Consider the following 56,884-nt stretch of genomic DNA (forward strand, 5'->3'; position numbering starts at 1 on the left):
GGCCAGTTGCAAGAGCAAATAGAACGCCTGAAAGCCAAAGTGCGCGCCAAAGTCGAGCATCCCTTTCACGTGGTTAAAAATCTGTTTCATTACCGCAAAACGCGCTATCGCGGTCTGACGAAAAACACGGCGCAGCTGTTCAGCCTGTTTGGCTTCGCGAATTTGCTGCTATCCAAGCGACATTTGATGCGTGCTCACGGGATAAATCCGTCTTGCTGACGGGAAATGGCCTCTACGGAGGCTGCGCTAACGCCAAAAGGCGCTAGTCATGCGGGGAATCGAGCTGGTTTTCTGATTTTGCGCTGCGAATCGGCACTGGTGCTGGTGTGAGGCTTAATAAATCAGCGTTTCCCTAACTGTCAGCGTGTATTTGAGAACACTGATTTCGCCTCCCGGCGACTTACTATTCTTTGCGAAAGAATAGTAAGCACAAGAAACAGTCCCCCCAACATTGGCTCGGCTACGCCGAGTTCCCTCGCTCCAGACTGCTTACAGAGGCCCAGCCCGAAGGGCCATCCATGGCCCATCGGGCTTTGCGCGGCATCCCTGCCGCTTAACCTCTTCCAGCAGCCTTCCACTCGGCCTGCTGGAGGGGGGGCATTGGTGCAGGTCGATGGTTTGGCGGCTTACAAACAAGGCACATGAATTACAAAAGTTTATTTAGCGAAGCCATCACTCAGCGTGCGACTTGCACCAATCGCCCCTTTTATCCGGCTGAGTGCAGGCTGGCTGTAGTGGGGTAAGCCGCAGGGATGCGGCGCAAACGGCGATGGGCTAGGGATAGCCCTTCGCCGTGGCCCCATGAAAGCCTGCCGGAGCGAAGGCATCCAGCGCAGCTGGACCGGATAGCAGGGGCAAGCGCTTTTGGTTACTTTTGGGGCGACTGCCAAAAGTGACTCGCCCGGGAAGGGCGAAACAAAATGCCTCGCCAAACTCAGCAATCAGCTTAACGAAAAAGCTGCGTTTACTTTTTTACGCACTTATACCGAAGCTAAAGCGCGACACCACAATGACTCAGCACGCCAAGCATTCAGCTCGGCGCGCCAGAACAACTAACCTCGCTTACCCACGACGCCCCAGCAAAAACACCGCCAACACCAAGCTCACTCCTTCTAGACCCAGCGCAATGTAATTGAACTGCTGCTCGCCACCGTCGATAAAAATCCCCGCCAAACGCGCGCCAAACATCGCAAAGTAAGCAATACCCAACAGACGCAAAGCGTTAAAACGATCCGCCTCGGTTTTCAGGCTCAGCAGCAAGTACAGCGCCAAACCAATCTCCAGACCGCCGTAGTAAGCGCGCACATCAGTCAGCGCCGCGGTAGTCAGCAAGCCCATACCCGAGAGCTTGGCCATCTCCAGCGGCATAATCAGGTAGGCCAAACCAAAACCCAGCAACGCCAGAGCTTGCAGCAGCAAAAAGGCTTGTTTCAATCGCATCATTTACTCCTTGGTCAGCCCACGCCGCGCGCGAGCAAAAAAATCAGGCCGCCAGCATACCCATGCGCTGATAAAGGTCAAAGCCAACGGACGACTTGCCTGCGTATACTGGCCGCAATGCACACCTTTGGAGACAAGCACATGGCATGGCGTCAACTGGGCATTGCCCTAGGCCTTACCTTAAGTTCACTGGCGGTGAGCGCCAGCGAAGTGATCGACGTGTACCGCAGCGAAAGCTGTGGCTGCTGCAAAGCGTGGATCGAGCACTTAGAAGAGTCTGGCTTTAGCGTGAATGATCACGTCGAAAATGACATGAGCGTGGTCAAACAGCGTCTGGGCGTGCCCTATGCGTTAGGCTCGTGTCACACCGGCGTGTATCAAGGCAAGTTTGTGGAAGGCCACGTGCCAGCCAGCGACATTCTTGCGCTGAAACAACGCAACGACCTGCTCGGCCTCGCCGTACCCGGCATGCCCATGGGCTCGCCCGGCATGGAGATGGGCTCGCGCAAAGATGCCTACGACGTGGTTGGTCTTCGCAAAGACGGCAAAACCGAAGTTATCCAACAGTATTCCGCCGAATAACGCCGCGCAGGCGCTGACTCGCTCAGCGCCTTAGCGTTTTTTCGCCCGCAACGAAAAAAGCCTGAGTCTTGCGACTCAGGCCTTTTGAATTAGTGGCGCAGCGGACGGGACTCGAACCCGCGACCCCCGGCGTGACAGGCCGGTATTCTAACCGACTGAACTACCGCTGCGCATTACCTCGAGTGGTGGGTGGTGACGGGATCGAACCGCCGACCCGCTGCTTGTAAGGCAGCTGCTCTCCCAGCTGAGCTAACCACCCGTTTGCTCTCGAAGTGGGGCGCATTCTAGGGATGCGAATGCCGCTTGGCAACCCCCAAATTTAATTTTTTTTCGTTAAAGCAATAAGTTACGAATCGGCCTTGGCCTCGGGCGGCTAGCTTGGGAATAATGCCTTTTTGTTTTGTGAGTACTGTTATGTGGTTTCGTAACCTGCTGGTGTATCGCCTAACCCAAGACCTGCCGCTGACTGAAGACGGCTTAAACGAAGCGCTGGCGCAAAAGCCGGCCCGCGCGCCCGGCTCGCAGGAGCTTTCCACCTACGGTTTTATTCCGGCGCTGGGCAAGCACAGCGACGCCCTCGCCCATGCCAGCGGTGATTTCTTTTTAGTCGCCGCGCGTAAAGAAGAACGCATGCTGCCCACCAGCGTGGTACGCGATGCGGTGAAAGAGAAAGTCGACGAGATCGAAGCCCGCGACCATCGCAAGGTGTACAAAAAAGAGCGAGATCAGCTTAAAGACGAGATCACCCAAACCCTGCTGCCGCGCGCGTTTATTCGCCGCAGCAGCACCTTTGCCGCGATTGCGCCGAAACAAGGCTGGGTATTAGTCGATGCCTCGAGCGCTAAGCGCGCCGAAGACCTGCTCAGCGCCCTGCGCGATGCCATCGGCAGTCTGCCAGTGCGGCCGCTGTCAGTGAAGATTGCCCCAGCGGCCACCTTTACCCAGTGGGTGAGCGAGCAAGCCGCCAGCCACGATTTTTATATTCGTGATGAGTGCGAACTGCGCGACAGCCACGAAGACGGCGGCATTATTCGCGCTAAGCGCCAAGACCTCGCCGCCGAAGAAATCCAGCAGCACTTGGCCGCCGGCAAGCAAGTCACCCAGCTGAGCCTGGCGTGGCAGGACAAACTGAGTTTTGTGCTCGACGACAAACTCACCATCAAGCGCCTGCGCTTTGAAGACCTGCTGCAAGACCAAGCCGCCGAAGACGGTGGCGACGACGCCGCCGCGCAGATGGACGCCAGCTTCACCCTGATGATGCTGACCTTCAAAGACTGCCTCCCGCAGCTGTTTGAAGCCCTAGGCGGCGAAGAGATCCCCAGCGGCATCTAACCTCGCGGACTAGCTCTGACAAACCTGACAGCCCCTAGCTCGTTCACGCAACGGCTAGGGGTTTGTTTTATGTGCTGGGCGCGCTGTTTTTCCCCGCCCGCGGGCGTCTGCCGGCCAGTTTTAAGATGCGCAAAAAATTTGGGCATTCAAAATGGCTAGGCGCTTGGCACTCTGCCGCGTGGAGCAGGCCATCACGCATACGGGTTAAGCGGCGGATTTGTCCGTTTAGCTCCGCCGCCTTATCGCGCAGCAACTGACGGTCGATTTCGCCGTCGGCACGCTGAAACATCTGCCCAACGTCATCCAGCGAAAAGCCCACTTGGCAGGCCAGTGAAATCAGCGCCAGCTGCTGCAGCACTTGCTCATTAAATTGCCGCCGCAAACCATGCCGCCCGCTCGAGCGAATCAGCCCTTTTTGCTCATAAAAGCGCAGTGTTGATGCTGGTAACCCGGAAAGCTTTGCTACTTCACCTATGTCCATCGCCGCCTCATAAATTCAACTCTTGACCTAAAGTCGACTTGAAGTTGCAGGATAGCCCAACAGCCGCCAAACAGCCTGTTTAGCGGCGCCATTCAACAGAGGTAACTATGCACCTAGACTTTTGGCACGAGCGTTGGGCACGCAACGAAATTGGCTTTCACGAAGGCACACCCAACGAACAACTGCAGCGCCACTTTCACAAACTACAGCTAGCGGCCAACAGCTGGGTGTTTGTGCCCATGTGTGGCAAAACCAACGACATTGGCTGGCTGCTTGAGCAAGGCTATCGGGTAAAAGGTGCCGAGCTTAACGAGGGCGCCGTGCTTGAGCTGTTTGCCCATCTAGGCCTAACCCCCACCCTCACCGAGCACGGCAGCCTCAAGCGCTACAGTGCCGCGGCTGTGGAGATTTATTGCGGGGATATTTTCGCCCTCGACCAAGCCCTGCTGGGCCATATTGACGCCGTGTATGATCGCGCCGCCATCATTGCCCTGCCGGATGCCATGCGCCAGCGTTACAGCCAGCTGCTTATCGACATCACCGAGCAAGCACCACAGCTATTGATTTGTTATGAGTTCGACAAACAAAAGCGCCAAGGTCCGCCCTTCTCGGTAGAGCACGACGAGCTGCAAAGCCTGTACGGCGGCGCGTATCAGTTCCAGCGTTTAGAGCGGCAAATTCTGCCCAGCTATTTACCCGACGATGTCGACGCCACGGCGGTGGCTTGGCTGCTGACTGCCAGCCACTAAACAACCAACGCCCGCTCTGCCTTGCGCAGAGCGGGCGCTATCGCCTAGCTAGCGCAGCTCCCCACGCAACTGACTAACACGCGCTTGCAACGCGGTTCGATCCGCTTCAGTGGCCGGTATCAGCTCACCGGCCACCAAGTTCACCTTCGACCAGAAGCGTTTAAAAAAGCCTTTCTGCGGCGAGTAACTAAAGAAGCTGCCCCACAAGCCCTGCAAAGCCAGCGGAATCACTGGCACGGGGTTGCTGTCCAGAATGCGTTCGATGCCGGCTTTAAACTCGTCAACCTCGCCATCGCGGGTCAACTTACCTTCCGGGAAGATGCACACCAGTTCGCCAGCGGCTAAGTATTCGGCAATTTTTTTGAAGGCCGCATCGTACGTCAGCAGATCTTCACTGCGCCCGGCAATCGGGATTGCCCCGGCGGTACGGAAAATAAAGTTCAGCACCGGCAGGTTGTAGATTTTGTAATACATGACAAAGCGCACCGGCCGACGTACCGCACCGCCGATCAGCAGAGCATCGACGAATGACACATGGTTGCACACCAACACTGCCGCGCCTTCTTCTGGAATGCGCTCAAGGCCCTGATGCTGCACGCGATACAGGGAATGCCCCAGCAGCCAGACCAAAAAGCGCATGCTGAACTCCGGCACCAGCTTGAAGATGTAGCTGTTCACCGCGACATTCATCAGCGACACCACCAAAAACAGCTCGGGGATGCTGATTTCCACCACGCTCAAGAACACAATCGACACCAGCGCCGACAGCACCATAAACAGGGCGTTAAGAATATTGTTGGCGGCGATGACACGGGCACGCTGATCTTCCGCCGTGCGCGCTTGAATCAGCGCGTACAGCGGCACGATATAGAAGCCGCCGAACAAGCCAATGCCCGCGATGCATAACAGCACCGGCCAAGCGCCCGGCTGCGCCAACAGTGCCAGCCAGTCATAGGCGGCCTCTGGCGCAACCACTTGCCCAGACCACCACCACAACAGCAGGCCAAAGACGGTCAAACCGATCGAGCCAAACGGCACCAAACCGATCTCGACCTTGCCGTCACTCATGCGCTCGCAGAGCATCGAACCTAGACCAATGCCCAGCGAGAACACGGTCAGTATCAAGGTCACCACGCTTTCATCGCCGTGCAGCCACACCTTGGCATAGGCCGGAATTTGCGTGAGGTACACCGCACCCAAAAACCAAAACCACGAGTTACCAATCAACGAACGAGATACCGACGGACGCTGGCCTAAACCCATACGCAGAATGCGCCACGATTGGCGGGCGATGTTCCAGTCCAGTGGCAAACTTGGCAGCGCCGCATGGGCAAAGGGAATTGCCCGGCTGCTCAGATAGCCCAACACAGCCACCAACACCACCACACTGGCGATCAGCGCCGCGTACTGCTCGTGCGCCATCAGCACGCCTGCGGTGATGGTGCCGGCGAGAATGGCTAAGAAGGTGCCCATTTCCACCAAGGCATTACCGCCGATTAACTCTCGCTCTTTGAGCATCTGCGGCAGAATCGAATACTTCACCGGGCCAAACAGCGCCGACTGGGTGCCCATCACAAACAGCACACCGAGCATCAGCGGCAAATTGCCCAGCAACAGACCGAGCGCACCGACCGCCATAATCACCACTTCAGCCAGCTTGATCATGCGGATCAAAGCATCTTTGGCGTACTTCTCCCCCAACTGCCCACCGAGGGCTGAGAACAGGAAGAAGGGCAAGATAAACAGCAGCGCACAGAGGTTTACCAACAAGTCCTTGTCGGCATCACTGGCAATGCGGAAGAGAATCACGAGGATCAATGCCTGCTTAAAGGCATTGTCGTTAAAGGCACCCAGCAGCTGGGTTACGAAGAAGGGAAGAAAACGTTTTTTGCCCAACAAGGCGAGTTGCGAGTGTTCGGTCATAGTCCTTTTACCTGTGTGATGGCTTTCCGGCCGTTACCCATTAGATCGCAGCAACAAACCGGCAAGCCACACACAGGGGCAAAATTGTCTATCAGCCCGCAAATCAAGCCGCTAAACGCCCAACCACCACTTAAGCCCACCAAACACCGCGAAGCCGGCTATTAAGGTCAGCAGCAAGTTGCCGGTGCGCGCGGCCAGCAGGCCGGCGGCTAAGGCGCCCATCAGGTGCGCGTTAGTCACACTGAGCTGCACCTCGTCACTTGGTGCGACGGCCATGGGCACGATAATGGCGGCGAACACGCTCACCGGCACATAGGCCAAGCCGCGCTGCAAGCGTGGCGAGAATTGCACGCCGGGCATGGCGAATAAGCTAAAGCGGGTGGCGAAGGTCACCAGCGCCATGCCGAGAATCATCAGCCAGAGTGCGTCGTTCATGCTGCAGCCTCCTCGGCAGGCTTATCTAATAGCAGACCCACGGTGATGCCCACGGCCGTCGCCAACAAGAGGCCCAAGTTATACGGCAAAGTCCGCGCCCATACGGCCACCACACCGGCTGCCGCAGCAGCGGCCCATTGCGGGTAGCGCTTGAGCATAGGCACGACAATGCCGATAAAGCTGGCCACCAAGGCGAACTCTAAGCCCCAGCGGTTTAAGTCCGGCATGGCCTGGCCAAACAGCGCGCCGATTAAGGTGCACAGCTGCCAGCTGCTGAACATGGTCACCACAGTGCCAGCGAAGAACCAGCGACCGTTGTCGCACAACGGGCCGCGATCTAAGCGGCGCAGCATCACCGCATAACATTCATCGGTTAAGCCAAAGGCCAAAAACACCCGCCAACGCAGCGGCAAGTGCTTCACCACCGGCTGCAAACTGGCGCTGTACAGTGCATGGCGCAGGTTAACGATCAGGGTGGTGAAAATAATCACGCCAATACCGGCGCCCGCGCCAATCAGGCCCACGGCAATAAACTGCGCGGCGCCAGCAAACACCAGCAGCGACATGCCTAAGGTTTGCCACAAGGATAAGCCCGCCGCCACGCCCAAGGCGCCGAACAGCAAGCCAAAAGGAATCGCGCCAATAATCAGCGGCAAGGTATCGCGGCTACCCAGCAAAAATTGGCCAAGGCGCGAAGAGGTAGAGGTTACTAAGGCAGAGGAAGAAGGTTCAAAACGCGTGTCGGTATCCATGGTCGGTCACTCATAAACCCCGCAACACCATGTCAACGGCAGCTAACAGTAACAAGCCCACCTCACTGTTAACCGGCACAGTTGCGGTTTAACCGCGCTGTACAGTTGTTAACGATCAGCTACCAGCGGCTATCTGCCTCGTTATACTGAGGCAAAACAACAAGAGGGAAGCCCAATGTCTGGACTCGTTGCTGTCGCAGACGGCCTGTGGATTGCCGCCGCGCCGACGCGCTTTTTATGTTTTGAAGTCGGCACCCGTATGACCTTAGTGCGCCTTGCCGATGGCCGCCTGTGGCTGCATTCGCCGATCCCCATGGATGCCGCACTACTGGCCGAGATCCGCGCCTTGGGCGACGTCGCCTTTATTGTCTGCCCCAATGACTTTCACCATCTGTATGCGCAAGCGGCGGTTGAGGCCTTCCCCAATGCGCAGCTGTTTGGCCCTAAAAGCTTGGCGAAAAAACGTAAAGACCTACGCTTTAGCGCGCACTTCGACGGCCATACGCCGGAGGCCTGGCAAGCCGACTTAACCGCTATTGCGATTAACGGCAGCCTGCTGAATGAAACGGTGTTTTATCACTCGGTCAGCCAAACCCTGATCAGCAGCGACCTGCTGGAAAACTTCCACCACTGCGATCACGCGCCGACCCGCTGGTGGTTAAAGATTGGCGACTGCTATGGCAAAGCCAACTGGCACCGCCTGCTGCGCATCACCTACACCCAACGCAAAGCCGCGCGGCAGAGTATCGACCGCCTGCTGGCCTTGCCGCTTAAGCGCATCATCATCGCCCACGGCGAGCTCATCGAAGACAACGCTAACGAGGTACTGCGCCAAGGCATGGCGTGGTTGAAGTAACACGGTGCCTAAGACCATGGTCGAAGGCCGCAGCCCCGCCCAACCTGCAACACTCTAAGCAACGCTTCGCCCGTTCCCGCAAGGATTCTGCATGACCATCTCCAGCGGCCTGATTGCTCTGGTTGCCCTCACCTACATGGCGGTGCTGTTTGCCATCGCCTTCTGGGGTGACCGTGGCAAACCGTGGTCGCCGCGTTTACGCGCTTGGGTGTACAGCCTGTCGCTGGCGGTGTACTGCACCAGCTGGACGTTTTTCGGTGCTGTGGGCCAAGCCGCCGATCAGCTCTGGTCGTTTATTCCCATCTATTTAGGCCCGGTGCTGCTTCTGCTGTTTGCGCCCAAGCTGCTGACCAAGATGCTGTTGATCAGCAAGCAAGAGAACATCACCTCGATTGCCGATTTTATTGCCGCGCGCTACGGCAAGTCGCAGCTGCTGGCAGTGGTGGTGACGCTGATTTGCTTGGTCAGCATCCTGCCGTACATCGCTCTGCAGCTGAAGGCGATTGTCATGGGCGTAAGCCTGCTGCAAGGCAGCAATCCCGATGCGATCAGCACCTTTGGCCAAGACACGGCCTTGGTGATCAGCCTGATTCTGGCCCTGTTTGCCATCCTCTTCGGCACGCGCAGTTTGGATGTCACCGAGCACCATCGCGGCCTCGTACTGGCGATTGCCTTCGAGTCGCTGGTCAAGCTGCTGGCCTTTATCGTCATCGGCATTTTTGTCACCTACGGGCTTTACGACGGCTTTCAGCATTTAACCAGCGAGGCACAAGCGCAGCCGGCGCTGCGTTATTACTGGATGGAAACCGTCAGCTGGCCGGCGTTAATGGTGCAAACCTGCGTGGCGATGATGGCGATTGTCTGCCTGCCCCGGCAGTTTCAAGTCACTGTGGTGGAAAACACCGAAGTGCGCGATTTGCGTCTGGCGCGCTGGGTGTTCCCCGCTTACCTGATTTTGGCCGCCCTGTTTGTGGTGCCGCTGGCCTTAGCCGGGGCGCTGCGCTTGCCGCTGTCAGTGCTGCCAGACTCGTACGTGATCAGCCTGCCACTGGCAGAAAACCAGCCTTGGCTGGCGCTGCTGGCCTTTATCGGCGGCGCCTCGGCGGCCACCAGCATGGTGATTGTTTCCACCGTGGCGCTGTCGACTATGGTCAGCAACGACATGCTGCTGCCGGCACTATTAAGTCGACAGCGCACCGAGCGGCCTTTCGAGGCCTTCCGCCATTGGCTGCAAACCGTGCGCCGCCTAAGCATCGTGGCGATCATTCTGCTCGGCTACCTGTGCTATCGACTGCTCGACAGTGCCGCCTCGCTAGCCACCATTGGCCAAGTAGCCTTTGCCGCCATCACCCAGCTAGCCCCGGCCATGCTCGGCGCGCTGTACTGGAAAACCGCCAACCGCCGTGGCGTGTTTGCCGGCCTCGCCACTGGCGCGGCGCTGTGGTTTTACAGCTTGGTGATGCCGCTAATTGCACGCGGGTTTGGCTGGCCGCTGCACAGCCTGCCGCTGCTTAATTTGGGCGACAGCCAATGGCTGGGCATCACCCTCGACCCGCTGACGCGCGGCACCTTGATCTCGCTGGCGGGTAACTTTTTGGTGTTTGTCGGCGTGTCGCTCCTGACCCGCACCCGAGTGACCGAACACTGGCAAGCCAGCCGCTTTATCGGCCAAGAACTCAGCCAACGCAGCAGCGAGCCGCGTCCCTTGTTGGCCGTGCAAGTGGCCGATTTGCTGGAGCTGGCCGAGCGCTTTGTCGGCGGCGAACGTGCGCGCGACAGCTTCCGCCGTTTTGCCGCGCGGCAAAATCAGCGCCTCGACGTCCATCAAGCCGCCAATAATGCGTGGATTGCCCACAGCGAACGCCTGCTCGCCGGTGTGCTGGGGGCTTCGTCGGCGCGCGTGGTGCTCAAAGCCGCCATTGAAGGCCGCGAGATGCGCGTGGAAGACGTGGTCGCCATCGCTGGCGAAGCCTCGCAAGTGCTGGCGTTTAACCGTGCCCTGCTGCAAGGGGCGATCGAGAACATCAGCCAAGGCCTCTCGGTGGTGGATAAAGAGCTGCGTTTAGTGGCGTGGAACCGCCGCTACCTCGAGCTGTTCGGCTACCCCGAAGGCCTAGTGCAAGTGGGCCGCCCAGTGGCCGACATCATTCGCCACAACGCCGAGCAAGGCCTGTGCGGCCCCGGCGATATCGACGAACATGTGCGCAAGCGCTTGGCGTGGATGCGCCAAGGCACGCCGCACACCTCCGAACGCCAGCTACCCAACGGCCAAGTGATCGAGCTGATCGGCAACCCCATGCCCGGTGGTGGTTTTGTTATGAGTTTTACCGACATCACCGCCTACCGCGCCGCCGCCCAAGCGCTTAAAGACGCCAACGAAAGCCTTGAGCAGCGCGTTTTAGAACGCACCGAAGCGCTCTCGCAACTAAACCGCGAACTGCGCGACGCCAAAGCCCGCGCCGACTTGGCCAACAGCTCGAAAACGCGCTTCTTAGCCACCGTCAGCCACGACCTCATGCAGCCGTTAAACGCCGCACGCCTGTTCGCCGCCGCGCTGAACCAAAGCGAACTGCCGCGCGAAGCGGCAGACCTCGCGCGCAATCTCGACTCATCGCTACGCTCGGCTGAAGACCTGATCGCCGACCTGCTGGATATCTCACGTCTGGAAAGCGGCCGCATCACCCCCGATAAACACGCGGTCAGCGTGGCCAGCTTGTTCGAGCCCTTGGCGGTAGAGTTCCGCGCCTTGGCACAAGAACAAGGCATCGATCTGCGGATTCAAACCACGCAACTGCGCATCAATACCGACCCCAAACTGCTGCGCCGCGTGCTGCAGAACTTTCTCACCAACGCCTTCCGCTATGCCCGTGGCCGCGTGCTGCTGGGCGTGCGCCGCGAAGGCGACGGCCTGCGCTTAGAGGTGTGGGACAAAGGCCCGGGCATTCCCGAAGACAAGCGCAAGGTGATTTTTGAGGAATTCAAACGCCTCGACAGTCACCAAACCCGCGCCGAAAAAGGTTTAGGGCTGGGGCTGGCGATTGCCGACGGCCTGTGCCGCGTGCTGGAGCATCGCCTCGATGTGCGCTCATGGCCGGGCAAAGGCAGCGTGTTCTGCGTACACGTGCCGCTGGCCTGCCAACAAACCGTGCAACCGCTGCCTACCGTGCGCGACACCAGCCAATCACTCGGCGGCCTGCAAGTGCTGTGTGTGGATAACGAAGACAGCATTCTCGCCGGCATGCACAGCTTGCTATCCCGCTGGGGCTGTCAGGTATGGACGGCGCGCAATCAACTGGAGTGCGAGCACTTGCTGGATGAAGGCGTGCGCCCGGACATCGCCCTCGTCGATTTCCACCTCGATGAAGGGGAAACCGGTACCGCGCTAATGAGCTGGCTACGCACTCGCCTGCAAACCCCGTTGCCGGGCATTGTGATCAGCGCCGATGGGCGTGCCGAGCTGACCGCGGAAATCCACGCGCAAGGTTTGGGCTTCTTACCCAAGCCGGTCAAGCCGGCGGCCTTACGCGCGTTACTCAACCGGCAAAAAGCCGCAGGTTGAGGCCTGCACGCGGGGCTGCTGTAATAAACAAAAGCCCCACGACGGAATAGCCGCATGCCCAACTTGCTCGACATGCTGATCAACTTAGCCCTAGCGCTGGGCATTGGTCTGTTGATTGGCACCGAGCGCGGCTGGCAAGCGCGCAATGAAGACGACATCCGCGTCAGCGCCGGTATTCGCACCTTTGGTTTGGCTGGTTTACTCGGCGGCCTTGCCGCGCTGCTCAGCCACACGCCACTGGGCATCGTCGGTTGGCTGAGTTTGTTTTTCGCTTTTGCCGTGCTGGTGGCGCTGGCTTATTACGGCGACTTACAGCGCAACGGCCAGCAAGGGCTGACCAGCGAGGTCGCCCTGCTGCTGACCTTTCTGCTCGGCAGCCTCGCGGTGTTTGAACACGCCATGCTGGCTGCTGCGGGCGCGGTCGTCACCGCCCTACTCCTCAGCCTTAAGCCGCTGCTGCACAACGCGCTAAAACGTCTTGATGAAGCCGAACTGACCGGCGCGCTTAAATTACTGTTTATCTCCGTGGTGTTGCTACCGGCGCTGCCCAACCAAGGCTACGGCCCGTGGGAAGTTTTTAACCCTTACACCACCTGGTGGATGGTGGTGCTGATCGCCGCACTGGGTTTTGCCGCTTACGTGGCGGTGCGCTGGGTGGGCGAGCAACGCGGCTTATTACTCACCGCCGCGCTGGGCGGGATTGTTTCGTCCACCGCGATGACGCTGACCTTGGCGCGCCTCGGTAAAAGCCCGCGCTTAACGCAAACCTTAGCCTGCGGTTTATTGATTACCTCGTGCCTGATGTTCCCGCGCGTGCTACTGGAAGTGGCGTTGGTCAACCCAAGCTTGTTGGCCGGGTTAACCGTGCCGCTGCTGATCGCCGCCGCCTGTTATTTGGCCGGCGCCTTGTACTGTTTTTGGCACCGCCATGAGGGCAACCACGAACCAGATTCCGATAGCAGCCTGCGCAACCCCTTTGAGCTTGGCCCAGCACTACGCTTTGCCGCGCTGCTGGTGGCGATTTTATTTGCCGTGGAAATCGGTCGACGCTACTTAGGCGATGCGGGGGTGTATTTGGTGGCGGCGCTGTCGGGCAGCACCGATGTGGACGCCATCACCCTGTCGCTGGCCGCCAGCGCCAAAGCAGGCTTGTCGGCCAGTGTCGCCGAACGGGCGATCTTGCTCGCGGTGGTGGTTAATTCGTTGGTTAAGGGCGCGTTGATTGTTGCCATCGCGCCCCGTGCGCTAAGCCGCAAGGTGCTGCCGGCCATGCTGGTCGGCTTGAGCCTAGCGCTGCTCTGGGCGTTTAGCGGCTGGTAACGCGCTGCGCTTGCAGGCTTAGCAACAGGCTCTGCGCCTGTTCGTGGCCTTGTTGGCTGGCCGCTTCCAGCCAGTGACGCGCTTGCAGCACATCCACCGCCTGCTCGGCATTGCCGTTAAGCAGCAACACGCCTAAACGAAACTGCGCGTCGGTATCACCGTGCTGCGCCGCATCGCGCAGCATGGCAATGCCGGCCAAGCGGTCGCGGCCCGAACAGCCGGCAGTGGAGAGCAAATCACCCAAGCGGCTTTGCGCCTCGGTCATACCCAAGCGCGCCGGGCGCTTGAGTAATTGGCTGGCCAAGCGCTGCGCTGGCAGCCCTTGACCTAAACGGGGGTGATCAAGCAACCAGCGCGCGCAGGTCATGGAGACTTGAAAGCGCAGCGGCGCCTTTGAAGCTTTAGCAATAACGTCAGTGCTTTTCATGCAGTTCGGCAATTCATGCAATGTGACTGGCCGCGCACTTTACGCCTTTTTTCGCCAAGGTAAACCCCCCAATTAGGCGAAGACCCCCACGCCAGAGCGCCTGCTCGGGACAATCCACAGAACCTGTGGATAACTCGGTGGAAAAGATGACCATAACCCGAGCCACGCCCCGATTTTTCGGGCTTTAGAACAAATTGCCTAATTTTTAACCAATCTTTTAAGCCTTTTAAAATCAACAACTTACAAAGCATTCCAAGCAAAACAAGGACTTATGCAAAAGATTGACAGCCTTGTGACAGGCATGCTTGCCAATGTGCACAACTGCACAGTCACAAAGCACGCAGGCGCACCATTTTGGCCCTAACGCCTCACTCTGCAGCACTGGTCGGCAAGCCCTGCCCTTGTGGCTTGTCTGGCTGCGCTTGGCTGTATTCCCGGGTACCCATCAACCAATCGAACCACGGTTTAGTCACGCACCAATTGGCATTCGGGTTAGGGCCCATGTGGTGATCCCAGTGCCAACGCAGTTTGCGTTTAGCCCACGCAGGCTGTTCGTGCGAACGGCGGTGGCAGTAGTAATAATTCGCCGCGCAGTACCACAAGGTAATCACCAGATACGGTGCAACCCAGAGCAAGGGGATTAACGCTAGGCTGGCAGCAATCAGCGCCCAGGCTTCTTTACCTTGCGCATGCCAGCCCAAGGCAAAGCGTTGGTAGCAAGGGTCGTGAAAATCATGCCGGCGCGCATTGCGATGGTGCTCATGCCAATGAAAACTCCAGAAGGTGCCACGCCGCTTGCCCAAGCCGTGCAGCACATATTTGTGCATCGTCCACTCCACACCATTGGCCAGTAGCAGGCCGCCAACCACGCTTGCGAGGATTTCCAGCCACATAAGCCTGTCTCCTGTTGGGTTAAATGAGCCCACAGGCTAAAACAGCGACGTGATCGGCACTTGTCAGGGAGGTTTGTAACGCATGTCAGTTTGGCCAAGCGCCCACTTGCAACAGCTAGCCAGCGCCACGCTGGATGGCCGCTACTTGCACACCCTCGTGGCACCAGCACACGCACTCGGCCTACCTGTGACGGCAGCGCTGCAACACACTGGGCTCAGCGAGCAGGCCTTACAGAGTCCGGTGAGTTTGCTGCGCGCGTGGCAACTGGTGGATTACTTTGACCGCCACGCCGAGCCCGGCTGGGCCTTTCGTTTAGGCCTGAGCATGCGCCCGGCCAGCGCTGGCGTGCTCGGTTATGTCTTGCTGGGTGCCGCCACGCTAGAGCAAGCGATTAACCGCTTGGTGCGTTACGAGCGCTGCGTGTGGGATATCGGCTTAAGTCAGTGGCAGGCCGCCAAGCAACGCTTAGTGTTTATGCCCACCCTTAGCCCACTACCACCGAGCCTGGCCGAGCTATGCCTCACCAGCTGGCTGGCCGTGGGCCGACTGTTAGCACCGCAAGCGCAGGCCAGAGCACTGTGCCTACGCCACACCCCAGCCATGCCCAGCAACGCGATAGAAAACCTGCTCGGCGTAACGCTTCGCACTGAGCAAGCCGATTACGCGCTAGAGCTGGCCGACGGGCATAGTCAGCTACCCCTACCGCTGGCCGATGATTTGCTCGAACAAAGTTTGCTACCGCAAGTGATCAACAAAGCGGCGCAGCAGCCGCATCTGCAAGCGATTCGCCAACGCATGGTGGCGGCCCTGCCCGAAGGCGCCGCGTTAGAGCAGGTGGCCGCGAGCTTAGAGCAAAGCCCACGGCAACTACGCCACATCTTGCATTTACATGGCCTGAGCTATCAGCACCTGCTGCAAGACTTACGACAAGCCTTGGCCGAGCACTACCTGCGGCAAACCGAGCTCAGCCTGACCGATATCAGCTTCTTATTAGGCTTTGCCGAGCAGAGCAGCTTTAGTCGCGCCTTTCGTCAATGGCACGGCTGCACTGCGCAGCACTATCGCGAGGCTTATTCAGCCTCGGCAGCCGTTTGCTGATCGAGCTGGCGCGGCCAGGCATACAGCACGGCTTTAAACAGCGTGGCCAATGGAATGGCGAAGAACACCCCCCAGAAGCCCCACAGGCCGCCAAATAACAGCACCGCGCAGATGATCGCCACCGGGTGCAAGTTCACCGCTTCCGAGAACAACAACGGCACCAATACGTTGCCATCCAGCGCTTGGATGATGCCGTAGACCACGATCATCCAAATAAACTGATCGCCCCAGCCCCACTGGAACAGGCCAATCAGCGCCACCGGCACCGTCACCACCACCGCACCGATATACGGCACCACCACCGACAAGCCCACCAACAGCGCCAGCAGCGCGGCGTAGTTAAGGCCAAAGGCGACGAAGCCCACGTAGGTCACACCGCCGACAATCACGATCTCGATGAATTTGCCGCGAATGTAGTTGGCGATTTGTTGGTTCATCTCCACCCACACGCGCTTCATCAAACCGCGCTGACGTGGCAGATAACCGGCAAACCAACGGCCCAGCGACTGGCGATCTTTCAGGAAGAAGAACACCAGAATCGGCACCAAGACCAGATAGATCATAGCGTTGACCAACATCGGCAAACTCGACAGCGAGAAGGTCAGTGCCAGCTGACCAAGCTGGCCGATTTCACCGCGCGCCGCCTCAAGGGCGCCGAGCACTTGGTCTTCAGTGAGCAAGGTTGGGTAACGCTCGGGCAATAGCAGCAACTGGGCTTGCAGCTCGGCAGTCATGCGTGGCAGTTCGTTAAACAAGGTGGTCAGCTGCCGCCCGGTGAGCGGTAACACCACCAGCAAGAACACCGTCAGCAAGGTCATAAACACCGCAAACACCGACCACACGGCAATCACATGCGGCACTTTGCGGCGCTCTAAAAAGCCCACCACGCCTTGCAGCAAAAAGGCCAGCACTAAGGCAATCAACACCGGCGCCAGCATGCCGCCCAAGGTGAGGATCACGGTAAAGCCCAGCGCCAGCATCACCGCCAGCACCACGGCCTCTTCGTCGGAGAAGTAGCGCTGCATCCAGTCGTTAATAATTTTCAGCATCGTGCTTAGGCCTTTTGTAGCCAGTAACAGAACAAGGTTTCATCGCGCTCGGCGCGGCGCAGAGTGTGTCCGGCGCGTTCGGCAAAGGCCTGAATATCGCGCCACGAGCCGGCATCGGTGGCCACTACCCTAAGCACCTGCCCGCTGAGCATCTGGCTTAACGCCAGCTTGGTTTTCAGTAGCGGCAAGGGGCAGGCCAAGCCGGCAGTATTGAGCGCCTGATCAAAGGCCTCGTTTTGCCACGCCGGCGGTAATTGCGGGGAACTCATGGGCAAAATCCTGGACAAAACAGCGCACAGGATAACCACAGCCACCCCACGCTGCTAGGCAGTAACTGGCCGACACGGCTAAAGTAGACCCGCGAATACATCGGAGGTTGCCCCCAACATGCGTTTTTTGCGTCCCACCCTGCTCGCCCTTGCCATCGCTTGCACGCCGGCCATTGCCTCGAACGATTTGCCGGGGCTGGGCGATGCTAGCTCCGGGCTGATTTCCCCCGAGCAGGAATATCAACTGGGCCGCGCATGGTTGAACATTGTTCGCGGGCAAATCCCTTCGCTGGATGACCCAATTCTTAAAGACTTCGTCGAGCGCAGCGTGTATCGGCTGTCTGAAAGCAGCCAGCTGAGCGATCGGCGCCTGGAGTTTGTGCTGCTCGACAGCAATCAACTGAACGCCTTCGCTGCCCCCGGCGGCATCATCGGCGTTAACGGCGGCTTGTTTTTATACGCCGAAACCGAAGCCGAATATGCCTCGGTGATGGCCCACGAATTGGCCCACTTGTCGCAGCGCCACTTTGCCCGCGGCCTGCAAGCACAGAAAAACATGCAGCTGCCGGTGATGGCCGCGATGCTCGCCGGCGTAGTGGCAGCCGCCGCTGGCGCTGCCGATGCCGGTATTGCCACGATTGCCTCGGCGCAGGCGGCGGCGATTCAAGAAAGTCGGCGCTTCTCGCGGCAGAACGAAGCCGAGGCCGACCGCATCGGCATTATCAACCTAGAGCGCGCAGGCTTCGACCCGCGCGGCATGCCGCAGATGTTCGAGCGTCTGATGCGCCAATACCGCTACAGCCGCGTACCACCGGAATTCTTACTCACTCACCCGGTGTCGGAATCGCGTATCGCCGACACCCGCAACCGCGCCGAGCAGTACCCCACTAAAGGGCGCATGGACTCCGTGACCTATCAGCTGGTGCGCGCCCGCGTACTGCTGCAATACGAAGAAACCCCGGGGCTGGCGCTTAAGCGTTTCCGCCTCATGCTGGAAGAAAATCCCCAGCACACGGCGGCCCGCTACGGCTTAGCCTTGGCGCAAAACAAAGGCGGCCAAGCCAACGAGGCCGAGAAAACCCTCGCCCCGCTGCTGCAAGAAAACCCCAACGATGTGTACTTCAATCTGGCCCAAGTGGACTTCGACCTAGCCCGCAACCGCACCGACGCCGCCGAGCAGCGCATTACCAGTCAGCTTAAGCTCAACCCGAATAACTTCCCGCTGAGCTTGGCCTTGGCCGAGCTACAACTGAAGAAAAACCAACCGGCCAGCGCCGAGCAAATCTTCGACAGCTTGCTCAAGCAACGCCCCAATGACCCGGATATCTGGTATTTACAGGCCGAAACCCGTGGCCTAGCCGGCAACATCATTGGCGTGCACCAAGCCCGTGCCGAGTACTTCACCTTGGTCGGGGACTACGACCAAGCCATCGAACAACTCGACTTCGCCAAGCGCCGCGCGCAAGATAACTTCGCCCTCGCCGCGCGCATCGACAATCGCCAGCAGCAGCTGATTGCCGAGCAACAAGCGATTCGCGAGATGATGCGCTAACCACACGCTAGTCCAACAGCCTCGCCTAACCCGCGAGGCTTTTTATTGCCCATAAAAAAGCCCCGCCAAACGGCGGGGCAACAGGAGCTTGATCGACGTGGAGCGCCGGATCAAAGCAGCACCGGGCATAACCACAATGCTCGGCGCTGTCACGCGGGGTTAGAACACGTATTGCAGACGACCGACGATGGCTTGGCCGTCGTCTTCGACCGAGTTACCGCCCACGGTTGCATTGGTGTTGATGTTACTGACTTCGTAATCGACGTAGTTCAAGCTCATCCGCACGGCTTTGGTGGGGAAGTAGTTAACGCCCAGAACAAACGCGCTGGTGTCGAAGTCATCGCTGGTGGAAGCGGCGGTCACGCCACCGATGATGTTGCTCGATACAGAAGCCACATCGCCATCGATGGTGCTGTCTTCGTAACGGGCGAAGATTTCAATGGCACCGGCTTCGGTCGGCTTATCCCACTTACCCACGCCCGGCTTGTAGCCGCGCACGCCACCAAACATGTAGCCGACTTGCGCGTAGTAGCCATCGACATCCACATCGGCGTCGGCGCCACCGGCGGTTTCGCCGCTGATGCTACGGCTGAAGATTTCCGCTTGCGCACGCAGACCACCGAACTGTGCGCCGGCTTCCAGCACCCACTCGCTGTCTTTGTCGGTCACGCGGGTATCGGTGAAGGTCAGACGATCATCGCCATCGCTACGCAGGCCCAAACGGGTACGCACACGGGCACGGTCATCGTCTGGGTTGTTGATGTGGTAGTTGGCGCCCAAGTGAATCACGTCGGTGCCATTCATATACGGGGCAAAATTGGCACGCATGGTGTAGCCGAACGACTCGTCGTTGCGGTCATCGCCGTCGTTGTATTCGGTTTCGTAGTTGGCAACCATCGCCATCACGCCGTAGTTGTCGCCTTCATGCTTGGCGGCAACACCGAACCTAGTATCTTCGTCACCGTTTAAGTAGTCGTACATAAACGGACGTTCGATGCCGGTAATCCATGACGAGCTGGTGGTGTTTTCCAGGCCATACTCGCCACCGAAGCGGCCGATGGTGAACTCAACCACATCCAGACCAGCGTAGGTCAGGTAAGCGTCGGTGAACTCAGTACCGTCGTCGTCGCTGCCGTCGTGTTGCAGGGTGAAACCGTAGCCCCAGTTCTTGTACGCCACGCCTTCCAAAGACAGCTCAGCACGGCGGATGTACGTGTTGAAGGTGCTGTCAAACGTGTCGTCTTCAGCGGCGGCGCGCAGGCCGTCAAACTGGTTTGCGTCCCACTGCAACTTGCCGCCCAGCTTGAAGCTGAACTGCTTGTCGGTGGTGGCCACTTCCAGGCCGCTCTTGGTGTTGATAACGATGTCAGCGCCATCGGTGGTCACGGTGCCGGCCAGCGCTTGGGCGCTCACGGCAAGCGCCAGAGCGCTAACAGCAAAACCGGTGAAATGCTTGCGCATAGTCATGAAGGGTTCCCCTTTTCACTTTTGTGTGTGCAGAAACAACGCCGGGGCAGTCCGTGCGTGTTGGGGGGAATACTGGCCAGCAGCGATGACGGAAACGCTGCACTTAGAGGAAATTTAAATTTAAGAACAGTGGCTTATTTCTTTCTGGCATTAGCCATTCATCATTTTGCCACCACCCTGCAACAGGCATAAAAAAGCCCCGAACAGGTCGGGGCTTGTAGCGCGCTGCGTTAGCGTTAGGGCTGCTTATGACGCTCGGCCAACTGCTTGGCCAGCTCATCGAGCTGGGTATCCAGTGGCTCGGGGTATTCACGAATCACCGCTTGGCTTAAGCGCAGTTGATGAATAAAGCGCCGGCAATGACGGCACATCAGCAGGTGCACGCGCACCGATAGCTGCTCGCCAAAGCCTAAATCTTTATCCAGATACAGGCTGGCTTGCTCGGCTAATTCTTTACAGGTCAGCATTGGCCAGTCTCCTCAAAATGTTCCAGTGTCGCGAACACCTTTAATCGCGCCCGATGCAGCAAAACGCGCACATTGGATGCGGAGATATCCAGCAAGTTACAGATTTCATCCAGTTCTAGACCTTGCCGCTCGCGTAGCATGAGCACGGATTTCTGCACCTCGTTGAGGCTAGCGAGGGTTTTGTCCAAGCATTCGCGCAGCTCTTGTTGGCTGAGCAAAGCCTCGGGAGTGTCTTGCTCCCAGTTTTGCGGCGGTTTGCTCCAGTGGCCGTCTTCGGCGTAGCGCTGATCGGGGTTGAAGTCATGGCCGCCGGGCAGGCTGTCCAGCGATACCTCACGCTTGATCTGCCTAAGTTTGCTCTTGGCGGTGTTGGCAGTGATGGTTAACAGCCAGGTTTTAAGGCTCGCACGACCTTCAAATTTGGCCAAGTTACGCACCACGGCAAGCCACGCGTCTTGCACGATTTCATCGGCATGACTGGCGCCGACAATGGCATAGGCCACGGCGCGCATGGGGCTTTGATAGGTTTTGACTAACTCGGTAAAGGCACGCTGCTCACCACCGAGCAGGCGCTTGATTAAACGGTCGTCGGCCTCGTAAGGCATATCCGTCTCCTTCTGCTTGCAGCAAGGATGGGCGACGTTAGCAGCAGACTCAAGCAAAAAAGGCGAGCCGCTAATGCGAGTCGCCTTTTTAAAACAGCTAGATCCGCTAACGTAAGCCGTTCGGCCTTAGCGCTTGCGCACAATCACCGAGCCAATCGAGTAACCCGCGCCGAAGGAGCAGATCACCCCGAGGCTACCTGTAGGCAGGTCGTCTTGGTATTTGTGGAAAGCGATGATCGAGCCGGCCGAGCTGGTGTTGGCGTACTCGTCCAAAATCACCGGTGCTTCGTCGCCCTCTGGATCGCGGCCCAGCACTTTGCGCGCGATCAGCTGGTTCATGCTGAGGTTGGCTTGGTGCAGCCAGAAGCGCTTCACGTCACTGGCGGCCAAGTGGTTCTGCGCCAAGTGCCCGCTGATCAGTTCGGCCGCCATCGGGCAAACATCCTTAAACACCTTGCGGCCCTGCTGCACGAACAGCTTGTCGGCGGCCAGCGGATCGCCATCGGCGCAGCGATTCAAGAAACCGAAGTTGTTGCGGATGTTATTGGAGAAATGCGTTTTCAACTTGCTGCCCAGCACATCGAACTGGTGCTTAGAGGTGGCCATATCGGCGCGTTCGACCAGCACGGCGGTGGCCGCATCGCCAAAAATAAAGTGGCTGTCGCGGTCGCAGAAGTTCAGGTGCGCGGTACAGATCTCGGGGCTGACCACCAGCACGCTGCGCGCTTGGCCCAGCTGCACACTGTTGATCGCCGCCTGCAGGCCGAAGGTGGCTGACGAACACGCCACGTTCATGTCGTAGGCAAAGCCTTCGATACCCAGCGCCGCTTGCACTTCAATCGACACCGCCGGATAAGCACGCTGCAGATTCGAGCACGCGACGATCACGCCATCGACATCCGCCACGGTGCGGCCAGCGCGCTCTAGCGCTTGCTTACAGGCCTCGACGCCCATTTCGGCCAAGATGCCGACGTCGTCGTTACTGCGTTCGGCCAAGAAAGGGCGCATGCGTTTGGGGTCGAGAATGCCTTCTTTATTCAGCACATAGCGGGCTTTGATGCCCGAGGCTTTTTCGATGAATTCGGCACTGGAGGGTTGCAGCGCGGCGACTTCGCCGGCTTCGATAGCGGCGGCGTTGTCGGCATTAAACAGCTCAACGTAGGCGTTGAACGCTGTCACCAGTTCTTCATTGGAGATGCTGTACGGTGGGGTAAACAGGCCCGTTCCGCTAATAACGACTTGATGCACAGGCATTCCTCTTAATTCGGTAGGGCCCGATGCGGGCCGCATTATTTATTTGTCGAAACGCTGCGTCATCCAGTCACACAGCATAGGAAAATGATCCACCTGCGCCTGCGGGTGAGTCAGCAAATCATTGTGGCCGTAGTCGCGCGAGCAACCGGCGCTTTTGCCCAGCAGCACAATTTGCGCATCGTGCGGGCCTAGCTCGCGGGCGAAGGCACGCACATCGGCCAAACGGCCTAACAGGCGATCCTTACTGCCGGCAAAATACAGGCTCGGTAACCAAGCTTTACTGCGCGCCGCGTGGGCATAGTCGAAGCCATCGGTTATGTCAGCCCACGGCTCGCCGCGCATCCAGCGCACGTTATCGGCATGCAGACTGGGCGGTTCATCCACCACACCTACACCCATGGCCTTGGCCGGCACGCGCTTAAGCCATTTGGCAGCTAAGCGGCCCATTCTATCCCAGAGCAGATCAATCAACAGCCGCTTGGCCGGACTACCACCGGCTATGACCCGTTTAGCGGCAAAGTGTGCCAAGCCGGTCACGTGCTCGCGCCACTCTGGATACCGCGCCAAACAACTGGCCGCCAGCACCCCACCCCATGAGTGGCTGATGATAAATAGCGGCAAATCCGGGTGTTCGGCGCGCAGCTGGGTAAGCAGCGCGGGGATATCATCCGTCACCGCCTGATGCTGCGAATAATCGAGCCCCGGCGCCAAGGCCGGCTCACTGCGGCCACGCAACCGTAAATCAGGGCTGTGGCAAAGCACGCCGCGTTCAGCCAAAAACGGCGCTAAACCTTTGCCACTTTGGCTGTAGAAAATCCGCCCGTCTTCCACCATGCCATGCAGCAGCAGCGCCAGCGCGCGCGGCTGTTCTGGCACATGCGCCTGCACAAACAAGCGCCCGCCGTCGCCACAGGGCAACCAGCGCTCGGCGCTGTGCCACGGGGCAAGGCTAGGTTCGGCGGTGGAATCCGTAAAAAGCAGCTCGGCGTCGAAGGACATGGATGGCTCAATGCAATTAACCGCCCCGATGGTTAACCCTTGCCCGATACAGGTCAAGCCATACCCTTGATCGGCGCAGCGGCATGCGCTGCGTGTCACAGCGCGCGTCAGGGGCTACAATCGCGCCCTTTTGTCGCTACCACGAAGGGTTTGCCCGTGCTCGCCACCGCCAATATCACCATGCAGTTTGGCCCTAAGCCGCTGTTCGAAAACGTTTCCGTTAAGTTCGGCAACGGCAACCGCTACGGCCTGATCGGCGCCAATGGCTGTGGCAAATCGACCTTTATGAAGATCTTAGGCGGCGAGCTAGAGCCCTCCGGCGGCCAAGTCATGCGCGAAGCCAACAGCCGCCTAGGTAAGCTGCGCCAAGACCAGTTCGCCTATGAAACCTTTAGCGTGATCGACACCGTGATCATGGGCCACACCGAACTGTGGAAGGTTAAAGCCGAACGCGACCGCATCTATTCACTGCCGGAAATGAGCGAAGCCGACGGCATGGCCGTGGCCGAGCTGGAAGTGCTGTTCGCCGAAATGGACGGCTACACCGCCGAATCGCGCGCTGGTGAATTACTGCTCGGCCTCGGCATTCCGCTGGAGCAACACTTCGGCCCGATGAGCGCCGTGGCCCCGGGTTGGAAGCTGCGCGTCTTGCTTGCGCAAGCCCTGTTCTCTGACCCCGATGTACTGCTGCTCGACGAACCTACCAACCACTTGGACATCAACACCATCCGCTGGCTGGAAGGCGTGCTCACCGCGCGTAGCAGCACCATGATCATCATTTCCCACGACCGCCACTTCTTAAACAGCGTGTGCACGCACATGGCGGACTTGGATTACGGTGAGCTGCGCCTGTTCCCCGGCAACTACGACGAATACATGACCGCCGCCACCCAAGTGCGCGAACGTCTGCTGGCCGACAACGCCAAAAAGAAAGCGCAAATTGCCGAGCTGCAACAGTTCGTCAGCCGCTTCTCAGCCAACGCCTCCAAGGCCAAACAGGCCACCAGCCGCGCAAGGCAGATCGACAAGATTCAGCTCGAAGAGGTCAAACCTTCTAGCCGCGTGAGCCCGTTTATTCGCTTTGAGCAGCACAAAAAACTGCACCGCCAAGCGGTGACGCTAGACAAAGTTAGCCAAGGCTACGACGGCACGCCGCTGTTCAAGAATTTCAGCCTGCAAGTAGAAGCCGGCGAACGCATCGCCATCATCGGCCCCAACGGCATCGGCAAAACCACCCTGCTGCGCACCTTGGCCGGTGAAATGCCACCGATGAGCGGCGAAGTGAAATGGACCGACAGCGCCGAGGTCGGCCACTTCGCCCAAGACCACGCCGACGATTTTGCCGACGATGTCACCCTGTTCGACTGGATGGCGCAGTGGACTCAAGGCGGCGAGCAACTGGTGCGCGGCACCCTCGGCCGCATGCTGTTCTCCAACGACGACATTAAAAAGTCGGTGAAGGTGATTTCCGGTGGTGAGCAAGGCCGCATGTTGTTCGGCAAACTCATCCTGCAGCGCCCCAATGTGCTGCTGATGGACGAACCGACCAACCACTTGGACATGGAATCCATCGAGGCGCTGAACTTGGCGCTAGAAAACTACCCCGGCACGCTGATCTTCGTCAGCCACGACCGTGAGTTTGTCTCCTCGCTGGCGACGCGGATTATTGAACTGTCCGACAGCGGCATCACCGACTTCTCGGGTAGTTATGATGATTACCTGCGTAGTCAGGGGGTTGAACTGTAACAGCGGTGCCGCGCGCCGCGCCTACTCAGGCGCGACGCAGCCCAAGGTCAGTTCCAAGGGCGCATTAGGGTAGCTGCCGCTGATAAATGCGGGGCTGCACTGTACCGGCGGCAAGGTGCTGAGGTATTCGGGGGCCGGCTGCGCCTGCAGCAGCCCCTGCGGCAGCAGACCCAGCGCTTGAGTGGCTCCGGGCTCCAAGCGTAACGGATTGCCGTCGATGCTACCGACCACCGTAAAGCGGTTTGGGTTACGCACGCGTAATACCCGTAACCGCGGTGACGCATCCGGGAACATCATTTCCAAGCGACTGCTTGGCCAACTGGCGCTACCGCGGCATTCGTAGGCATTGGCCGCCGTGCGCAGCAACTCGGGGTCAACCACTTCGACCCGTGCATTCAAGTCGATGCGTCCCAGCCACTCTGGGTGCCCGGCGCGATTGCCTTCCGGGTCCGCCACTTCACTGCGAAAGGCGATATCGCTGTTCTCCTGCACCACAAAGGTCAACTCACCGCGATGCTCGGCGATATCCTCGCCGCCGGCCAGTGGTGGCGTCGGCGCCGGGGTGACGGCAATGCGCGCGCTCAGGTCGGGCTGGCACCCCTGATTGCTAGGTGCGGCACACTCGCTACGCCGCTCGGCGGCATTGCTGATCGCCGAACACAAATTGCAGTAGTTATCCAGACACGCACTGCCACCAATCGGGCAGTCCCGACTGGAACTGCAGCTCTGCAAGGCGGGAGTATTGCCGTTGGGGAAACGGCAGAAGCTAGGGTGATGCGGGCGTTGCGTATCCCAACGAATGACCACCGTGTCACCGGGACAGGCCAGCGCCGGACTAGCGCTCAGCTCGCCACCGGGCATACCGGCCAAGCCGGAGCGGTCCAAGCTACATGCGCTCAGCACGCACACACTGCACAGTAACAAGAGATACGTTTTCATGACGGAGCCTCCCTGCCAACGATGCCTTGTTAAGGCATAGTAGCCCCGCCGCCCAATGCAAAGTACGACCGACCAACGGCGCGCTTCGCAGCATCAAGGGAACTTACTGTCCCGCTTTCGCCTTGATCAGCTGGCGCAGCATGGACGCCAACGCCGGCAGCATCAAGGCCAAACCAACACCCACCAAAATAGGACCCAGCGGCTCGATACGCAGTGCTTGCGGTACCAGCTCGACAGCGGCGAACCATTCCGCCAGGCCAACGCCCAGCAGCACAGTGCCGATGCCATCGAGCAGCAAGAAAAACCAGGGAAAGCGTAAAGTCTGGGCCATATTAGGTCTCCCATAAAAAAACGGCGCTAACCGATAGCGCCGTTTGGTTGCTGGTATTAACCCACTTCGTGGGCCAGGTAGGACGAGCGCGTGAGGCCCAAGCGCAGGGCGTCGATAAACTGTTCGCGCTCTTGGCGGGTCAGTTCGGCGCGTGCCACTTTGTCGCGGTAGCGGGTCATCAGGCCTTCGGGCGACAGGTGCACGTAACGCAGCATGTCTTCAATGGTGTCGTGGGTTTCGATGCCGCCGTGGTACACGCTGCCATCGTCGCGCTGGAACACGTTAACCGAGTCGGTATCGCCGAACAGGTTGTGCATATCGCCCAAAATTTCTTGATAGGCACCGACCAAGAAGATACCCAAGAAGTAACGCTCACCGGCTTTTAGGCGGTGCACAGGCAAGGTGGTTTCGATGCTTTGCTGGTCCACGTACTGGCGAATCTTGCCGTCGGAGTCGCAGGTTAAGTCTTGCAACACGGCGCGACGGCTCGGCTCCTCTTCTAAGCGCGCCAAGGGCAGAATCGGCAGAATTTGCCCGATAGCCCAAGTATCCGGCAGGCTCTGGAACACCGAGAAGTTACAGATGTACTTGTCGGCCAGTTTGTCGTTCAGTTCATCCAGCACTGCGCGGTGCGAACGCTGCTGGGCTTTGAGCATGCGGTACAGGCGGCGGCACAGGGCAAAGTAGCACTGCTCAGCCAAGGCTTTATCGGTGAGGCTGACCTTGCCTTGCGCGTATTGGCTGGCCACGTCGCTTAAGTAGTGGGTGGCGCGCCAATAGGTTTCGGTGACCATCTCCGGGTCGGTTTCGCCAAGTAGCTCGAACAGGTAGCCGACGCTCTCGGGCAGTTGGCTGGCGTCATCAACCTGCGGCACTTGGTCGTCGTGCCACTCGGCATCGGTGACTTCCACCACCAGTACGGCGTGGTGCGCGGTCATCGCCCGGCCACTTTCGGAGAAAATGCGCGGGTGTGGCAGCTCGTGCTCGTCGCAGAACTCTTTGAGCATGCTGACGATGGTCGCCGCATAGTCGTCCATGTCGTAGTTGATCGAGCTGGCGTTGCGCGAGTGGGTGCCGTCGTAATCGACCCCTAAACCACCGCCGACGTCGATGTTTTCCACCGGCAGGCCAAGACCGCGCAACTCGCCAAAATAACGAATCGCCTCGCGGAAGCCTTGGCGGTAGTCCGACAAATTGGCGATTTGCGAGCCCATGTGGAAGTGCAGCAGGCGCACGCTTTCACTTAAGCCGGCCTGCTGAAACTGCGCGACGACACGCAGCAACTGCGCGGCCGACAAGCCAAACTTGGACTTCTCACCGCCGGTATCGGCCCACTTGCTGGAGGCCAGCGATGACAGGCGCACGCGTAAACCCACGCGCGGAATCACGCCCATGCGCTTGGCTTCTTCGATCACCAAGCGCACTTCGGTTTCTTTTTCGATGATGATGAAGACTTCGTGGCCGAGCTTCTGGCCCATCAAGGCCAAACGCACGAACTCGCGGTCTTTGTAGCCATTGCAGGCAATCGTGCTGCCCTGCGGCGCCAGCGCCAGCACGGCCATCAGCTCGGGCTTGGAGCCAGCCTCAAGGCCGACCGAGACTTGTGTGGCGATCAGATTCTCGATCACCGGCTCTTGCTGGTTGACCTTGATCGGGTACAGCGCGGTGTAGCGGTTGCCGTACTCCAAGCGCTCGATATTGCGGTCGAAGGCTTCGGTAAGCTGACGCAGACGTCCTTGCAGAATGTCCGGGAAACGGATCAACAGCGGCAAACCGACACCGGCTTGCTCAAGCTGGCCAACCAACTCTGGCAGATTGATCGAATGTTCGGCATTTTTCAGCGGCCTGACTTCCACATGGCCCGCCGGATTGATATCGAAATACCCGTCACCCCAGTGACGAATGCCATACATGCTGCGGCTTTGTGCCACGGTCCAGGACATAGGAGTCTGTTGTACCTCGTGCTTAACAATGAAGGCCGGCAGCGCCGGGTGAAGCGCGCAGCATGCCTACTGCGCCAGCCACATACCTTAGTGTAGGCGGCTATTTTTTGCAGATATAGGACAGCGCGCCATACACAGCCGCCTTGGAGGCGCTGATTTCATCGGCGCACGACGCAAGCACAAGGCGCCCGGAGTACAGCAATCTAGCCATACCGTTTGATAGGCGAGGTTGCCAGCACCGCGTCACGCAGTGATTGCCCAGTGCAGCCATTAAAGCAGTGTCTCCTTAACCGCCGCTGCGTTTGGCTTTAAAGCCTTGTTTGCTGAGTTCCGCGAGCAGAGTCTCCACATGCTCGCCTTGAATTTCGATCACCCCGTCTTTCAGGGTGCCACCGGTGCCACAACGCTTTTTCAGGCTAGCCGCTAGGGCTTTCAGCTCATCACCCACTAACGGCACGCCACTGACCGAGGTGACTGTTTTACCGCCACGGCCTTTGGTTTCGCGGCGCACGCGCACCACGCCATCCCCCACCGGCAGGCTGGCTTGCTGGCAGGTACAGGCGGCTTTGGGCTGACTACAACCGGGGCAGCACTCGCCTTTGTCGGTGGAATACACCAAGCCACCCAAATCACTTAACGAGAGTTTTTTCTTCATCACGACACACGGGTATTAGCAGACTGATAAAGCGCCCAAGCCTGCAGCGAGTCTGGGCAATAGCGGTGTTGTTGTTGATGCGCTGCGAGCGCGGCAGGGCTTAACCAAGCGACGCGCTGAATCTCTTCGGCCTGCGGGGTGATGACGCCATCCCAACAGGCGGAATACACCGCGCACCACAGGCGATTGTCATGCTGATCGAAGAGGAACCGTCCGTGCTCGGTGAGCGGCACACCATGCACGCCCAGCTCTTCGGCCAACTCGCGCTCTGCAGCAGCCCGATAGGCTTCGCCAGCATCCACCATGCCGCCGGCGGCCAAGTCCCAGTAAGCCGGGTACACGGCCTTGGCGGCGCTGCGCTGATGCACACACAGCTCGCCACGGCTATTGAACAACAAAATAAACGTGCCCCGACCGATCAGGCGCCGCTCGCGTAGCTCGGCGCGCGGTAAGGCGCCGAGCAGTTGGTCGCGCTCATCGACCCAAGCAATCAACTCAGCATCCGAGCGCGCCCGATGCGCACGCTCGGCCGCGGAGCCTTCGCTCATCAACCTTGCTCCAGCAACTGGCGCAGGTCGATGATCGCCGCATTGGCGCGCGAGATGTAGTTGGCCATCACCAGCGAATGATTCGCCAACACACCGAAGCCTTCACCATTGAGAACGATGGGGCTCCACAGCGGGTCTTGGGTGGCTTCCAGCTCGCGAATGATCTGCTGCACGCTGACCAAAGCGTTTTTCTTTTCCAGCACGTCGGCAAAGTCATGCTCAATGGCGCGCAGGAAGTGCACCAGCGCCCAGGCTTGGCCGCGCGCCTCATAGAACACATCATCCAGCTGCAGCCAAGGGGTTTTCACCACTTCGGCACTGGCCTTGGGGGTGGCACCTTTAGCGGCGCTGTCACCGGCCAAGTCGGTATTCAGGCGCACACGCCCAACGCTGGCCGACAAGCGCTGTGACAGCGAACCCAAGCGGGTTTCTACGTCGCCCAGCCAATTGCGCAGGTTGTCGGCACGGGCATAAAACTGTGCATCCGGCTTGTTCGAATCGCTCAGGCGCTGCGCGTAGCGATTGAGGTATTTCAGCGCGTCGCGGTATTCGGTCTCGCTGGCCGGCAAGGCCCAACTGCGGTGGTCGAAGTTCATCCGCGGCTCGGCTTGGGCCAGATCACGGTCTTCGGTGGACTGGGTTTGCGAGCGGGAGAAATCTTTCCGCAGGGCGCGGGTGAGGTCGCGGGTTTGCACCAGCACGCCAAACTCCCAGCTGGGCATGTTGTCCAGCCACAAGCCCGGGGGGAATTTATCGTTGCTCAGGTAACCGCCCGGCTTATCCAGCAAGGTGGTGGCCACGCGGCTTAAGGTGCTGACGGTGGTGTAGCCAGTGACGAGGCTCTGGTTGTGCTCTTCCAAGTCACGCTGCACTTGCTCACGCACCGGGAACAGATCCGGTTCTTGGCTCCAGTACCAGCCCACCAGCGTGGCGGCCAACAGGTAGATCAGCACCAGCGCTGCCAGCACTTTGCTCCACAAGGGGCCGCCGAAGTAGCTCTTCACGTCGTCGACGGTGTCGCCCATGCGGGCCTTGAGCTCATCTCCACGGTCTTTCCAGTTCTGCATTGAAATTGTCCTTAGGGTTCTTCTCTCACTAGCAAGCCAGCGCATTTCACCGGGCAAAACCGTCCAATCGTCGGGTCAGGTGTTTCACCCAAGGCAAGCGGCAATACTTCACAGCAGCCACGCAGCGCGCCTGCGACAATGCGTTCAACTATACGTCTTGCCCGGCGTTGACAGCAAAAGCACATTAACGACAAGCTGTTGACGTCAAGTGACCGACAGCACACTCAGCCCTGCAAAAGCGTGATAGCATTCAGCCATTATTGCTACAGGTATTTCCCTTGTCCGAGCTGCCCAACACCGCAGAACTGGATGACAACCATCTAGATAAACTGCGCCAGCACTTTGCCCAACGCGTTTCGCATCAAGCGCAAATGCTGCTGGAGGCTTGGATTCGCCTGAATCGCAGCGAATGGAACAGCGAAGCACTAGCCGAGCTAGAACAAGGTTGCGAACGCTTGGCCAAATCGGCACAGCGTTTCGAGCAAGGCGAGCATGCCGAGCTGGCCGAGCAGCTGCACAACCTGTTCGCTCAAGTGCGCGATAACCGTAATCGCCCCAACAGCGGACAAATTCAGCAACTACACAGCCTGATGCAGCAGCTGTCGAAAATCGGCATGCGCCTACTCGACGATCAAGGCCCAGTGCTGCGACCCGGCGCCCGCAAGCCGGTGTACGTGTGCCTGCAAGACCAAGAACGCGCCGAACGCATCGTGCAGCAATTAAAGTTTTTCGGCATGCGCGCGCAAGCACTGGATAAGCCTAGCAGCTTCCAGCAGGCGATCACCGACCGCCACCCATCGCTATTAATGATGGACGTCGACTTCGGCGGCCCTAGCCTCGGCTTGTCGCTGGCGCAGCATATTCAGGACAGCCGCCCAGACCGCCTGCCCATCGTGTTTTATTCGCCCGAGGCGCCAGACACCCGCACTCAGCTAGCAGCCGTACGCGCCGGTGGCCAAGCACTGCTAAGCGGCAATATCGATCCCGCGCGCCTGCTCGAAAAGCTCGACGCACTGACCTGCCAAACACTGGAAGAGCCCTACCGCGTACTGATTGTCGACGACTCTCGCGCACAGGCGATGTTCACCGAGCAAGCACTCAACGGCGTCGGCATTCTCACCTACGCACTCACCGAGCCGCTAAAGGTCATGGATGCGCTGCGTAACTTCAGCCCCGACTTAATCATTCTCGACATGTACATGCCCGAGTGCATGGGCCCGGAACTGGCACGCATGATTCGTCAGCATGAGCGCTACGTCAGCACGCCGATCATCTTCTTGTCTGCCGAGGATGACCTCGACAAACAGCTGGTGGCCATGGGCGAAGGCGGTGACGACTTCCTCACCAAACCGATTCGCCCGCGCCACTTGGTGACTACCGTGCGGCACCGCGCCGATCGCGCACGCACGCTCAAACAGCGCATGGTCTGCGACAGCCTGACCGGTCTGTACAACCACACCCACACGCTACAACTGCTAGAAGACGCCCTGCACCGCGCCCAGCAGAACGGAGAGCCGGTCAGCTTTGCCATGCTGGACATCGACTTCTTCAAGAAGATCAACGACAGCCACGGCCACCCCGCCGGTGATCGGGTGATTAAAAGCCTCGCACTGTTCTTAAAACAGCGCCTGCGCCGCACCGACAGCATTGGCCGCTACGGTGGCGAAGAATTCGCGGTAATCATGCCCGACACCGACAGCACCGCTGCCCTGCATGTGCTGGACGAAATCCGCCGACGCTTTAGCGACATTCATCACCCTGTGCCCAGCGGCGAAATCATCAGCACCTTCAGTGCCGGTGTCGCCACCAGCTACGACGGCAACGACCTCAGCGCTCAGCAGCTGTGCAGCTTTGCCGACGAAGCGCTGTACCAAGCCAAACACGGCGGGCGCAACCAAGTGTGCTGTCATACACATCGCGGCGATTAGTCATTAGCCAGTCATAAAAGCATCACAACATGGCGTCATGTCCCCACAAGGGTCGCGATCATGCGCCTAATAATTCTGACCAATACGGCCACCACCCTGCTCACACTAGCCTGCCTCGGCCTAGGTGCCAGCCTATGGTGGAGCCAGCAAGCCCAGCAGAAACCACTGGCACTCACCCAGCAGTATCTGGAGCTCTCTCAGCAGATTGAGCAGCAGCTACTTAAGCCGCTGAACCATTACCTAAATAGCGGCAATGCGCTGGAACACGCCAATGCCCTGCAAGCCAGCGAGCAATTGCGCCAGCAAGCCCAGTTACTGCCTAGCAAACTGCACAGCCAGTTGCTGCCGAGCCTGAGCGAGCTGGAGCGTTTTAGCCGCGAAGAACTACTCGCCGCTGGCAAGTTAGCCGGCGACCCTCAAGCACTACTGCAACAAGCCGAGCGAGAGCTAGACCACGCCTTGATGGCGCTCAATGCATACGCTGAGGAAGGGCAAAGCCAGCGCTATCAACCACTCCTATTGCAGGCGCAACACCGTTTGCAGCAGCTGTCACTGGCTCGCCAACGCTATGTTCAGCAACCCTCCGCCGCGCTTGCGCAGAGCCTCAATCAGGCACTTCAACAACTGCAGCAACAAGCGCAGCGCATTGAGCAACTGCCCCTTCTACAGGTCAGCCAACGCAGCGCATCGGCGCAAGATGACTTTGCCAGTCTGATGGGCCTCAGCCGCGACACCTCCAGCACGCAACACAACCCCGGCGACGACCTAAAGCGCCAGCTGCTGTCGCTCACCGCACGCTACACCCGCGAGCTAACGCGCACCGAACAACTCATCCAGCAACGGCAATCGCTGGCCAACGCGCTAAATGAGCGCGTTGAACAACTGCAAGCCAGTGTGGCGGCGCTACGCCCACTCATCGACCAGAGCAATCAAGCCAGCCAGCAGCAAGTGCAAAGCTTGCAACTGGCCAGCCTGCTGTTGATTTTGCTCTCCGCCATCTTCGTCGACCGCCTGCTGCGCAAACTCACGCACCTGCTGCGCCGCTTAGCGCCGATGCTGAGCCAGTGGGCCGCTGGCGATATCAGTCAGCCGATTCTCACCGCCGCGAAAACCAGCGAGCTACAAAGCGTCGAGCGTTCGCTAAATCAGCTGCGCGATTACTTAAGTGGCCTAATTGGCACCTTGCATCAGCAATCGGTAGCCATCGCCGATAGCAGCGAAGCGCTGCGCCAACTCAACAGCGGCTTACAGCAAGGGGCACAACACCAAGCGGACGACACCCGCGACATTCGTGATGCCCTCACCCAAATGGAAAGCGCTCTGCAGCAAGTGGCCGACGACGCCAACACCGCCGCAGGTGCCAGCCAAACCGGGCAACAAGCTGCCAGCACCGGGCAAAATGTGGTCAGCCGCACCCTTAACGAACTGCGCCAACTGGCTCAAGGCGTGGAAGACAGCGCCAGCACGCTAAGCCATCTGATCGACGCCAGCCAGAATATCGGCCAAGTGCTCACGGTGATCCGCAGCGTGGCCGAACAGACCAACCTGCTGGCCTTAAATGCCGCCATCGAAGCCGCGCGCGCCGGTGAGTACGGACGCGGCTTCGCCGTGGTTGCCGAAGAGGTACGCAGCCTGTCGCAGCGCACCGCGCAGGCCACCGAAGAAATTCAAGCACTGATCGAACACCTACAAGCCAGCAGCCAAACCACCCAACAACAGATGAATGCACAAGCGCAGTTGGCCAGCCACATGCGCCAAAGCGCCGAGCAAGCCGAACATGCCCTCGTGACCATCGTCAGCGCCATGCACACCACGCACGAACGCATCAACCGCATCGCCGCGCAAACGCAGCAACAATCCGGCACTGTTAGCGGCATTCGCGCCAACGGCCAGCGGATCTACAGCCAAGGGCGTGACAATCTCGAGCTCATCAGCCAAGGCCAAGCGCAAGGCGAACGCTTGGCGCACTTAGGCAGCGAACTGCAATCACGAGTAACGGCGTTTAAAGTGGCGTAAACGGTCAGCAAAGGCCGTGACAGTGGGTTGATGCGGGGTATCATGACGCGATTGCTTTGTTGTGAGCCCGCCATGCCCCGTTTGTTTGCCCTGTTGTTGCTTTGCTTGTTGAGTTTCAGCGGCCACGCCAACCTGTTCGACAAAAGCCCGAACAGCCTGCTCGGCGCGCCGGCGAATAACCAAGCGGATTTTCTCCCGGTCGAACAAGCCTTCCAGCTGGAGCTACGCGAGGCCAGCAGCGAGGCCGTCACTCTGCGCTTCATCAATGCCGAAGGCTATTACCTCTACCAACACCGCTTTAACTTCAGCAGCGACAACCCTAAGGTCAGCCTAGGTCAAGCAGAGCTCCCCGCTGGCACGCCGAAAACTGACGAGTATTTTGGCGATGTCACTGTGTATTACGGCATCACCGACATCCGCATCCCCATCAATAACCCCGAACAACAAGGCTTTAATCTTGTCGTCGGCTATCAAGGCTGCGCTGATAAAGGCCTGTGCTATCCCCCCGAGATCAAGCGCCTACCGCTGGGCGCCGACAGCAGCCCCGCTCCGGCACCTGACACCGCTGACAACGCGCAGCGTTCACTGTGGCAAGGCGTGCTGTTGGCATTCCTTGCCGGCCTTGGCCTGACCTTCACCCCTTGCGTGCTGCCGATGCTGCCGATTCTGTCCGGCGTGGTATTGCGCGGTCAGCCCAGCCGCCTACGCGGCTTAGCGTTAAGCGGCGCCTACGTGCTACCGATGGCCGCCTGCTTTGCTGCCTTGGGCGCACTGATGGGCAGCTTTGGCGCCGAACTCAACTTACAGGCACGCCTGCAATCCCCCTGGGTGCTGATTCCCTTTGCGCTGTTTTTTGCCGTATTCGCGGTAGCCATGTTTGGCTTGTTTGAATTGCGCCTGCCGGCGTTTATCCGCGAGCCGCTAGACCGCCAAGCCAGCCATACCCGTGGCGGCTCGCTACTCGGCGCCGCCAGCCTGGGCGTGCTGTCGAGCCTGCTGGTCTCGCCCTGCGTGACCGCGCCGATGGCAGGGCTCTTGCTGTATATCTCGCTCAGCGGCGATGCCCTAGGCGGTGCGCTGCAACTGTTCGCCTTAGGCCTAGGCATGGGCGTGCCGCTGCTGATCATCGGCGCAGGCGGCCATGCCTTAGTACCGAAAAGCGGCCCATGGATGGTCGCCGTGCGCAATCTGTTCGGCGTTATGCTGCTGGCCGTAGCCATCTGGCTTCTCGAGCGCCTACTACCCGGCCCTGTGGCGCTGGCCTTATGGGGCTTGCTCGCCGGCGGCGTGGCGCTGTTTTTAGGCGCGCTGGAGTTTGGCGCGAAAACCGCCGCGCAAAAACTCGCGCAATTACTCGGTTTGGCCTTGCTGGTGTATGCCTTAGCCAGCTGGGTCGGCGCCCTACAAGGCGCCAGCGACCCGCTGCGCCCACTAGCACACGCCAGCAGCACCAACAATAGCGCTAGCACTGCGCAGCACGGCCAGTGGCAAACCATCACCACGCGCCAAGCACTTGAACAAGCACTGGCAAAGGCCAAAGCCAACAACCAAGTCGCTGTGCTCGACTGGTACGCCGATTGGTGTATCAGCTGCAAAATCATCGAACGCGAAGTGTTTGAGCACGCTGAGATCGCCCCACGCTTAAGCGCCTTTGTGCTGCTGCGCTTAGACATTACCGACAACAACGCCGAACAACGCCAATTGCTGGCCGAGCACAAACTTTTCGGCCCGCCAGCGATTCAATTCTTCGCCCCCAACGGTGACGAGCTGGCCGAGCTGCGCGTCATCGGAGAAATCGAGCGCAGCCAATTCGCCCGTCTGCTGGATCGCCTGAACGCCAACCTGTAACACATCGTGGCAAATAATCGCCTGCTACTCTGTAGCCATTAGCGGCAATCTTCCGGCATCTTGAGCACAACTGGACGGAATCAGTGCGCTTAGGCATAGTCCACTGCTTGCTCGGCTAACCCACTGAAAGGCGACTGTTATGGCAACCCTGCTGGTTCTGCACGGCCCCAACCTTAATCTGCTAGGCACCCGCGAGCCCGACAAATACGGCGCCACCACCTTGGCCGAGATCAACCAAGACCTCGAGCAGCGCGCCCGTGACGCGGGGCATCACCTGCTGCACCTGCAAAGTAATGCCGAGTACGAGCTGATCGAGCGTATTCACGCCGCCCGCCACGAAGGCGTCGACTTCATCATCATCAATCCGGCGGCTTTTACCCACACCAGCGTCGCATTACGTGACGCGTTGCTGGCAGTGAGCATCCCATTCATCGAAGTGCACCTTTCCAACGTGCACCAACGTGAAGCTTTCCGACATCACTCCTATTTCTCTGATGTAGCCGTAGGGGTGATTTGCGGTCTAGGTGCCATAGGCTACCGCCTGGCCTTAGACGCAGCACTGAATCAACTGCAACGCACTTAAACAAGAACCTTTAGGAGTGCAACGTTTATGGATATCCGCAAAGTTAAAAAACTGATCGAACTGCTCGAAGAGTCAGGCATCGACGAACTGGAAATTCGCGAAGGCGAAGAGTCTGTGCGCATTAGCCGCCACAGCAAACAAGCGGCGATGGCAGCACCTATGTATGCCGCCGCGCCCGCACCTGTTGCAGCCCCTGCGGCTGCGCCCGCCCCGGTTACCGCTGCCGCCCCGACCGCCAACGAAGCACCGAAAGCGGCTTACAGCGGCCAGCCCGTACGTTCGCCGATGGTCGGCACCTTCTACGCCGCCGCCTCGCCTGATTCGCCGAACTTTGTGCAGATCGGCCAGACCGTGAACAAAGGCGACGTGCTGTGCATCGTCGAAGCGATGAAGATGATGAACCACATCGAAGCCGACAAGAGCGGCGTGGTGGAAGCCATGCTGGTAGAAAACGGCCAGCCGGTGGAATTCGACCAGCCGCTGTTCAGCATCGTCTGATCGCCTAAGGAGGCCTGCGATGCTGCAGAAAGTTCTGATCGCCAACCGCGGCGAAATCGCCCTGCGAATCCTGCGCGCCTGCCGTGAGCTGGGCATCAAGACCGTCGCCGTGCACTCCACGGCCGACCGCGACCTGATGCACCTGCACTTGGCCGATGAATCGGTGTGTATTGGCCCGGCCTCGGCGGCCGAGTCGTATTTGAGCATTCCCTCGATCATTGCCGCGGCAGAAGTCACCGGCGCTGACGCCATCCACCCCGGCTACGGCTTTTTGGCCGAGAACGCCGATTTTGCCGAGCAAGTTGAGCGCTCCGGGTTTGCCTTTATCGGCCCCACCGCCGACGTGATTCGCCTGATGGGCGATAAAGTCTCGGCCAAGGACGCGATGAAAAAGGCCGGCGTACCGACCGTGCCGGGCTCCGACGGCCCACTGCCGGAAAACGAGCAGGAAGCCCTGCGCATCGCCCGCGAAGTGGGCTATCCGGTGATCATCAAAGCCGCTGGCGGCGGCGGTGGTCGCGGCATGCGCGTGGTGCATAAAGAAGAAGACCTGATCAAGTCGGCCAAACTGACCCGCACCGAAGCCGGCGCGGCGTTTGGCAACCCGATGGTTTACTTGGAGAAGTTCCTCGGCAACCCACGCCACGTAGAAATCCAGGTATTGGCCGACGGCCAAGGCCACGCGATTCACTTAGGCGACCGCGACTGCTCGCTGCAGCGCCGCCACCAGAAGGTGATCGAAGAAGCCCCAGCCCCACACATCGACGAACAAGCCCGCAAAGAAGTCGCCGACAGCTGCGTACGTGCGTGCATCGAAATCGGCTATCGCGGTGCTGGCACCTTCGAGTTCCTCTATGAAGACGGCAACTTCTACTTCATCGAGATGAACACCCGCGTGCAGGTTGAACACCCGGTTACCGAGATGGTTACTGGCATCGACATCGTCAAAGAGCAGCTACACATTGCTGCTGGCCTGCCCTTGGCGATCCGCCAGCAAGATGTAGTGATTCGTGGCCATGCCATGGAATGCCGCATCAACGCCGAAGACCCCGAGCGCTTCATTCCCTCCCCCGGCAAGATCAATTACTTCCATGCCCCGGGCGGCAACGGCGTGCGCGTCGATTCGCACATGTACAGCGGCTACAGCGTACCGCCGTACTACGACTCGCTGATCGGCAAGCTGATCACCTACGGAGCCACTCGCGACGAAGCCATGGCACGCATGCGCAACGCGCTGGACGAAATCGTCGTCGACGGCATCAAAACCAACATCCCACTGCACCGCGACTTAGTGCGCGATACGGGCTTCTGCAAAGGTGGGGTGAATATCCACTACCTAGAGAAGAAGCTGGGGATGGATAAGCACTAAGACCTGCCGAGCAGGTATCATGCACCACCCGAAGGAGCGCCCTGCGCTCCTTCGGTATTTCTGACTGGCAATAAAGGAACACCACCATGGCTTGGCTACAGCTGCGCTTAGCAATCACCCCCGATCAGGCGGAAACCTGCGAAGACATGCTGCTCGAGCTTGGCGCTGTATCGGTGACCTTTATGGATGCGCAAGATCAGCCCATTTACGAGCCGGACTTAGGCACCACCCCGCTGTGGAGCCAAACCCACCTGCTCGCCCTGTTTGAAGCCGATACCGACGCAGCCGCCCTGCAAGCGCAACTGACCCTGCGCCTGGCGCCGCTGCCAGACCTGCACATAGAAGTGCTGGAAGACCAAGACTGGGAGCGCAGCTGGATGGATAACTTCCACCCCATGCGCTTTGGTCAGCGCCTGTGGATTGTGCCCAGCTGGCACGAAGCGCCTGAGCCCGAGGCGGTAAACCTACTGCTCGACCCGGGCCTCGCCTTTGGCACCGGCACCCACCCCACCACCGCGCTGTGCTTAGAGTGGCTGGACGGCCAAGACCTCGCCGGCAAGCAACTGATCGACTTCGGCTGCGGCTCCGGCATTCTCGCCATTGCCGGCTTATTGCTCGGCGCCAGCGATGCCATCGGCACCGACATCGATATTCAAGCGCTGGAAGCCTCGCGCGACAACGCGCAGCGTAACGGCATTGCCGACGAACGGTTTGCCTTGTATCTGCCCGAAGCCATGCCGCAAGGCCAAGCACCGGTGGTGGTCGCCAATATTCTCGCCGGGCCGCTGGTGCAGCTGGCCGACACCATCAGCGCATTAGTAGCGCCCGGTGGCCGCTTGGCACTATCGGGCATTCTCGCCGAGCAAGCCGAGGAAGTGCGCGCCGCCTATCAAGAACGCTTTGTGCTCGACCCCACCGCGGAAAAAGACGGCTGGGTTCGCATCAGCGGTGTGCGCCGCCCCCTGTAATGGCGGGCGGGTTTAGGTAGACTAGCCAGCCATTAACCCCAGCGGCTTTTTGCCATGACAGGCCTGCGCACTACGCGCCGGCACGAGGTACGGCTACGGATCGCCCCATGAACGACACGTTTATCACTCAATGCCCGCACTGCCAGACCAGCTTTCGCGTTAAACCCGCACAGCTAGAAGTCGCCCGTGGTGCGGTGCGCTGCGGCGCCTGCTTAAAGGTATTTAAGGCCGCCCAGCATAAAGTGGGTGATAGCGGGGCCAGTCCGAGCACGCCGGCCAGCACAGCACCTGCCGCTGCCAAACCTGTCACAGCAGCGACACCGTCTGTCGCCGCCCCCGCCGCACCCCGCCCAACGGTGCCCGCGCCGAGCGCCAGCACAGTGCCCGCTCAACCTGCAGCGCAGCCTGCCGCCGCACCGAGTGTGCCGCCAGCCCGCCCAAGCACCGCAGCAGCGCAGTCGACCCCGGCTCCAACTCCGACAGCCGCGCCCGCCCGTGCACTCAGCACGCCAACGGCAACGCCGCTGCAAGCGCCGGTCAAGCCCAGCAAGCCCGAGCCTGACCTCGATGACTCGCTGCTGATCCACGACGATCTCGACTTAAGCGACTTAGATCTCGACGAAGAAATCGCCAAGCTGGAAGCGCAAGAGCTGTCGATTTCGCAGGAGTTCTTAAACCTCTCCAGCGCTCCAACGCCGGCCAAACAACTGCTTGGCGATGAAGTTAACGACAGTGGCGACGATGAACGCTGGGCTGAAGCCCTGCTGAAAGCCGAAGAAGATCGCCAAGAGCCGACCTTTGGCAGCACGCCCAGCGGCATCCGTCAGGTTAAAGCGCCCAGCACGCCGTCGAAACTGGCCACCAAAGAGGCCGTCGAGCGTCTACAGGCCGACCAAGTGGACCAGCTGTTCGCCAGCAAAGCGCCCACCGGTGTGCGCAAGCCGAAAAGCGAAGCCCTGCGTGCCGACCGCGATGACGGCAGCGAACACGATGACGTGGAAGAAATCACTCTGACCACGCCCGGCGCCCCTGCCAGCAAAACCGCCAGCACCCGTCACGAGCCATCGCTGCAGAGCAAAAGCCTCTACGAAGAGCTCGACGACGAACCGCTACAACTGGACTGGCGCAAACCCAAACGCCGCTGGGGCCGCGCCGTGTTCTGGGGCCTATTAAACCTAGCCGCAGCTGCCGCATTACTCGGCCAGTACACCTGGTACAACTTCGAAGCCCTGTCGCGCCAAGATGTGTGGCGCCCGTGGCTGGAACAAGCCTGCCCGCATGTGGGCTGCGAGTTACCGGCGCGCATCGACCCCAGCCTGATCAAAAGCAGCAACTTAGTGGTGCGCAGCCACCCCGAGTTCTCCGGCGCGTTAGTGGTCGATGCCATCTTGTATAACCGCGCCGACTACGCGCAGCCCTTCCCGATGCTGGAGCTGCGCTTTGCTGACATCAACAACCAACTGCTCGCCAACCGCCGCTTTAAGCCTAACGAATACCTAGGTGGCGAGCTGGCCGGCGCGCAAAGCATGCCGCCGCAGACGCCCATCCACATTTCGCTGGATATTCTCGACCCCGGCAGCAAAGCGGTGAATTACAGCCTGAGCTTCTCCGCGCCGGAATAGCCCGGCGCACGCCGCTGTAGCAACAAAGCCGGTGTCTAGCCCGCGGCACTCACGCATCTGCACACCCAAATGCACGGCACGTTAGCCACACACCTGTCCGGCCAAGGCCTTCGACATTGGTCAGAAAATATCCAAATCGCGCTTTAATCGGTCACACCACGGCGCTATCATAGCGACCCTTTTTTGCTGTGCTCGACCTCAACAGGCGCGCAAACCCTATGTCGACCGTCAAGCTTGGTCCGTACACACTGGCTAACCCTGTGATTCTGGCCCCGATGGCCGGCGTGACGGATCAGCCTTTTCGCCGCCTGTGCTGGCAACTGGGGGCGGGACTGGTGGTATCAGAGATGGTCACCAGCGATGTGCGCTTGTGGAATAGCCGTAAGTCGCAGCTGCGTTTACGCCATGATCAGGAGATCGCCCCACGTTCGGTACAAATCGCCGGCGGTGATGCACAAATGCTCGCCGAAGCGGCTCAAGCCAACGTGGCGCTCGGCGCGCAGATCATCGACATCAACATGGGCTGCCCAGCCAAAAAGGTGTGTAACAAGGCCGCAGGCTCCGCGCTAATGCGTGATGAAGCCTTAGTGGGCGAGATTTTGCACAGTGTGGTCAGCGCCGTAGACGTGCCGGTCACCCTGAAAATGCGTACCGGCTGGGATGCCGAGAATAAAAACGCCGTGCGCATTGCGCGCATGGCCGAAGACGCTGGGATAACCGCGCTGGCCGTACATGGCCGCACACGTAACCAGCTGTACACCGGCTTTGCCGAGTACGACACCATCGCCGCCGTTAAACAGGCCGTGAGTATTCCGGTGTTCGCCAATGGCGACATCGACAGCCCGCAAAAGGCCCGCGCCGTGCTTCAGCACACCGGCGCCGATGCGGTGATGATTGGCCGGGCAGCACAAGGCCGGCCGTGGATTTTCCGCGAAATCGCCCATTACCTCGCCACTGGCGAGTTGCTGGCACCGCCCAGCTTGGACGAAATTCGCACCCTGCTGCTGCAACACTTAGCAGCACTGCACACCTTTTACGGGGAAACCATGGGTGTGCGCATTGCCCGCAAGCATGTGGGCTGGTACTTGGCCACTTTACCGGGGGCCGACGCGTTCCGTCGCCAGTTCAACCAGCTGGAAGACGACAACGCACAAAGGGACAGCATCGAGCAGTTTTTTGCTGCCTGCGAAGAACAACAGAAAAAGCCAGGGGTGGCCGCATGAACATGATCGAACCATTAACTGGAGCTGCCGCAGTGAGCGACAACCCCGACCTGCCACAAACGCTACTGACGCCCGTCACCTCTGCCGTGACCCTGCGCGACAGCGTTGAACAGGCCTTGCATAACTATTTCGCCCACCTTGACGGGCAAAGCGTCTGCGACATGTACAACATGGTGCTGTCAGAAGTCGAAGCACCGCTGCTGGAAGCCGTGATGCGCCATGTGCGCGGCAATCAGACCAAAGCCTCGGAGATGCTCGGCTTAAATCGCGGCACCTTGCGCAAAAAGCTCAAGCAGTACGACTTGCTGTAAGCAACAACCTATTTCACAGAGGGCGGGCGACCGCCCTTTGCCGTTTTCATTAAAACCAATGAGTAGTGAGTAGCCTCATGACCCAAACCGCCCACCAGCCTGTACGCCGCGCCCTGATCAGCGTGTCGGACAAGACCGGCATCATCGAGTTTGCCCGTGAACTGTCTGCCTTGAAGGTGGAAATCCTCTCCACCGGCGGCACCTACAAACTGCTCAAAGACAACGGCATCGCCGCCATCGAAGTGGCCGACTACACCGGCTTCCCAGAAATGATGGACGGCCGCGTTAAGACCCTGCACCCGAAGATTCACGGCGGCATCTTGGGCCGTCGCGGCACCGACGACGCCATCATGGCCGAGCACGGCATCAACGCCATCGACATGGTGGTGGTTAACCTCTACCCCTTCGAAGCGACCGTTGCCAAGCCGGACTGCGACCTGCCCACCGCGATTGAAAACATCGACATCGGCGGCCCGACCATGGTGCGCAGCGCGGCGAAAAACCACAAAGACGTGGCCATCGTGGTTAACGCCAGCGACTACAGCGCCATCGTCAGCGAGCTGCAAGCCAACAACGGCCTGACCTACAAGACCCGCTTTGATCTGGCCTTGAAAGCCTTCGAGCACACCGCTGCCTACGACGGCATGATCGCCAACTACTTGGGCACCATCGATCAAAACGCCGCAGAACTGAGCACTCAAGAGCGCAGCGCCTTCCCGCGCACCTTCAACAGCCAGTTCATCAAAGTGCAGGACATGCGCTACGGCGAAAACCCGCACCAGATCGCCGCCTTCTATGCCGAAGCCAAGCCGCAAGAGGCGAGCATCGCTACCGCCACCCAGCTGCAAGGCAAAGAGCTGTCGTACAACAACGTGGCCGACACCGACGCCGCGCTGGAATGCGTGAAGAGCTTTACCAAGCCGGCTTGTGTGATCGTTAAGCACGCCAACCCGTGCGGCGTGGCCGTGGTGCCGGAAGACGAAGGCGGCATCCGCAAGGCCTACGACTTGGCCTACGCCACCGACAGCGAGTCGGCCTTTGGCGGCATCATCGCCTTCAACCGCGAGCTGGACGGCGACACCGCGCAAGCCATCGTCGAGCGTCAGTTTGTCGAAGTGATTATCGCCCCGAGCGTGTCCGCCGAAGCACGCGCCGTAGTGGCCGCCAAAGCCAACGTGCGCCTGCTCGAGTGCGGCCAATGGGCTGCCGAACGCGCCGCCGGCTGGGACTTCAAGCGCGTCAACGGTGGCCTGCTGGTACAAAGCCGCGACAACGGCATGATCGCCGCCGCCGACCTTAAAGTGGTTACCCAGCGCGCGCCCAGCGAGCAAGAAATCCACGACCTGATCTTCGCTTGGAAAGTGGCCAAGTTCGTCAAATCCAACGCCATCGTGTATGCCAAGAATCGCCAGACCGTGGGTGTCGGCGCCGGCCAAATGAGCCGCGTTAACTCTGCTCGCATTGCGGCGATCAAGGCCGAGCACGCCGGCCTGCCAGTACCGGGCGCGGTAATGGCGTCTGACGCTTTCTTCCCGTTCCGCGACGGCATCGACAATGCGGCCAAGGCTGGGATTACGGCGGTGATTCAGCCGGGCGGCTCGATGCGTGATGCCGAGGTGATTGCGGCGGCTGACGAAGCCGGCATTGCCATGGTATTCACCGGCATGCGCCACTTCCGCCACTAATTCGGTCGCCCAGCGACTGGCATCTGCGTCGTTGTTTCGGGCTGCGCCACTGCTCATTGCCACACAGGCAACTGCGCGCGCCCCAGCCCGAAACGCCTAGCATCGACCAGCCGCTGCGCAACCTCGCTAGCGAACGTGTGTAAAGATTTTTCGTCGGGTGTAAACCCACGTAAACGGGCCTAACGCCCGCCTCCACAGGGAGACAGTTATGAACGTATTGATTATCGGCAGCGGCGGTCGTGAGCACGCGCTGGCGTGGAAAGTCGCGCAAGACCCGCGCATCGAGACTGTATTTGTCGCGCCCGGCAATGCCGGCACCGCGCTGGAAGCCAAGTGCCAGAACGTGGCTATCGACGTGTTAGCGCTGGAGCAGCTGGCCGATTTTGCCGCCGCCAATGTACAGCTGACCATCGTCGGCCCCGAAGCGCCGCTGGTGGCGGGCGTGGTTGATCTGTTCCGCTCGCGCGATCTGGCCATCTTTGGCCCCAGCGCTGCCGCTGCGCAGCTGGAAGGCTCCAAAGCCTTCACCAAGGACTTCTTGGCACGGCAGAACATCCCCACCGCCGCGTATCAGAACTTCACCGAAGTGGAGCCGGCGCTGGCCTACCTGCAAAAAGTCGGCGCGCCGATCGTGGTTAAGGCCGACGGCCTGGCTGCCGGTAAAGGCGTGATCGTTGCCATGACCTTGGATGAAGCCGAAGACGCCGTACGCGACATGCTCTCGGGCAACGCCTTTGGCGATGCCGGTGCCCGCGTGGTGATCGAAGAGTTTTTAGACGGCGAAGAAGCCAGCTTTATCGTCATGGTCGACGGCAAAAACGTGCTGCCGATGGCCACCAGCCAAGACCACAAGCGCGTGGGCGATGGCGACAGCGGCCCCAACACCGGCGGCATGGGCGCTTACTCGCCGGCCCCGGTAGTCACCCCAGATGTGCACCAGCGCATCATGGACGAAGTGATTCTACCGACCGTGAATGGCATGGCCGCTGAAGGCAATGTGTACACCGGCTTTCTCTATGCTGGTCTGATGATCGATCAAAGCGGCGCACCCAAAGTGATCGAGTTCAACTGCCGCTTTGGCGACCCAGAAACTCAACCGGTAATGCTGCGCTTAGAATCTTCGCTGGTATTGCTGATCGAAGCCGCACTGGCCGAAGCGCTAGATAAAGTTGAAGCACAGTGGGATGCACGCCCAAGCTTAGGCGTGGTGATCGCTGCCGGCGGCTACCCCAGCGATTACGCCAAAGGCGCGGTAATCAACGGCCTAGACGCTGCCGCCGCGTTGCCGGGCAAAGTCTTCCACGCCGGCACTGCCGAAAAAGACGGCGCCGTGGTGACCTCTGGCGGCCGTGTCCTGTGCGCCACCGCACTGGGCAACAGCGTCAGCGAAGCGCAGCAGAATGCCTACGCGCTATGCCGCGAAATCAGCTGGGCAGGCAGCTTCTACCGCAGCGATATCGGCTACCGCGCCATCGCCCGCGAACAGCAATAAACGCACCACGTGGCGGCGCGCACTGGCGCCCGCCACGTTTTAACAGGCATCATCCTGTTTTAAGCAAACCCGGATTAGTCGGCAAACGCGCCGCGTGACACAGTGATTAGCGCGCCGTCATAAATTCGTGTTTCCTTAGCTATACTCACGTCGCACGACATGGACTCTAACCGGGACACGCCACATTGCGCTTGATAAGGATCATCTCGGGATTTTTTCTAGCCCTGACCCTCTTTGGGTCTGTTTCTGCGTGGGCCAACCACCCGGCAGGGCATAACTGGCAACTGCTAATCGACCCCAGCGCACGGCTCAACTTGGCCGATGTGTCCTCGGCTTTGTATCGCTCGCAATTTCGCCCTGTCGATAGCCGCAGTCTGACGTTTCCCGCCAGCTCAGCCGCTTATTGGCTTAGCGTCGAGATAGATCCACATGAGCACGAGCGCATGCTGCGCTTATTTGCCCCGGATCTGGACTACCTCGATATTTACCTGCAAGAAAACAGCGAGCTGCTGCGCCACGTCAGCACCGGCACACGTCTGCCATTTAGCTCCCGCGCGGCGGCCGATAAAGACTTTTTATTCAGCATCGAACCCAGCGCCCAGCCGCGCCAGCTGATCTTGCGCCTGCAATCAGAGCGCCCGCTGCGACCACAAATTCAGTTAGGCAAAAGCGCCGAGATTGCCAGCGCCTTACGCAGCGAAGATTTAGTGTTTGGCCTGCTGTTAGGCGCCTTGCTGATGCTGACCTTATATAACGGCGTGCGCTACTTTTATAACCGCGCCAAGCCGGGGCTTTGGCTAGCCGCCATGCACGGCGCCTTAATCTTGGCAGCACTGAGCATCACCGGCCATCTAGCCCCTTGGTTCGGTGCCTTTCAAACCCAGCAAGTATGGTTGGCGGATATTGCTCTACTGCTTGCCTTAGTGGTCATGCTGCTGTTTTTCGGGCGTTTTTTCCGCAATATCTGCCCGCTAACCCCGGTTGAGCGCTGGCTTAACATCGGCGGCGGCGGCCTTGCCATGCTAGTCACCGCCATCGGCGTGCTGTTGGGGCTGTATATCGGCGAGGTGATTTATTGGCTGGTCGCCCTGTGCTGCTTGCTCACCCTGACCACCGCCCTCATCCATTGGTTGCGCGGCTTTCAACCTGCCCGACTGCTGGTGCTCGGCAGCGGCTTATTTACCATCACCTATCTGTTCTGCATGCCCGCTTTGCTGGGCTACATGGCCATCGACAGCCTGAGCATGGCGCATGGCTTGCTGCTAACGGGGGCGGTCAGTGGCTTTCTGCTCAGCATGGCGCTCAGCGAGCGCCAGCAATACCTGCTGCGCCTGAGTATCGACCAAGGCCAAGCCAGCGCGGCCAGCCAAGCCGAAAATCGCGCCAAAGGTGAGTTTCTTGCCAAGCTCAGCCACGAAATCCGCACGCCACTCAACGGTGTACTGGGTATGGCCGAGCTACTTAACAGCACGCCACTGTCAGCCAAGCAGCGCGACTATGTGCAAACCATTCATAACGCGGGCAATGAGCTACTGACCTTGCTCAGCGAAATTCTTGATCTGTCCAAGCTGGAAAGCCAGCAGATGGAACTCGAAGAAGCGCCGATCAACCTGCCCATGCTGCTCGATGACTGCTTGGAGCAATTCCGCAGCAAGGCCGAACAACAGCACATTGAGCTGATCAGCTACTTTCAACCGCAAACCCCGCACTTACTACAAGGCGACCCCGCGCGCTTACAACAGGTGATTCGCAGCCTGCTTGAGCAAGCCTTCCTGTCCACCCAAGAAGGCGAAGTCATGCTGGTGGTTGCCGTCGAGCAGTCGCCGTCGCAACTGCGCATTGCCGTGCAATACAGCGGCAGCGCGCCGGAGAGCGAAACCCTGCAGCTGCTCATGGGCTCGCGTGAAGAACGCCGCCAAGCGCTGCTCGGCGAGTTGCATGAAGGTCGTTTAGGTCTGCTGATTGCCCGCGAGCTGATCGAACTGATGCACGGCCAATTTGGTGTCGAGCAAGGCAGCCCCGGCGGCGCAACCTTATGGTTGACCTTGCCACTGTCCGCCGAAGCTTTGGCGCACAGCCAGTTGCCAGATGAGAGCCTGCTGCAAGGCGTACGTATTTTGGTGGTGGACGACAACGAAACCTGCCGCAAAGTGCTCGAACAGCAGTGCTCCAGCTGGGGCATGCAGGTCAGCAGCGCCGCCTCTGGCCGCGAAGCCTTACCGCTGCTGCGCACCAAAGCGCATTTGGGCGAGTTCTTCGATATTGTGTTGCTCGACCAAGACATGCCCGGCATGACCGGCCTACAGCTGGCCACGCGGATCAAAGAAGACCCCAACCTTGAGCACGATGTGCTGCTGGTGATGCTCACCGGCATTACCCATGCGCCGAGCAAAATCCTCGCGCGCAACGCCGGTATCCGCCGCATTCTCAGTAAGCCGGTGGCCGGCTACGTGCTCAAGGCCACGCTCGCCGAAGAAATCGAAGCGCGCCACAAAGGCCTAGCACCAGCCCTGTTTGAACAAGAGCCGGTCAGCGACAGCCACAACATGACCCATGTGCCGGGCGACTTCCGCGTACTGGTCGCCGAGGATGACAGCATCTCCACCAAGGTGATTCGCGGCATGCTCAGTAAGCTGGACATTACCCCCGATACCGCCAGCAACGGCGAGGAAGCGCTAGAGGCAATCAAAAGCCGTCACTACGACTTGGTGCTAATGGATTGCCAGATGCCAGTGTTAGATGGCTTCAGCGCCACTGCCAAACTGCGCGAATGGGAACACCGCGAAAACCGCACACGCACCCCGGTGGTGGCGCTCACTGCACATATCCTGAGTGAACACCAGCAACGCGCCCGCGAAGTCGGCATGGATGGCCATATGGGCAAGCCCGTCGAACTCTCACAGCTCAAAGAAGTCATTAACTTCTGGCTGAACGAAAAACAGCGTAATCAGTCCCACGCCAACTCGCTGTAATCAGTACACTGCTTATCGCTAGCGCCGAGATTCACGCGGCGCTTTTTTATTGCTGAGGTTTTTATGTTGTCGACCCTGTTCAGCCTGTATCTAAAAATGTTGGTGCTTTACGGGCCGTTCTTTGTGCTGTCGTGCTTTATCAGCCTAACGCCGGGTTTTAGTGATAAAGAAAAACAGCGCTTGGCGTGGCGCGTCGGCTTATCCGTCATGATCGCCAGCATTTTGCTCTACCTGTTCGGTCGACTGATCTTCGACGCCTTTGGCATCACCATCGATGCCTTCCGCATTGGTGCCGGCACTGTGCTGTTTATTTCAGCGCTGAGCATGGCGCAAGGCCGCCCTGTGGTGCAGCCCGACAGCCTCGATCAAGACCCCACTATAGTGCCGCTGACCATTCCGCTCACTGTAGGCCCCGGCACCATCGGTGCGCTGATGGTGATGGGCGCCAGCCATGAAGACCTGACCAGCAAAGGCTTAACCATTTTGGCGATTGTCCTCGGCAGCCTGACGACCGCCGTCGTGCTGTACCTGTCAGCGCGGATCGAGCGTTTATTGGGCAAACAGGGGCTGCAAATCCTTAGCCGCCTGATGGGCTTGTTCGTTTGTGCCCTCGCCGCGCAAATTATTTTTACTGGTGTGCGCAATTATTTTGGCCTCGGCGGTTAACGCCCTGGCCGCTAGCCAGCAAAAATCACAAGCTGCTCAACAGGTTAGCGTGTTACAACGAAAACCATCATTTCCATCGATAGTTAAGATAAAAGCCATCGCCTTCTGTCGATAATTCAAATCCATACACTGGTCCTCGTCAGCAACAACCACGGTTTAACGAGGACCACATCATGAAAAAGCAACTCTTCACCGCCCTTGCCCTGATCACCCTGAGCGCCGGCGCATTCGCCCAACCCGAACAGCCCACCACCAGCGCCAGCAACGCCATCATCAACAGCACGGTAATCGCTGAAGATGGTAGCGACCGCACGCCGGGCCTACGCATCGCCGAAGACGGAAGTGACCGCACTCCCGGCCTGCGTATCGCCGAAGACGGCAGTGACCGCACTCCGGGCCTGCGCATTGCCGAAGACGGCAGTGACCGCACTCCGGGCCTGCGGATCGCTGAAGACGGTAGCGACCGCACTCCAGGCCAGCGTATCGCCGAAGATGGCAGTGACCGCACTCCGGGCCTGCGTATCGCCGAAGACGGCAGTGACCGCACTCCGGGCCTGCGTATCGCCGAAGACGGTAGCGATCGCACCAAAGCCCATCGCCATGCCTAAGTGCAGCCAGGGCGGGAGCTCCCACGCTCCCGCCGCTGGTTTGGCAAACGCTAAATTTCAGCGCTGATCGCCACCCATTCGACGCCTAATTACCGCCCTGCCATAGCCCTGATTGAGCACAACCGCTACACTGCGCGCCCCTCTTTCTCCCATGCAGGTCGTCATGCTGTTTGCTCTGCGCATGCTGCTTTTGTCAGCACACTTTCTGTTCGCCAGTGTTATTGGCCTGCTCATTGGTTTGATTCGCCCCTTTGAACCCGACAACAGCCGTCTGTGTGCACGCCTGTATTCATGGGGTGGGCGGATTATTCTTGGCTTAGAAATTCGCGCCGAAGTCGAAGCGCTAAAACAGCGCCGCACACCTTGCGTGTACGTCGCCAATCATCAGTCCAATTACGACTTATTTGTGCTCGGCACTGTCGTGCCGTACCGCACCGTGAGCATCGGTAAAGACAGCCTCAAGTTCGTGCCATTCTTCGGCCAACTGTATTGGCTGGCCGGCAACGTGCTGATTAAACGCGGCCACGCCACGCAAGCCAAGCAAGCCATGCTCGCCTCTACTGACGCTCTGCAAAACAAAGACACGTCGATCTGGGTATTCGCCGAAGGCACTCGCAACGGCGGCAACAACATGCTGCCGTTTAAAAAAGGCGCGTTCCAAATGGCGATTGCCGCCGGTGTGCCAATTATTCCGGTCTGCGTGAGCAGCTACCCCAAGCACATGAGCCTGAACGCCCTCAAAGCCGGGCTGATTAAAATTCGCGCACTGGCCGAGATCCCTACCCATGGCCTGACCATGGAAGATATCCCGCGCCTGATGCAGCAGTGTTTCGAGCAAATGCAAGCCACCATTCGCCAGCTCGATCAAGACATCGCCAACGCCCGCAAGGCCGTGCACGCATAAGTCGTTAAGCCCTTTGCCGCCTGCGCAAAGGGCCGCTTTACCCCGCCACGTTTATCACCCCATGAGGCCATATAGCCGAGCGCGCTAGACAAACCGTCACCTAGCGCGCACCCTACGCAGCGTCCACTAATACCCCAAGGATCACTGCACGTAGGAGCCACCCAATGGCGAAGAAACGCAAAGCCTCAAAAGCCAAAGCCATGGTTTGCCAAACCCAGTTTCGCAGCCGCTGCGAAACACCCGATAAAGGTCGCGGCAGTTACCAAAGGCACAAAGAAAAAGCCTCGTTGAATAACGAGGCTTTTTCTTTGGCGCGCTTTATTCTTGCGGCTTAGGCTTGCGCCGTGGCGGAGCAAAGCCATCGGCACTGCCGACGGTGGCTGGCACATCGTTGCCACGCGGTTTGGCAGGGCGTTTAGCGGCTGGCTTTTTGCCTGTTTTAGAGGCGCTTTTGCCGCTGTCTTTTTTGCCGTCTTTGTCTTTCTTCTTTTTCTTACCCACGGCTTTGCCAGAGGCTTTGAGCTTTTTCGGCCCTTGATAGCTGCCTGCCAGTTCTTTGATCTGGCGCTTCTCGAAACGCAGTTTGAGGTAGCGCTCGATGCTGGACATTAAGTTCCAGTCGTTCGGGCAAATCAGCGAGATCACTAAGCCGCCGGCGCCCGCGCGACCGGTACGGCCAATACGGTGCACGTATTCGTCACCGGAGTGCGCCATGTCGAAGTTGATCACCAACTCCAACTCGGCCACATCCAAGCCGCGCGCGGCCACATCGGTAGCCACCAGCACGCTGAACTCGCCGCGCTTAAAGCGCGCCATGATTTCTTTGCGCTCGTCGTGCTGTTTTTCGCCATGCAGCACATACACCTTGTGCTTGCAGGCACGCAGCACGCCGCCTAAGCGGTCGGCTTGCGCACGGGTATTGGTGAACACCATGGCCTTGGTGAATTGCTCATGCGCCAACAGCCATTGCAGCTGACGCTCTTTATGCGCCACATCATCGCTGGTGATGATCTGCTGGACGACCTCTGGGTTCAGCTCGCGCACGCTGTGCAAGCGTAAAAACTTCGGCTCGCGCAGCACCTGATCAATCACCCGGCCCATTGCTGCACCGCCGACGGTGGCGGAAAACAGTAAGGTCTGCCGCTCTTTATTGCACGGTGCCACCAGCTTGAGCACGTCTTCAGCAAAGCCCATATCAAGCATGCGGTCGGCTTCGTCGAGCACCAGTACTTCGACATCATCCAGCAGCAGGCTACCGGCCTCTAAATGCTCGAGCAGGCGACCGGGGGTGCCGATCACCACCTCGGGGTTCTTGCGCAAATAAGCCGCTTGCTCTTTAAAGCCTTCGCCGCCGGTGACCAGCTCGGCCTTTAAAAAGGTGAAACGGGCAAAGCGGCTGAACTCGCGCAGGGTTTGCTGCGCCAACTCGCGGGTGGGCAGCAAAATCAGCGCGCGCGTCGCCGCTTGGGGTTTGTCTTCGGCTTGCAGACGCTGCAGCAACGGCAGCAAAAACGCGGCGGTCTTGCCGCTGCCGGTTTGCGCCGTCACGCACAGATCATCACCGGCCAACGCAGCAGGTATCGCTTGCAGCTGGACTTCGGTGGGCTGGGTAAATTGCAACGCATCAACGGCTTTGAGCAAACGCTCAGACAAGCCAAAGTCGGTAAAGGCCATGGGCAACTCAATCAAATTTATCCGGTGCATAGTGTACCTGCTTGACTGCGGTCTTGTTCCCCGCCGCGTGCGATTGGCTAGAATGCACGCCCAAACCGTTGATGAGGTCTGCCTGTGAGCGACCACGCCTTTAGCGCTGCCGAGCGCGCCGCGGTGTACCGCGCCATTGCCGAGCGCCGCGACATGCGCCACTTCGCGCCCAACCAGTCGATCGGCGCCGAACAGCTTGCGCGCCTGCTCAACGCCGCCCATCAGGCGCCCAGCGTGGGGCTGATGCAGCCGTGGCGGTTTATCCGCATCACCGACCCCAGCCTGCGCGCGCGCATCGCCGATTTAGTGGAAAGCGAGCGCCAGCTCACCGCCGAAGCACTCGGCCCGCGTAAAGCCGAGTTTTTGCAGTTGAAAGTAGAAGGCATCCGTGACTGCGCCGAGCTGTTAGTGGTAGCGCTGGCCGACCAGCGCGAACAGCACATTTTTGGCCGCCGCACCCTGCCGCAGATGGATTTAGCCTCCGCCGCGTGCGCCATCCAAAACCTTTGGCTGGCGGCGCGTGCCGAAGGTTTAGGCCTTGGTTGGGTGTCGCTGTTCGACCCACAAGCGCTTGGCGAGCTGCTGAATATTCCCGCCGGTGGCGAGGCGATTGCGATTCTCTGCCTCGGCCCTGTAGAGGCGTTTTACGCCAAGCCCATGCTGGTGGAGCAAGGCTGGCGTGAGCCGCAGCCTCTGTCCGCCCTGCTCGCGGAAAACCACTGGCCGGAGGCCGCCGAATGACAGGCATGTTGATGGTGCAAGGCACCACCTCCGACGCTGGCAAAAGCACCTTAGTCGCCGCGCTATGCCGTTGGGCCAAGCGCCAAGGCGTCAACGTAGCGCCGTTTAAACCGCAAAACATGGCGCTGAACAGCGCGGTTACCGAGGATGGCGGCGAAATTGGCCGCGCCCAAGCGGTGCAAGCGCAAGCCTGTGGCCTACCGCCGCACAGCGATATGAATCCGGTGCTGCTCAAGCCCAGCAGCGACATGGGCGCGCAAGTGATCATTCAAGGCCGCGTGCTCAATCAGCAAGACGCCGTCAGCTATCACGCCTACAAACCCAAGGCCATGCAGGCGGTGCTGGAGAGCTTTCAGCGCTTACGCCAGCAGCATGCCCTCGTCTTGGTGGAAGGCGCGGGCTCGCCGGCAGAAATCAATCTGCGTGACGGCGATATCGCCAACATGGGTTTTGCTGAAGCGGCGGACTGCCCGGTGATTGTGATTGCCGATATCGATCGTGGCGGCGTGTTTGCCCACTTGGTCGGCACCCTCGCGCTGTTGTCGCCCAGCGAGCAAGCACGAGTGAAAGGCTTTGTGATTAATCGCTTTCGCGGCGATATCGCCCTCTTACAACCCGGCCTCGATTGGCTGGAGGAGCGCACCGGCAAACCGGTACTCGGCGTGCTGCCCTACCTGCACGACTTGCACCTAGAAGCCGAGGACGCCATCGACAACCGCCAGCCGACGAAAACCAGCCAGCCGCTTAACGTGGTGGTGCCGGTGCTGCCGCGCATCAGCAACCATACGGATTTCGATCCGCTGCGCCTGCATCCGCAGGTCAATCTACGCTTTATTGGCGCCGGCGAGCGCTTGCCGGCGGCCGATCTGATCATTCTGCCGGGCAGTAAAAACGTCCGCGCCGACTTAGCCCATCTGCGCCAGCAAGGCTGGGCCGACGACATCCAGCGCCACCTGCGTTACGGCGGCAAACTGCTAGGCATCTGCGGCGGTCTGCAAATGCTCGGGCAACGTATCGACGACCCCGACGGCTTAGAAGACCAGCCCGGCAGCTGCGCCGGTTTAGGCTGGCTAGCCCTGACCACCGAGCTAAAAGCGCATAAACAGCTACACCAAGTCAGCGGGCATCTAGCCGATGGCAGCGCCGTGAGCGGCTACGAAATTCACGCCGGCATCAGCCAAGGCTCTGCACTGGCCTCGCCGTTTGCCGTGTTAAGTGATGGCCGCACTGATGGTGCGCGCAGCGACGACGGGCAAATTCTCGCCACCTATCTGCACGGCTGCTTTGAGCAGCCCAGCGCCCTCACCAGCCTGCTCAACTGGGCAGGCTTGGCGCAGCCTGCGGCCTTCGACTACCACGCCCTGCGCGAAGCCGACCTCGAGCGCTTGGCCGATTTGGTCGAGCAGCATTTAGACCAAGCTACACTGCGAAGTATCTGTGGCATTGAGGCAAAGCCCCATGCATGAGCTGATTCTGGGCGGTGCACGCTCAGGCAAAAGCCGCTTGGCCGAGCAGCGTGCCCGCGCCTCTAACCGGCGCGTGCTCACCATCGCCACCGCACAAGCACTGGACGAAGAAATGGCTGCGCGCATCGCCAAACACCGCGCCGACCGCCCCGCCGATTGGCCGGTGATCGAAGAGCCGCTGGCCTTGGCCGAGGCGCTTAACCAAGCCTGCGCCGCCGACACCTGCGTGATTGTCGACTGCCTCACTCTGTGGCTCAGTAATCTGCTGCTGCAAGACAACCCGCAGCGCTTGCAGCAAGAAGTCGATGCCCTGCTCGCTGGCATCAGCACGCTGCCGGGGCAGGTGCTATTAGTCAGTAACGAAACCGGCTTAGGGGTTATCCCCATGGGCCAGCTGAGCCGCGATTTTGTTGACCAAGCCGGCTGGCTGCACCAAGCCCTTGCCGAGCGTTGCCAGCGCGTGACTTTTTGCGTAGCCGGGCTGACCATGACCTTAAAACCCAGCAAGGATCACCCATGAACGACTGGCTGTTCGATGACTGCGCCGACCCCAACGAAGAGGTGCGCCAGCAAGCCATCGCCCATCAACGTCAGCTGACCAAACCGGCTGGCAGTTTGGCCGAGCTGGAAGACATCGCCATTCGCCTCGCGGCCTTGCAAGGACACCCCGACCCGCAACTGGAGCGTCTGTGGATCTGTGTGTTTGCCGGCGATCACGGGGTGATGGAAGAAAACGTCTCGGCCTATCCACAAAGCGTGACCGCGGAAATGCTGCGCAACTTTGCTAGCGGCGGCGCGGCCATCAGCGTGCTCGCCCGCGGTTTAAACGCCCCGCTGGAAGTGATCAACTTAGGCTGCGTGCAAGACCCGCCCGCCATCGACGGCGTCACTCACCTAGCCCTCGGCCCCGGCACCGCTAATTTGGCCAAACACCCGGCCATGACCCGCCAGCAACTCAGCGCCGCGCTCGCCGCCGGACGCGACAGCGTTGAGCGCGCCTTAGGCGCCGGCACGCAGCTGTATATCGGCGGCGAAATGGGCATCGGCAACAGCACCGCCGCCGCCGCACTGGCCAGCGCGCTGCTGAGCATGGACCCCGCGCGCCTCACCGGCCCCGGCACCGGATTAAACACCGCTGGGGTCAGCCATAAAGTCACGGTCATTCAACAGGCGCTCAGCCTGCATGCCGAGCACTTGAACAATCCGCTGAACTGCCTGCGCTACTTAGGCGGCTTCGAGGTTGCTGCCTTAGTGGGCGCCTACATTGCTTGTGCGCAAGCCGGCATTGCCGTGCTGGTCGATGGTTTTATCTGCTCCAGTGCAGCCTTATGCGCAGCACGAATTAACCCCGCCTGCGGCGACTGGCTGTTCTTTGCCCACCAAAGTGCCGAGCCGGGACACAAGCTGCTGCTGCAAGCGCTGGATGCCAAGCCACTGCTGAAACTCAACCTGCGCTTGGGCGAAGGCTCCGGTGCGGCATTGGCCACCCCGCTGATGCAGCAAGCCGTTGCCTTGCACAACCAGATGGCGACCTTTAGCAG

Annotated in this window: 52 protein-coding genes and 2 tRNA genes (1 of these 54 cut by a window edge); 31 read left to right on the top strand and 23 right to left on the bottom strand. The window is 59.6% G+C overall.

The features are described 5' to 3' along the window. Positions 1 to 219 (top strand): transposase (locus BMX80_RS15310; RefSeq protein WP_139214171.1); only part of this gene is annotated, 219 nt, incomplete at its 5' end. An 843-nt stretch (positions 220 to 1,062) separates the two neighbouring features. On the opposite strand, the gene BMX80_RS15315 is transcribed toward BMX80_RS15310, so the two are convergent. Next, positions 1,063 to 1,440: a DUF4345 family protein gene (locus BMX80_RS15315; protein ID WP_071872762.1), complete on the bottom strand. Its 378-nt coding sequence runs from the start codon at positions 1,438 to 1,440 to the stop codon at positions 1,063 to 1,065. A 141-nt stretch (positions 1,441 to 1,581) separates the two neighbouring features. Between BMX80_RS15315 and BMX80_RS15320 the strand changes: the two genes are divergently transcribed. Beyond that, a complete protein-coding gene (locus BMX80_RS15320; RefSeq protein WP_071872763.1) occupies positions 1,582 to 2,022 on the top strand; it encodes a DUF411 domain-containing protein in 441 nt (146 codons plus the stop codon). 93 nt (positions 2,023 to 2,115) lie between these two features. On the opposite strand, the gene BMX80_RS15325 is transcribed toward BMX80_RS15320, so the two are convergent. Both BMX80_RS15325 and BMX80_RS15330 read right to left on the bottom strand, forming a co-directional pair. After that, positions 2,116 to 2,192 (bottom strand) — tRNA-Asp (locus BMX80_RS15325). A 13-nt stretch (positions 2,193 to 2,205) separates the two neighbouring features. After that, positions 2,206 to 2,281: transfer RNA gene (locus BMX80_RS15330), tRNA-Val, on the bottom strand. Between the two features lie 155 nt (positions 2,282 to 2,436). Here BMX80_RS15330 and rdgC point away from each other — a divergent pair. Further along, a complete protein-coding gene (rdgC, locus tag BMX80_RS15335; protein ID WP_074870192.1) occupies positions 2,437 to 3,354 on the top strand; it encodes a recombination-associated protein RdgC in 918 nt (305 codons plus the stop codon). Positions 3,355 to 3,421: 67 nt separating this feature from the next. Here the strand turns inward: rdgC and BMX80_RS15340 are convergent, their stop codons facing one another. Next, entirely contained in the window at positions 3,422 to 3,835 is a 414-nt protein-coding gene (locus BMX80_RS15340) for a helix-turn-helix domain-containing protein (RefSeq protein ID WP_074870195.1), read from the bottom strand. 107 nt (positions 3,836 to 3,942) lie between these two features. Between BMX80_RS15340 and tmpT the strand changes: the two genes are divergently transcribed. Continuing rightward, the gene (gene tmpT / locus BMX80_RS15345) at positions 3,943 to 4,584 is read left to right on the top strand and encodes a thiopurine S-methyltransferase (protein WP_074870198.1); all 642 of its coding nucleotides are present in this window, start codon (positions 3,943 to 3,945) and stop codon (positions 4,582 to 4,584) included. A gap of 48 nt (positions 4,585 to 4,632) precedes the next feature. Here tmpT and BMX80_RS15350 read toward each other — a convergent pair whose 3' ends face one another. The 3 genes from BMX80_RS15350 to BMX80_RS15360 form a co-directional block, all read right to left on the bottom strand. After that, a complete protein-coding gene (locus tag BMX80_RS15350) occupies positions 4,633 to 6,507 on the bottom strand; it encodes an MFS transporter (RefSeq protein ID WP_074870203.1) in 1,875 nt (624 codons plus the stop codon). Positions 6,508 to 6,618: 111 nt separating this feature from the next. Beyond that, positions 6,619 to 6,942: an AzlD domain-containing protein gene (locus BMX80_RS15355; RefSeq protein ID WP_074870206.1), complete on the bottom strand. Its 324-nt coding sequence runs from the start codon at positions 6,940 to 6,942 to the stop codon at positions 6,619 to 6,621. Further along, positions 6,939 to 7,694: an AzlC family ABC transporter permease gene (locus tag BMX80_RS15360; protein WP_074870209.1), complete on the bottom strand. Its 756-nt coding sequence runs from the start codon at positions 7,692 to 7,694 to the stop codon at positions 6,939 to 6,941. The genes BMX80_RS15355 and BMX80_RS15360 overlap by 4 nt, the downstream gene beginning before the upstream one ends. A 175-nt stretch (positions 7,695 to 7,869) precedes the next feature. Between BMX80_RS15360 and BMX80_RS15365 the strand changes: the two genes are divergently transcribed. The 3 genes from BMX80_RS15365 to BMX80_RS15375 all read left to right on the top strand — a co-directional run bounded on the left by BMX80_RS15365 (position 7,870) and on the right by BMX80_RS15375 (position 13,429). Continuing rightward, the gene (locus BMX80_RS15365; RefSeq protein WP_074870211.1) at positions 7,870 to 8,550 is read left to right on the top strand and encodes a DUF4336 domain-containing protein; all 681 of its coding nucleotides are present in this window, start codon (positions 7,870 to 7,872) and stop codon (positions 8,548 to 8,550) included. 91 nt (positions 8,551 to 8,641) lie between these two features. Next, entirely contained in the window at positions 8,642 to 12,109 is a 3,468-nt protein-coding gene (locus tag BMX80_RS15370) for a hybrid sensor histidine kinase/response regulator (RefSeq protein WP_074870213.1), read from the top strand. Positions 12,110 to 12,163: 54 nt separating this feature from the next. After that, complete coding sequence (locus BMX80_RS15375) at positions 12,164 to 13,429, top strand: MgtC/SapB family protein (protein ID WP_074870216.1); 1,266 nt, start codon at positions 12,164 to 12,166, stop codon at positions 13,427 to 13,429. Here BMX80_RS15375 and BMX80_RS15380 read toward each other — a convergent pair. Then, positions 13,416 to 13,796 (bottom strand): tetratricopeptide repeat protein, encoded by a 381-nt coding sequence (locus BMX80_RS15380; RefSeq protein ID WP_083394351.1) that lies wholly within the window; start codon positions 13,794 to 13,796, stop codon positions 13,416 to 13,418. The genes BMX80_RS15375 and BMX80_RS15380 overlap by 14 nt on opposite strands. Positions 13,797 to 14,224: 428 nt before the next feature. Further along, positions 14,225 to 14,749 (bottom strand): hypothetical protein, encoded by a 525-nt coding sequence (locus BMX80_RS15385; RefSeq protein WP_074870221.1) that lies wholly within the window; start codon positions 14,747 to 14,749, stop codon positions 14,225 to 14,227. 82 nt (positions 14,750 to 14,831) lie between these two features. Between BMX80_RS15385 and BMX80_RS15390 the strand changes: the two genes are divergently transcribed. After that, a complete protein-coding gene (locus tag BMX80_RS15390) occupies positions 14,832 to 15,848 on the top strand; it encodes an AraC family transcriptional regulator (RefSeq protein WP_074870224.1) in 1,017 nt (338 codons plus the stop codon). On the opposite strand, the gene BMX80_RS15395 is transcribed toward BMX80_RS15390, so the two are convergent. Together BMX80_RS15395 and BMX80_RS15400 are read right to left on the bottom strand one after the other, a co-directional pair. Next, positions 15,821 to 16,897: an AI-2E family transporter gene (locus BMX80_RS15395; protein WP_071872776.1), complete on the bottom strand. Its 1,077-nt coding sequence runs from the start codon at positions 16,895 to 16,897 to the stop codon at positions 15,821 to 15,823. The genes BMX80_RS15390 and BMX80_RS15395 overlap by 28 nt on opposite strands. Before the next feature lie 5 nt (positions 16,898 to 16,902). Next, positions 16,903 to 17,166 (bottom strand): sulfurtransferase TusA family protein, encoded by a 264-nt coding sequence (locus BMX80_RS15400; RefSeq protein WP_074870229.1) that lies wholly within the window; start codon positions 17,164 to 17,166, stop codon positions 16,903 to 16,905. Positions 17,167 to 17,284: 118 nt separating this feature from the next. Here BMX80_RS15400 and BMX80_RS15405 point away from each other — a divergent pair, with 118 nt between their 5' ends. Beyond that, positions 17,285 to 18,718, top strand: a complete 1,434-nt coding sequence (locus BMX80_RS15405) for a M48 family metalloprotease (protein ID WP_074870232.1) — start codon at positions 17,285 to 17,287, stop codon at positions 18,716 to 18,718. A gap of 159 nt (positions 18,719 to 18,877) precedes the next feature. Here BMX80_RS15405 and BMX80_RS15410 read toward each other — a convergent pair whose 3' ends face one another. The 5 genes from BMX80_RS15410 to BMX80_RS15430 form a co-directional block, all read right to left on the bottom strand. Beyond that, positions 18,878 to 20,185, bottom strand: coding sequence for an OprO/OprP family phosphate-selective porin (locus BMX80_RS15410; RefSeq protein WP_175474917.1), 1,308 nt, complete (start codon positions 20,183 to 20,185; stop codon positions 18,878 to 18,880). A 236-nt stretch (positions 20,186 to 20,421) separates the two neighbouring features. Next, a complete protein-coding gene (locus BMX80_RS15415) occupies positions 20,422 to 20,652 on the bottom strand; it encodes an anti-sigma factor family protein (protein ID WP_074870235.1) in 231 nt (76 codons plus the stop codon). Continuing rightward, complete coding sequence (locus tag BMX80_RS15420; protein WP_074870238.1) at positions 20,646 to 21,257, bottom strand: RNA polymerase sigma factor; 612 nt, start codon at positions 21,255 to 21,257, stop codon at positions 20,646 to 20,648. The genes BMX80_RS15415 and BMX80_RS15420 overlap by 7 nt, the downstream gene beginning before the upstream one ends. Positions 21,258 to 21,383: 126 nt before the next feature. After that, on the bottom strand, positions 21,384 to 22,505 hold the full coding sequence (locus BMX80_RS15425; RefSeq protein ID WP_074870301.1) for a beta-ketoacyl-ACP synthase III: 1,122 nt from the start codon (positions 22,503 to 22,505) through the stop codon (positions 21,384 to 21,386). Positions 22,506 to 22,550: 45 nt separating this feature from the next. Beyond that, positions 22,551 to 23,510: an alpha/beta fold hydrolase gene (locus tag BMX80_RS15430; RefSeq protein WP_083394348.1), complete on the bottom strand. Its 960-nt coding sequence runs from the start codon at positions 23,508 to 23,510 to the stop codon at positions 22,551 to 22,553. Between the two features lie 156 nt (positions 23,511 to 23,666). Between BMX80_RS15430 and BMX80_RS15435 the strand changes: the two genes are divergently transcribed. Continuing rightward, positions 23,667 to 25,256 (top strand): ABC-F family ATPase, encoded by a 1,590-nt coding sequence (locus tag BMX80_RS15435; RefSeq protein WP_071872782.1) that lies wholly within the window; start codon positions 23,667 to 23,669, stop codon positions 25,254 to 25,256. 21 nt (positions 25,257 to 25,277) lie between these two features. Here BMX80_RS15435 and BMX80_RS15440 read toward each other — a convergent pair whose 3' ends face one another. The 6 genes from BMX80_RS15440 to BMX80_RS15465 all read right to left on the bottom strand — a co-directional run bounded on the left by BMX80_RS15440 (position 25,278) and on the right by BMX80_RS15465 (position 30,739). Beyond that, on the bottom strand, positions 25,278 to 26,195 hold the full coding sequence (locus tag BMX80_RS15440) for a hypothetical protein (RefSeq protein WP_074870241.1): 918 nt from the start codon (positions 26,193 to 26,195) through the stop codon (positions 25,278 to 25,280). Positions 26,196 to 26,298: 103 nt separating this feature from the next. Then, positions 26,299 to 26,526, bottom strand: coding sequence for a hypothetical protein (locus BMX80_RS15445; RefSeq protein ID WP_074870242.1), 228 nt, complete (start codon positions 26,524 to 26,526; stop codon positions 26,299 to 26,301). Between the two features lie 56 nt (positions 26,527 to 26,582). Then, complete coding sequence (gene speA / locus BMX80_RS15450) at positions 26,583 to 28,469, bottom strand: arginine decarboxylase (protein ID WP_074870246.1); 1,887 nt, start codon at positions 28,467 to 28,469, stop codon at positions 26,583 to 26,585. A 286-nt stretch (positions 28,470 to 28,755) separates the two neighbouring features. Then, complete coding sequence (locus BMX80_RS15455; RefSeq protein ID WP_071871898.1) at positions 28,756 to 29,127, bottom strand: translation initiation factor Sui1; 372 nt, start codon at positions 29,125 to 29,127, stop codon at positions 28,756 to 28,758. Then, positions 29,124 to 29,672, bottom strand: a complete 549-nt coding sequence (locus tag BMX80_RS15460; protein ID WP_074870247.1) for an NUDIX hydrolase — start codon at positions 29,670 to 29,672, stop codon at positions 29,124 to 29,126. The genes BMX80_RS15455 and BMX80_RS15460 overlap by 4 nt, the downstream gene beginning before the upstream one ends. Next, entirely contained in the window at positions 29,672 to 30,739 is a 1,068-nt protein-coding gene (locus BMX80_RS15465) for a DUF2333 family protein (RefSeq protein WP_074870250.1), read from the bottom strand. The genes BMX80_RS15460 and BMX80_RS15465 overlap by 1 nt, the downstream gene beginning before the upstream one ends. A gap of 278 nt (positions 30,740 to 31,017) precedes the next feature. On the opposite strand from BMX80_RS15465, the gene BMX80_RS15470 reads away from it, so the two are divergent. The 17 genes from BMX80_RS15470 to arfA all read left to right on the top strand — a co-directional run bounded on the left by BMX80_RS15470 (position 31,018) and on the right by arfA (position 51,767). Beyond that, positions 31,018 to 32,667 carry a GGDEF domain-containing response regulator gene (locus BMX80_RS15470; protein WP_328586315.1) on the top strand — a complete coding sequence of 550 codons (1,650 nt, stop codon included), beginning with the start codon at positions 31,018 to 31,020 and terminating at the stop codon, positions 32,665 to 32,667. 60 nt (positions 32,668 to 32,727) lie between these two features. Continuing rightward, complete coding sequence (locus BMX80_RS15475) at positions 32,728 to 34,683, top strand: methyl-accepting chemotaxis protein (protein WP_074870253.1); 1,956 nt, start codon at positions 32,728 to 32,730, stop codon at positions 34,681 to 34,683. A 72-nt stretch (positions 34,684 to 34,755) separates the two neighbouring features. Continuing rightward, entirely contained in the window at positions 34,756 to 36,531 is a 1,776-nt protein-coding gene (locus BMX80_RS15480; RefSeq protein ID WP_074870256.1) for a protein-disulfide reductase DsbD, read from the top strand. 139 nt (positions 36,532 to 36,670) lie between these two features. Next, entirely contained in the window at positions 36,671 to 37,114 is a 444-nt protein-coding gene (gene aroQ / locus BMX80_RS15485; protein WP_071871901.1) for a type II 3-dehydroquinate dehydratase, read from the top strand. 27 nt (positions 37,115 to 37,141) lie between these two features. Next, the gene (accB, locus tag BMX80_RS15490) at positions 37,142 to 37,612 is read left to right on the top strand and encodes an acetyl-CoA carboxylase biotin carboxyl carrier protein (RefSeq protein WP_074870259.1); all 471 of its coding nucleotides are present in this window, start codon (positions 37,142 to 37,144) and stop codon (positions 37,610 to 37,612) included. A 19-nt stretch (positions 37,613 to 37,631) separates the two neighbouring features. After that, on the top strand, positions 37,632 to 38,981 hold the full coding sequence (accC, locus tag BMX80_RS15495) for an acetyl-CoA carboxylase biotin carboxylase subunit (protein WP_074870261.1): 1,350 nt from the start codon (positions 37,632 to 37,634) through the stop codon (positions 38,979 to 38,981). Between the two features lie 86 nt (positions 38,982 to 39,067). After that, on the top strand, positions 39,068 to 39,949 hold the full coding sequence (prmA, locus tag BMX80_RS15500) for a 50S ribosomal protein L11 methyltransferase (RefSeq protein ID WP_074870263.1): 882 nt from the start codon (positions 39,068 to 39,070) through the stop codon (positions 39,947 to 39,949). A gap of 107 nt (positions 39,950 to 40,056) precedes the next feature. Further along, the gene (locus tag BMX80_RS15505) at positions 40,057 to 41,571 is read left to right on the top strand and encodes a DUF3426 domain-containing protein (protein WP_074870266.1); all 1,515 of its coding nucleotides are present in this window, start codon (positions 40,057 to 40,059) and stop codon (positions 41,569 to 41,571) included. 218 nt (positions 41,572 to 41,789) lie between these two features. Then, positions 41,790 to 42,794 (top strand): tRNA dihydrouridine synthase DusB, encoded by a 1,005-nt coding sequence (dusB, locus tag BMX80_RS15510; protein ID WP_074870268.1) that lies wholly within the window; start codon positions 41,790 to 41,792, stop codon positions 42,792 to 42,794. After that, complete coding sequence (gene fis, locus BMX80_RS15515) at positions 42,791 to 43,105, top strand: DNA-binding transcriptional regulator Fis (RefSeq protein ID WP_071871907.1); 315 nt, start codon at positions 42,791 to 42,793, stop codon at positions 43,103 to 43,105. Before dusB ends, fis begins: the two co-directional genes overlap by 4 nt. A 77-nt stretch (positions 43,106 to 43,182) precedes the next feature. Continuing rightward, positions 43,183 to 44,790 (top strand): bifunctional phosphoribosylaminoimidazolecarboxamide formyltransferase/IMP cyclohydrolase, encoded by a 1,608-nt coding sequence (purH, locus tag BMX80_RS15520; RefSeq protein ID WP_074870270.1) that lies wholly within the window; start codon positions 43,183 to 43,185, stop codon positions 44,788 to 44,790. A gap of 208 nt (positions 44,791 to 44,998) precedes the next feature. Then, positions 44,999 to 46,282, top strand: a complete 1,284-nt coding sequence (purD, locus tag BMX80_RS15525; protein WP_074870272.1) for a phosphoribosylamine--glycine ligase — start codon at positions 44,999 to 45,001, stop codon at positions 46,280 to 46,282. A gap of 185 nt (positions 46,283 to 46,467) precedes the next feature. Next, positions 46,468 to 49,254: a hybrid sensor histidine kinase/response regulator gene (locus BMX80_RS15530; RefSeq protein ID WP_074870274.1), complete on the top strand. Its 2,787-nt coding sequence runs from the start codon at positions 46,468 to 46,470 to the stop codon at positions 49,252 to 49,254. 63 nt (positions 49,255 to 49,317) lie between these two features. Further along, positions 49,318 to 49,920, top strand: coding sequence for a MarC family protein (locus BMX80_RS15535; RefSeq protein WP_074870275.1), 603 nt, complete (start codon positions 49,318 to 49,320; stop codon positions 49,918 to 49,920). Positions 49,921 to 50,093: 173 nt separating this feature from the next. Continuing rightward, entirely contained in the window at positions 50,094 to 50,528 is a 435-nt protein-coding gene (locus BMX80_RS15540; protein WP_074870277.1) for a hypothetical protein, read from the top strand. Positions 50,529 to 50,691: 163 nt separating this feature from the next. Then, a complete protein-coding gene (locus BMX80_RS15545) occupies positions 50,692 to 51,432 on the top strand; it encodes a lysophospholipid acyltransferase family protein (RefSeq protein ID WP_074870279.1) in 741 nt (246 codons plus the stop codon). Between the two features lie 200 nt (positions 51,433 to 51,632). After that, positions 51,633 to 51,767, top strand: coding sequence for an alternative ribosome rescue factor ArfA (arfA, locus tag BMX80_RS17640; protein ID WP_328586316.1), 135 nt, complete (start codon positions 51,633 to 51,635; stop codon positions 51,765 to 51,767). Here arfA and BMX80_RS15555 read toward each other — a convergent pair. After that, positions 51,751 to 53,136 carry a DEAD/DEAH box helicase gene (locus BMX80_RS15555; protein ID WP_139214173.1) on the bottom strand — a complete coding sequence of 462 codons (1,386 nt, stop codon included), beginning with the start codon at positions 53,134 to 53,136 and terminating at the stop codon, positions 51,751 to 51,753. The two genes, arfA and BMX80_RS15555, sit on opposite strands and share 17 nt — an antisense overlap. 78 nt (positions 53,137 to 53,214) lie before the next feature. Between BMX80_RS15555 and bluB the strand changes: the two genes are divergently transcribed. The 4 genes in view from bluB to cobT are tightly spaced (each overlapping or abutting the next) and all read left to right on the top strand, a layout consistent with a single transcriptional unit that may run on beyond the window. After that, positions 53,215 to 53,877 carry a 5,6-dimethylbenzimidazole synthase gene (bluB, locus tag BMX80_RS15560; RefSeq protein ID WP_235821661.1) on the top strand — a complete coding sequence of 221 codons (663 nt, stop codon included), beginning with the start codon at positions 53,215 to 53,217 and terminating at the stop codon, positions 53,875 to 53,877. Then, positions 53,874 to 55,343 (top strand): cobyric acid synthase, encoded by a 1,470-nt coding sequence (locus BMX80_RS15565; protein ID WP_074870286.1) that lies wholly within the window; start codon positions 53,874 to 53,876, stop codon positions 55,341 to 55,343. The genes bluB and BMX80_RS15565 overlap by 4 nt, the downstream gene beginning before the upstream one ends. Beyond that, the gene (gene cobU, locus BMX80_RS15570) at positions 55,336 to 55,863 is read left to right on the top strand and encodes a bifunctional adenosylcobinamide kinase/adenosylcobinamide-phosphate guanylyltransferase (RefSeq protein WP_074870288.1); all 528 of its coding nucleotides are present in this window, start codon (positions 55,336 to 55,338) and stop codon (positions 55,861 to 55,863) included. Before BMX80_RS15565 ends, cobU begins: the two co-directional genes overlap by 8 nt. Then, a protein-coding gene (cobT, locus tag BMX80_RS15575) for a nicotinate-nucleotide--dimethylbenzimidazole phosphoribosyltransferase (protein WP_074870290.1) crosses the window boundary here: on the top strand, positions 55,860 to 56,884 show its 5' portion. The gene runs 25 nt beyond the window's last position; the window shows 1,025 of its 1,050 coding nt (coding positions 1-1,025); it begins with the start codon at positions 55,860 to 55,862; its stop codon lies off the right edge, out of view. Before cobU ends, cobT begins: the two co-directional genes overlap by 4 nt.

The organism is Atopomonas hussainii (genome assembly GCF_900109735.1).
In the GTDB taxonomy this organism is placed as follows: Bacteria; Pseudomonadota; Gammaproteobacteria; order Pseudomonadales; family Pseudomonadaceae; genus Atopomonas; species Atopomonas hussainii.

What these genes read in the sequence shown, in the direction of transcription:
- BMX80_RS15315 (WP_071872762.1), bottom strand. Translation starts at nt 1,440, where the DNA reads ATGCGATTGAAACAAGCCTTTTTGCTGCTGCAAGCTCTGGCGTTGCTG.
- BMX80_RS15320 (WP_071872763.1), top strand. Translation starts at nt 1,582, where the DNA reads ATGGCATGGCGTCAACTGGGCATTGCCCTAGGCCTTACCTTAAGTTCA.
- rdgC (WP_074870192.1), top strand. Translation starts at nt 2,437, where the DNA reads ATGTGGTTTCGTAACCTGCTGGTGTATCGCCTAACCCAAGACCTGCCG.
- BMX80_RS15340 (WP_074870195.1), bottom strand. Translation starts at nt 3,835, where the DNA reads ATGGACATAGGTGAAGTAGCAAAGCTTTCCGGGTTACCAGCATCAACA.
- tmpT (WP_074870198.1), top strand. Translation starts at nt 3,943, where the DNA reads ATGCACCTAGACTTTTGGCACGAGCGTTGGGCACGCAACGAAATTGGC.
- BMX80_RS15350 (WP_074870203.1), bottom strand. Translation starts at nt 6,507, where the DNA reads ATGACCGAACACTCGCAACTCGCCTTGTTGGGCAAAAAACGTTTTCTT.
- BMX80_RS15355 (WP_074870206.1), bottom strand. Translation starts at nt 6,942, where the DNA reads ATGAACGACGCACTCTGGCTGATGATTCTCGGCATGGCGCTGGTGACC.
- BMX80_RS15360 (WP_074870209.1), bottom strand. Translation starts at nt 7,694, where the DNA reads ATGGATACCGACACGCGTTTTGAACCTTCTTCCTCTGCCTTAGTAACC.
- BMX80_RS15365 (WP_074870211.1), top strand. Translation starts at nt 7,870, where the DNA reads ATGTCTGGACTCGTTGCTGTCGCAGACGGCCTGTGGATTGCCGCCGCG.
- BMX80_RS15370 (WP_074870213.1), top strand. Translation starts at nt 8,642, where the DNA reads ATGACCATCTCCAGCGGCCTGATTGCTCTGGTTGCCCTCACCTACATG.
- BMX80_RS15375 (WP_074870216.1), top strand. Translation starts at nt 12,164, where the DNA reads ATGCCCAACTTGCTCGACATGCTGATCAACTTAGCCCTAGCGCTGGGC.
- BMX80_RS15380 (WP_083394351.1), bottom strand. Translation starts at nt 13,796, where the DNA reads ATGACCTGCGCGCGCTGGTTGCTTGATCACCCCCGTTTAGGTCAAGGG.
- BMX80_RS15385 (WP_074870221.1), bottom strand. Translation starts at nt 14,749, where the DNA reads ATGTGGCTGGAAATCCTCGCAAGCGTGGTTGGCGGCCTGCTACTGGCC.
- BMX80_RS15390 (WP_074870224.1), top strand. Translation starts at nt 14,832, where the DNA reads ATGTCAGTTTGGCCAAGCGCCCACTTGCAACAGCTAGCCAGCGCCACG.
- BMX80_RS15395 (WP_071872776.1), bottom strand. Translation starts at nt 16,897, where the DNA reads ATGCTGAAAATTATTAACGACTGGATGCAGCGCTACTTCTCCGACGAA.
- BMX80_RS15400 (WP_074870229.1), bottom strand. Translation starts at nt 17,166, where the DNA reads ATGAGTTCCCCGCAATTACCGCCGGCGTGGCAAAACGAGGCCTTTGAT.
- BMX80_RS15405 (WP_074870232.1), top strand. Translation starts at nt 17,285, where the DNA reads ATGCGTTTTTTGCGTCCCACCCTGCTCGCCCTTGCCATCGCTTGCACG.
- BMX80_RS15410 (WP_175474917.1), bottom strand. Translation starts at nt 20,185, where the DNA reads ATGACTATGCGCAAGCATTTCACCGGTTTTGCTGTTAGCGCTCTGGCG.
- BMX80_RS15415 (WP_074870235.1), bottom strand. Translation starts at nt 20,652, where the DNA reads ATGCTGACCTGTAAAGAATTAGCCGAGCAAGCCAGCCTGTATCTGGAT.
- BMX80_RS15420 (WP_074870238.1), bottom strand. Translation starts at nt 21,257, where the DNA reads ATGCCTTACGAGGCCGACGACCGTTTAATCAAGCGCCTGCTCGGTGGT.
- BMX80_RS15430 (WP_083394348.1), bottom strand. Translation starts at nt 23,510, where the DNA reads ATGTCCTTCGACGCCGAGCTGCTTTTTACGGATTCCACCGCCGAACCT.
- BMX80_RS15440 (WP_074870241.1), bottom strand. Translation starts at nt 26,195, where the DNA reads ATGAAAACGTATCTCTTGTTACTGTGCAGTGTGTGCGTGCTGAGCGCA.
- BMX80_RS15445 (WP_074870242.1), bottom strand. Translation starts at nt 26,526, where the DNA reads ATGGCCCAGACTTTACGCTTTCCCTGGTTTTTCTTGCTGCTCGATGGC.
- speA (WP_074870246.1), bottom strand. Translation starts at nt 28,469, where the DNA reads ATGTCCTGGACCGTGGCACAAAGCCGCAGCATGTATGGCATTCGTCAC.
- BMX80_RS15460 (WP_074870247.1), bottom strand. Translation starts at nt 29,672, where the DNA reads ATGAGCGAAGGCTCCGCGGCCGAGCGTGCGCATCGGGCGCGCTCGGAT.
- BMX80_RS15465 (WP_074870250.1), bottom strand. Translation starts at nt 30,739, where the DNA reads ATGCAGAACTGGAAAGACCGTGGAGATGAGCTCAAGGCCCGCATGGGC.
- BMX80_RS15475 (WP_074870253.1), top strand. Translation starts at nt 32,728, where the DNA reads ATGCGCCTAATAATTCTGACCAATACGGCCACCACCCTGCTCACACTA.
- BMX80_RS15480 (WP_074870256.1), top strand. Translation starts at nt 34,756, where the DNA reads ATGCCCCGTTTGTTTGCCCTGTTGTTGCTTTGCTTGTTGAGTTTCAGC.
- aroQ (WP_071871901.1), top strand. Translation starts at nt 36,671, where the DNA reads ATGGCAACCCTGCTGGTTCTGCACGGCCCCAACCTTAATCTGCTAGGC.
- accB (WP_074870259.1), top strand. Translation starts at nt 37,142, where the DNA reads ATGGATATCCGCAAAGTTAAAAAACTGATCGAACTGCTCGAAGAGTCA.
- accC (WP_074870261.1), top strand. Translation starts at nt 37,632, where the DNA reads ATGCTGCAGAAAGTTCTGATCGCCAACCGCGGCGAAATCGCCCTGCGA.
- prmA (WP_074870263.1), top strand. Translation starts at nt 39,068, where the DNA reads ATGGCTTGGCTACAGCTGCGCTTAGCAATCACCCCCGATCAGGCGGAA.
- BMX80_RS15505 (WP_074870266.1), top strand. Translation starts at nt 40,057, where the DNA reads ATGAACGACACGTTTATCACTCAATGCCCGCACTGCCAGACCAGCTTT.
- dusB (WP_074870268.1), top strand. Translation starts at nt 41,790, where the DNA reads ATGTCGACCGTCAAGCTTGGTCCGTACACACTGGCTAACCCTGTGATT.
- fis (WP_071871907.1), top strand. Translation starts at nt 42,791, where the DNA reads ATGAACATGATCGAACCATTAACTGGAGCTGCCGCAGTGAGCGACAAC.
- purH (WP_074870270.1), top strand. Translation starts at nt 43,183, where the DNA reads ATGACCCAAACCGCCCACCAGCCTGTACGCCGCGCCCTGATCAGCGTG.
- purD (WP_074870272.1), top strand. Translation starts at nt 44,999, where the DNA reads ATGAACGTATTGATTATCGGCAGCGGCGGTCGTGAGCACGCGCTGGCG.
- BMX80_RS15535 (WP_074870275.1), top strand. Translation starts at nt 49,318, where the DNA reads ATGTTGTCGACCCTGTTCAGCCTGTATCTAAAAATGTTGGTGCTTTAC.
- BMX80_RS15540 (WP_074870277.1), top strand. Translation starts at nt 50,094, where the DNA reads ATGAAAAAGCAACTCTTCACCGCCCTTGCCCTGATCACCCTGAGCGCC.
- BMX80_RS15545 (WP_074870279.1), top strand. Translation starts at nt 50,692, where the DNA reads ATGCTGTTTGCTCTGCGCATGCTGCTTTTGTCAGCACACTTTCTGTTC.
- arfA (WP_328586316.1), top strand. Translation starts at nt 51,633, where the DNA reads ATGGTTTGCCAAACCCAGTTTCGCAGCCGCTGCGAAACACCCGATAAA.
- BMX80_RS15555 (WP_139214173.1), bottom strand. Translation starts at nt 53,136, where the DNA reads ATGCACCGGATAAATTTGATTGAGTTGCCCATGGCCTTTACCGACTTT.
- BMX80_RS15565 (WP_074870286.1), top strand. Translation starts at nt 53,874, where the DNA reads ATGACAGGCATGTTGATGGTGCAAGGCACCACCTCCGACGCTGGCAAA.
- cobU (WP_074870288.1), top strand. Translation starts at nt 55,336, where the DNA reads ATGCATGAGCTGATTCTGGGCGGTGCACGCTCAGGCAAAAGCCGCTTG.